This window comes from Planococcus sp. TJ-301, assembly GCF_058268475.1.
Window position 1 is genome coordinate 1,439,947 of record NZ_JBZDOH010000001.1, and the last position, 57,671, is coordinate 1,497,617.

Sequence of the window (57,671 nt, forward strand, 5' to 3'; positions counted from 1 at the left end):
CAAGCGCAGCGTAGGCAGGATGCTTTTCGCCGTCTTCGAGCTTATCGACATTTGCGGTGTAGCTGCCTAGCGGAGTGCCTTGGATCAAGTCGCCGTTATCGAATAGGAGCGTGTTTGCGTTTTCTGCGCGCGCCTGCTCAATAAGGACGCCGGTCTTGGCGAGGCCGAGTGAATTGGATTCTTTATCTTGGTAATAATCGTAATTGACGAAATTGGTATGTAGATCTGACGTGCCCAAAATGCGAAGCGAAACTTCTTTCTTTTGCGCGGGACGTTCGGTGCTTGCCTGCGCCGACTTGTTTTCTTTTGCAGCAGGTGCAGCCGCTGATACTCCGCTTGCCGCCAGCATGAATGCTGCTAGCGCTAGTGCCGCTTTGTTGTGAATCGACATTTTTCCATCTCCTCTTATTGTCAGATAGTTGAACAATTTCATTATACTTCGAGGAGTGAAGTAATTATAGATGCTAGCATTACAAATATATTACATTATTGTATAGATTGTTTAGGTAGAGTGTTTTGTGAAATTGCCTTGATTGTGGCGAGTGAGTTCCTGCTTTTTGAGCGTGAGTTCCTATTTATCTTCTTTGAGTTTTACCTTTCATCGCTTGAGTTCCTACTTACTCTATATTGTGCTAATGCAAAAAATCAAACATGGATAGAGGCATTCGCGAGGCGAATGACTCTTTTTTGTCGCTTTTCGCTGGATGCGAAAAGCTGCCAATTGGGGCTTGATGGGGGGGTGAACTTTTTTGATTGGCTTGAGGGTGTCTTTTATGGGGGGAGAGTTTCCTGTTTTGATATGAGTTCCTCTTTTATGGGTGTGAGTTCCTCTATACTCTTTCCGAGTTCCCACTTACTCATCTTGAGTTCCGCCTTTTTACCCCTGATTTTCCACATACTCCATGAGAATCATAAAAAGAGAGCATTCGCTTGTGCGAATGCCCCACTTTTCCCGTATTTTACTTCAAAATGCTTGTTGCTTGGTTGCCGGCTTCGTCTTTGATGGTGAGGGTGATGCTGTCGGTGCCTTCGGTGAAGCCGGGCAGCGGGAAGCTGAATGCGCCGGTTTGGTCGAGTGTGATCGGGATGGCGTCTCCTTCGCCGTTGAGCTGATAGCTGGCGTGCAGTTTCGAGTTGACGTCGTATGGGACTTCGAATTTGATTATTTCTTTATTGTAGTCGATGTATTTGTCGATGACGCGGCCGATTGCTTGGCCGGCGATGACGGAACCGGAGATTTTCGGCGGCGTCGTTTTGACGAATACGGGAATGATGAAATCGTATAGGTAGTTCCAGTTGCCAGGAAGCGGCTCGGACATGTAATGAATTTGGTATAGGCTGTCTGGAATTTTCTTGACGGGTTCGCCGTTCCACGGATGGTATTCGCCAGTCACCGGCATTGAATAAGAGCCAGCAGCGAGCGAAGCGCTTGAGTGGATATAGCCGATAAAGCCGTTATTGAAGGCGCCGCCTGTCGGGTTGGCCAGGTCGTATAATTCGATGGAGTTTTTGGCGACCGGGCCAGTCAGGTTGAATTTAATTTCGGCGCTGTCGTTGATGCCGTCTCCATTGAACGACAGGTCGTCTTCAGAGATCGAGAAATTCTGGATTTCGGCGAGCGAGCTGCTGCTGAAATCTGCTGCGAATGGCAGCGACACATCATAATTCGCGCCTTTGATGTGGATATAGCCGATTGTTTCTTCACCGTCGACGGTTTTTGGATTTTTGGTAGCGGTCAATGTGACATTGAGCGTTTGTTCGCCATTCAATGTGAATGACGGTTTGTCGACGGTGACTTTGGCGTCGCCGAAGGTCTTTTTGGTGTCGACGGTCACTTTCAGCGCGCCGCCTTTACCGGTGATGTCTTTGACGACGATTTTTTTCGTCACGGAGACATTCGCTTTGGCGAGCGGCTGCTGGCCGAACGTAATGGTGCCTTTGATGTTATCGACGATCGTGCCGGTGCCGTTCAACACCGCTTTGTCATGGGCATAGGCCAGGAATTGCGGATGGGCAGCGTCGTACGCTTGCACCCTTCCCGCTCCTTGTGCAAAAACATCGTATGCTTCGGTATCGAGGATCTTCGCTGAATTGGACAGCGCGACTTTCACGTCAAACGGCTGCCACTCGGGATGCGCCTGCAAAATTAGCGCTGCGACGCCGGTGATATGCGGTGTCGCCATCGACGTGCCGGATTGGCGGATATAGGCTTCGCTGTATTCTGCTTTCGGGAAGTCCGTTTTGTACATCGGCTTGGTGGACATGATGCTCGCACCCGGCGCGACGACGTCCGGCTTGATGTCAAAATTCGGTTTGGTCGGTCCACTTGAACTGTATTCGGAAATGGTGTCGCCTTTCGTTTTCACCATGGTGATGCCGCTGAACGACACTTTTCCTTCATTCGCCGCTAAAGCTTTGCGGATCGCTTCGCCGTCGGTCTGCGACACATCGAACGTCGGAATAAAATCAAACAAATCGCCGAGATAGAATCCGCTCGGCTCCGGCGCCCGTTCTGCACCGCGGATGTTGTGGATCAGCATGGCTTTCGCACCCGCTTGTTTGGCAAATTTAATCTTGTCGTGGTTTTCGATGCCGCCGGCTGATACGACGACGACTTTGCCTTTGACGTCGAGCTTGCTGTAATCTTTTTTCTCACCGGCATTCGGCACCGCAATGACGTCAAATGTGCCGGCCAGTTGTTTGATAGGATCTTCGTCGGTATCGGTTGCCATCAAATTGAGTTTTTTATTGAGCGAATAATTTCCAGCGGTAAGTTTGACTGTGCCGCTGAAACGTTCTTCCGGAATCGTGCTGCTGCCGACGGTGACGGCAAGGCGCGACGTTCCGGGGCTGCCGAGGCTGTTTCGGTACATGCCGTTATTGCCAGCCGCGGTGATGGCAAGCGTGCCGGCGAACATGGCGTTGTTGAGCGCGAACGATTCTGCCCGCGCTTCTGAATTATTAAAGCTGCCGATCGATAAATTGATGATGTCGAGGTCCTGGCGCACGGCTTCTTCAACGCCCGCAATGACCCAAGACTGCGAACCCAATCCGTATGCGCCGAGGACGCGGTATGCATAAAGGTCCACTTTCGGCGCGATGCCTTTAAAGCCGAATGTATTTGCTCCGCCCGCAGCAATCGTGCCCGCTACATGCGTGCCGTGCGACGTTACGAATGGCATACCCCAATCGGTCACAGCGGGTATGCTCGGAACGCGTTCAGACGGCTTCGTTTCAGAAGCGTCATCTTCCGCGCGTGCTTTTTTGTAATACAGCGAATGTGGAACGAAATTGCGCTGGCCTTTCAAGACGCCGGCGAATTCCGGATGGTCAGCGTCGATGCCGGTGTCGAGAACGCCAACTTTGACGCCTTGGCCTTCAAGCCCTTCTTTCCACAAGCCTTCAACGCCGAGAAACGAAGTGCTCGCAGCGAAAGCCGCCGAGAATTTCTGGTCTTGTTCAGGCGTCGCCATTGCGCGCATCTGGACGTCCGGCTCAACAAACGCGACTCCTTCAATTTCCAGGAGTTTCGCCAGGTCGGACGCTTTCACATGCGCCGAAAAGCCGTTGAGGACTTGCGTGTAGGAAAAGCCTTCTTCATATGCGATGCCGGTTTCGGCCATTGCTGCTTTTGCAGATGCCTGTTGGCTGACGATCGCTGCTTCAAGTTTGTCCGTTTGCGCGGTTGTCATGCGCTCTCCGGCCAGCGAACTCGCGCCAATTTCCAAGCCCACTGATCTTTTAGACAAGTGGACGATGACCGCGACTTGTTGGCTGCCCGTCAATCCTTTCAAGTCGGCATGCAGCTGCGGTTTGCCTTTCAGCACATCGGTCTGTTCTGCAATAGCCTCGCGCATTTCAAAATCTTCCGCTGTCGGCGCTTTGACCGCTGGGGCAGCCAACGCGGCGGTTGGCCATGACGCCACAACTAGAAATAAGATAAGAAGAATACTGAATAACTGCTTAAACCTCTGGTTTTTCATCGGAAAACTCCTCCTTGTTTGTGCTATGTAATTATCTGAATTTTATCATATTTTTGATATATTTTGTTGAAAATAATGGTAATTCACGAGAAAATTATTATTTTATTTATGTGATGGTTATTGGTGTAGATTATTTCCCGGGAAATTTTCTTGTTAAATATCTGATAAAATACCGCTTCGGACGCTCTGGGCATGCCTAAAGCAAAAAGCCAGGCAAAAATCGCCTGTCTTTCTGCTTCGCCTAGCTCGTGTTCGCGCCTGCGCTGGATACGCTCTTGCGTCAAAAAGAAAAAAATTAATTGTTTTGTGTGGGATCTCTAAGCGAAATGAATGATACAAGTTTTAAAAATGAGAGTTTCTTCTATATAGATATGTTTTGTTGATGGAATTGAGATTGGAGCTTCTTACCTCGAACTAAGTTCAAAGGATGAATTGGAAAAGCCCTTCGCTTGGGCGAAGGGCTCCTGAATGGTTTTATTCTGCTCATGCTTGGTCTAAGGCACGAGGTGTTTAATGCCGGGCAACTTCTGCAGAATGCGGATAATGACATAGGCCAGGATGAAAATGATGATCCAGGTAATGGGGATGGCTAATGCCGGGTGGAACATTGTCGGGCTTATGGACAGGTATTTGTCGAGATAAAATTGGATGAGCGGATGAATGACGTAGATGCCGAGTGTGGCGGCACTGATCCGGGTGATGAGTTTGCTCGCTTTCAGGCGACCTTCCAAATGTTGAAAGAGGGTGAAGACGAATAGCGTGACGGCGAGCGAATTTGGCCGGTAATGTTCATAGAAGAATTCGTCGAGTTCGCCTTTGTATTCGCTCAGGCCTTCGGTGCCGATATAGGTGCCAAAGTAGCCGAATAAGGCGAAGGCGCCGAGATGGGACAAGTATTTCTTCGGGATTGGATAAAGAAACAGGTAGGCGCCGAGCATGAAGTAGCCGATATACGGCTCGAACAGACCGGCTTTGAATGCGACGTCGAAGCCAAGAAAGCGGTTGATGAACGGCATCAGGACGGTGAAGAGAAACCAGAAACCAAGGAAATACTGGAATGTCTGTTGCGTCATGCGGTCAACGAGAATGCGCAGGAACGGCGCCATCAAATACAGGCCAATGATTGTATACAAGAACCAGAGATGAAAATAGACATCGTCGGTCAGGAACAAGGTGATGGCTTCCCCAGCGGTATAGCTGCGGCCTTGCTCAAAAATGCGGTACAGCAAGTAAATGCCGCTCCAGAACAGCAACGGAATAAATGCTTTCGCGAGGCGTTTTTTCAGAAAACTCCATACCGGTTCATCCGGCTTTTTCGTCAAGAGCAATGCGCCGCTCAGCATGAAAAACACCGGCACACACCAGCGTGTGGCGGAGTCGATGGCATTTGCGAGTTTCCATTCCCATTCGCCCGGCGGTTCGGCGTTGATGATTTTTGACAAGACATGTATGCCCACGACGGTGAAAATCGCCAATACGCGCAGCCAGTCCATGTATTCATAGCGTTGCGCCATCGTCTTGCCCCCTCCATTCATTCATTTCATCCGTGTTCCATTGTTATTACTCCATGCCCTGCTTTGCTGCAGGGTAAACTCACCCGTGCAGCAGGCATTCGCATAGTTCGTCGAGCAATTTGTGGTGAACGGGGTCTTTAATGAGGTCGATGCCGAGCGCTTCGAGCTTGTCGAGGTTGAACGGATCGGTGTTGTCGAGTTTCTCCGTGCCGGCCCCGTCAAGCTGCGCCTGGAAGCGGAAATAGCGCCTGCGCCCGTTGACGTGCGGCACGACTTGGCGCAGCTGGTAATCGACGGTGTCGCTATTGCCGTCCATCATAATGTCGAGCATCGGGCGTGCCCAGCCGATGTGGCCCCATTTCGAAGCGTCCCTTTCTTTTATCGTGGCATGTGAAGCCCCGGTGCCGAGTGAGACGACGAGGAATTCTTCTTCATCTGCGTAAATCGCTTTGGCTTCGGCATAAGCGCACATTGCCGGGTTATTGGCGAAGACGCCGCCATCGATAAAAGCGTATCCCGGCAGCGAAGGGATTTTTTTCGGCACAAAATAAGTCGGTGCTGCGGAAGATGCACGGGCAGCTTCCTTCATATAAATGTTTTTATGCGGCGGGGTATCGTCGTGGAGCTCTTTCGAAGTTTTGGGCACTTCCGCTAGCCTCGAATGCGGACTGCGGAAGAACTCCGGGCTGCGGAATTCGATTTCGTAGCTCGGAATGAGGACATCTGCCAATGCATCCGCTAAGCGTGCTTCCCCGAAATAATTTTCCAGCACGCTTTCGATGCCGCGCTGGCTGTATCGCCGGTAAAGGAATTGCCCAAGGGGCAAATTCAACAGAAACGGCCGCTTGAAAATCGTCGGCAAGTCGCGTTTCAATGATTCGCCGAGTTCTTTCGCGCTGTATTTGGGAGTGGGATCTTGGCCTTGCGGATTTTTCGGTACGGCGAGACCTAACGCCAGCATGCCGCCCACTGATGTGCCAGCGATCAAATCGAATAGTTCGGAAATCGGCTTGCCGGTGCGTTTTTCGATATCGGCGAGCACCACTGAAGGTATGATCCCCCTTACCCCTCCACCATCTATGGATAATATCTTTTTCATCGCGCAACCTCCTTTAAAGATCAAATATCTATAAAATTCTGATTGTTATCAGGGTAAGTTAGAAAGGGATAAATGTCAAAAAGAGCTAACACGCGGATTCTTTTCACCTAAAAAAAGCGGTATTATTATTTTGTTTTAGTATATACATTTTTCAGAATAGTATTTTATCCAATATATCAAAAATATATTAATTCGAGATAAATGTTTCTGTTTCCGAATTAATTCTGAATAATCGTAATTATCTTAGTTTTATATAATATTTGTACAGTATTTATCGCGATCCAGTTGCATTGGCCAGCGAACTTTTCTCTGGCATTTATTACGAAAAGCGTAATTTTCATCACTGCTCTTTGGAAATTAATGACTGAAATTCATGTAATAATTACGTAAAAAACAGGCTAAAACCCATTTTTTCTGGTTTTTAAACATTTTTTCGCAAAAAAGATGGAAGCTGAAAACGTTGATACGACTGGGTTTATTTGCATAAAATATTTTTGTTATACAACTGTAATATAACTGCAATCGAAATGACGTTGTTATTATATGACCCAACATCTATAGTAAATAACAGATTGATAAACAGACAAACTTATTGTTCGATAATATAAAACGTTAGGGGAAAAACAAATGAAAAAATTAGTCTTCACACTTCTTGCAGCTAGTTCATTGGTATTCACTAACTCTGCTACTGACGCACAAGCAGCGTTCACATCTGAAAACAACACAATTACTACAGCTTATGAGGCTGTTCAAACATTAGAAACTATCGAAGTAAACGAAGTGGTGGAAGTCGCAGCAGCGAAAGCAACTGCAAAATCCGGTACTTATAAAATGAAATACAACACGAATGTCCGCGCTGACGCTGGCACGAAATTCAAAGTGTTGAAAGTCGCTAAAAAAGGCGCAACTGCAACAGCTACTCACCAGAAAAAAGTTGGCAAACAAACTTGGATCAAAGTTAAAGTCAGCGGCAAACACGGCTGGGTTCTTAGCACATTGTTGACTTCAACTAAAAAAGCAACAGCTAAAAAACCAACTGTTGTTAAAGCTTCAAACTCAACTGTAACTTCTAAAGCCGTTTCAGTCGGCTTGTCACTTAAAGGAACACCTTACCGTTTCGGCGGCACAACAACTGCAGGATTCGATTGCAGTGGATTCACGCAATACGCTTTCAAACAAGCAGGCAAAAGCATTTCACGCACAACACTTGGCCAGTTCGCTGATTCAGTAACTGTTTCAAGCCCACAGCCAGGAGATTTGATCTTCTTCGCTAACACATACCGCCCAGGCATCTCTCACGTCGGCATTTACATCGGCAATGGCCAATGGGTTCACTCGGGTGGATCGAAAGCTGAAGTCCTAAGCGTAAATGCACCATACTGGGGAGATAAATTCCACAGCTACAAGCGTCTTAAATAAGAATTTTCAAGAGCCTCCTTTATGGAGGCTCTTTTTTGTTGCTTGGAGTGTGTTCTTTTATATAGAAGAAAGTCTTTTTATTTGTGATGGGTTTCTTCTATATGAATAATGATATTCCGTGAGACCACTAGTACTGGTTAACGAGAGAACCTTTTCTCATCTCCCTATAGAGAGATGCATTTCGCCTTGGCGAAATGCGTACGTGCACGAAAAGGAGCCTTACGCGGCGGCCAGCTGCGTTAGACTTTTCCATTTCCGCTCTTGAACTTTAAATCTTGGAGAGAGCCTCTTCGCCTAGTGCCGGTTAAACGCTAACAGTTCATGTTAACGTCACGCAAGGTCATGTTGAATCTTCCGCACTTCTTGTTAACTTCTTGCTAGGTCATGTTAACGCCGATTTAGTTCATGTTAACGCGAGAACCTTCTATCCAAACCATAGATGCATGCATTTCACCGAGGTGAAATGCGCAAGTGCTAGAGAAGGAGCCGTTCGCTCATGCGAACGGCTTTTCCATTTGGGTTCTTGAACTCGGCTCTTGGTATGATTCTTTTAGATTTACATTCTCTTCTTATACGATGCTCCAACCGCTAGTGCCGGTTAACTTCTTAACAGTTGATGTTAACGTCCTGCTAGGTCATGTTAACTCTCACGTACTTCATGTTAACGCCAAGCTAGGTCATGTTAACTCGAAATTAGTAAGGGTTAATAGGATAAAGCTTAAATTAAGCTCAAAAAAAACACGCTCGGCAGCTGCCGGGCGTGTTCGGGTTATTCGTTTTTCATGTTTTTGATTTGGTAGTCGCCGTATTCGTCGATGACGACGGTGAAGACGGAGCGGCGGGTTTCTTTCAGGGTTTCGCCGCTTTCGGTGTCATGGTAGACAAAGTCGGCTGACGCTTCGATGGCGGCGTCTTTTTCATTGATTTTGACGCTGGCAATGGTGGGTTTGATGGCATCGAATGTCCGTGTTGCACTTCTCAATTCGTCCACTTGCTTTTTGCCTTGCGTTGCTGCGTCGCTGCCGGGCAGCAGGTACGCTTCGTAATAATTCATTTCCGGATCATTCAATGAATATGGCAGCAATTCGTAATAGCCTTCGATAAAGCTTGTCAGGAGGGCTTCATCGAAATAGGCGTCCTTGACGTCCTGCAAGACGACGTCTTCTTCTGCGTATTCAATCGGCTTGCTGACCCATTCAGCCAACTGGCCGGCGACGCTCTGGATCGGGATGGCGTAGCCGAGTTCCGGCGTCTCTTCGAGGATGATCGAGTTGATGCCGATGATGCTTTCTGTTTCGGCATTGATCAGCGGTCCGCCGCTGGAGCCTTTTTGCAAGATTGCTGTCATTTCGTAAAGGCCGCTGTATTCGTAATCGGATGAAAAGCTCTTGCCGACTGCAGTGATTTCACCTTCAGTGGCTGTATTCGCTTGGTCTTCCGGGCTGCCGATTGCGACTACTTTCGTTCCGACAGCGGCTTCTTCTGCAGCCATCGGCATTGGCTGTTTACCGGCCAATTCTTTGACGCGCACTAACGCAATGTCAGTCGTTTCAGAGATGCCGATGACTTGGCCATTGAATTCCTGGCCGTTGCTGTTTTTCAGCATCACATACGACGCATCTTTGACGACATGGGCGTTGGTCAAGATATCCCCTTTGTCGTTGTAAAGAAAGCCTGAGCCCTGCTCCAGGTCCGTATAAAGCGTATAGACATGTGTTTGGGCGTTGGCAATCATTTGGTCAAGGTCTTTTTCAGGTGCTTCGACCGATACTTCAACCGGTTCTACTGTTGGCTCTGGTTCAGGCTTCGGTTCAGGCTTCGGTTCCGCCACGACGATTTCTTCAACAGGCTCTTCTTGAGCAGGTTCGTCTTCCCTTGCGTCTTCGACGGTGCCTTCAGCTGGCGGTGCTTCTTCTGCCGGCACTTCAATTTCTTCTGCTTTCGTATCGAAGCCTGCGTAATTTTTGTCTGTGAAAGATTCGTCTTTCATCTGCAGATCAGCTGGCTCTTCCTTTTCAATTAATGCGTAGCTGCCTCCCACAATGCCAAACAGCAGCAATACCGATAAAACCGCTGTCCAAATGCGGCGTTTCGAGCTTTGATCTTGCTTTCTATGGTCGATGCGTTTATTCATAAAATCTGTCACTTCCCTTTTCATGTCCTCTAAATAGACGAGCCGCAATGCGAATGGTTTCACTTTGCCGCGATGTTCTTTCCATTATAGCAAGCCGAGGCGAAAAGTTCCGCTTTCGGGCGTAAAGATGCGCAAAAAGAAGCTATAAATGCACCGTTTGGCGGCTTTTTCTGTTGGAAATGCAGAAAACGCACAGTTTTTAGGGGTGAATCTGTTTTAAAAAAACACTTCTTAGCAAACAAAAGATAAAATTCCAGCAACACGGGTTAAACTCTTGCTATCCACTGATAATGCTGGTGGAAAAACGATTACATTATGATTTCTCATTCCTTAAATTGAAGATGGATGCATTTCGCCTGGGCGAAATGCTTTTCTATTTACGAGCTTGAACTTGGATCATAGAGAGACTCTCCACCGCTAGTGCCGGTTAAGCTCCAGACAGTTCATGTTAACGTCTCACTAGTTCATGTTGAATCTACAGCACTTCTTGTTAACCTCTTGCTAGATCATGTTAACGGGGCAGAAACCCCTTTCAACCAACAAATCCTTCACAACCCAAAAAAAGATCCGAAGCGCGTCGGCGCTTCGGATCTTTCTACAGGCTGTTATTTCTTCGCTTGTCCTTTGTTCGTGACGACTGTGTAATTGCCCAGTTCGTTGATGCTTAACGTGAACGTTGAGCCGTTCAATTCGCCTTGGATGATTTTCCATTTGCCTTGTGCGTCTTCGCGTGCACCGAATTGGACTTTGATGCTGCTGTCCGTGTCGAATGCCAGTTCTACACTTGACGCGAATTTGACAGGAATTTCATTGCCTGCGGCGTCTGTGATGGCTAGGTTGATTTGCTGCGTCAATGCTGGGCGGCTGTCTACTGTAGCCGCATCTTCAACTGCGAAGTCGAGATTAAAGCCTTCACCAGCTGCTGCTGCGATTTGCTGTAGGTTAGCTGCTGACAAAGTCAAATCAGCAGTCGGCAAGTCGATCAATAGATCTTTGCCGCTTTCGAGCAATGCTGCGATCGTGCCTTCAGAGAATTCAATCGTTAATTCGCCTTCTTCGTTGAATTCACCAGCTGTAATAACAGCTTCGTCACCTGACAAGTCAGGATCCGCTTCTTGCTCGCCAGGAACTGCTGGCTGTTTGAAAGTGATTTGTGCCAATAATGGATCGTGGTCAGATGCACGTCCGTGCTGTTCCATGAACAATGCGTTGATGTGGACCATATCCAATTGGGTATTGGCAGCCAAATTATTCGTTACCAACAAGTGGTCAAGCACTTGTGAATTGCCTTGGTAATAATAAGAGAAACGGTCTTCCAATGGCACATCTTCGACTTTATTCGTTAAGATGTCGCCTTTTAGGGCGTCAAGAGCTGGTGTGAATTCGAAATCGTTCATGTCGCCTGCAACGATGACGTTCAGGTCAGGGTCTTGTGCAAGCCCTTCTGCAACAAATTCGTTGATTGCTGTAGCCAATTTGATGCGTTCTTCAACCGAACCAAGGAATGGAGGCTGCGTTTGGCCGAACAAGCCTTGGTCTCCGCCTTTCGAGTTCAAGTGGGCGCCGATGACAACCACTTGCTCACCTTGGAATTCAAATTGCGCCGCTACTGGCTTGCGCGTGTTTGGCATTGCGAACGGTTGGATGCGTCCTGGGTTTAATGACAATTCGCCTTCTACCCATTCCGTATCTTGTGTTGCTGTGCCTTTTGTTCCTTCAGAAAGTGTTACGCGTTCTGGGTTGTATAAATAGCCGACGCGAATGTTTCCGTTAGGCTCTCCGCCGTCTTTGTTGTATTCTGGTGCGATGTCGGTCCATGCATAAGTTGGTCCGCCCGCTTCTTGGATTTCTTTAATTATGCGTTCATAGCTAGCCGTTGCGTCAGAGTTTCCTGATGCAATTGGGCCATCGTTGTCTTGTACTTCGACCATCGTGATGATGTCCGGTGAGTTCAAGTCGTTGACAAATGAGTCGCCGATAAGCGCTGCTTTTTCTTCGCTTGTGTGGCTTGGATCTGCTGAGAAATTCTCGACGTTATAAGCCGCGACTGTCAATTTATCTTCTGCGTTTTCAATCCATGTTTGTTCCGGTTTAGTTCCACCGTCTAGGATTGCTGGAAGTTCAGCCGGATTTGTCCAGATCTGGTAGTTTCCGAAACCATAGCCTAGAACGCCGACTGGCATTTCAGCGAACGTGTCGCCTGCTTTGGCAACAACGTTATCGCCAGTTGTTACAGTGATGCGTTCTGGGTTGTAATCATCTTCAGCAAGAAGGATGCCGCCCATTTTGTGGAACGTGTTGTTTGTCGCGGTTTTCGATACGACAAAGACTTCGCCGTAATCCTGCGGTCCGACGATTTGTGCGTCACTTACGCCAACGCGCATCAATTCAAGGGATTCCCAGAAATCAACGCCGTCTTCTTCTGGATTGAATGAAGTCAATCCGTCATTGTCGATGTTTTGAGTCGGCGGGAACACGTCTTCGCCGATAACCAATGGTGCAGGAAGTTCTGCCGTACCGTCTTTCACAACTTCCGTCGAACGGATGCGCGTCAGCGGCAGGTCATTTTCTTTCATGTCCGAATAGCCTTTATAAAACCATTCTTCTACTGTTCCGGCAACTGTTACCACATCGCCGACCTTGAATGAACTGCTTGCGCTTGCGCGGTTGACGATGATGGCTTCAGAAGTTTTCCAGTCGCTGTCGCCATTTGGATCTTGGATGACAAAGTTTGCGCCGTTATAGAAATGCGTGATGACGCCTGTGATTTCATTTACCGCTACGTTTTCGTAGTTTGTGAAATGCTTTTTCGCTTGGATGTCACGGATTTTCAAGTCCGCTGTTTTTAGTACTGTGTATTCAAATGTGAAGGCTTCTGACGTTTCTGCGCCCACTGCAATGGCTTTGATCGCCGTATCTTCTGTCAAAGTGATCGGTGCAGTGTAAGGTGTGCTTGCAGCGGTTGGAGTTGAGCCGTCCAACGTGTAATAGATTGCTGCATTTTCCCAGCCGGATTGAAGGGTGATTTTTGTACCTTCAGAAACGACTCCTGGGAAGACATCTGCATAAACTGCTGGTTTATTGACCAAATCGAAGCTTTCGATGCCAAGCGTTTTCACTTGGTACGAATCGTTGAATTTAGAAGCGATGCCACTAACGTGGACCCCTTCGCCTTCTTTGTATTGCTGAAGGAAACGCTCATAGGTCAAGCCATTGCGGTTATCGTTGCGGATGACGACTTTTTCGCCGTTTTCATGCGTTGCCGTGAATTCGAACGTACCATATTCGTTCACTGCTTTAAGGCCAGTGATCGTGACATTGCGAAGTTCAACGGATTCGCCTTGTGTGTCTTCATTAACGCCAGCAGGAGTGATCGTCTGCGTGGCTGGCAAATCGTTGTTTTTAGAAAGAACTTCTATTGTATTCGGCTGGAATTGCAGTTCGCCGGAGTACTCGGATACCTTACCCACGAGGCGCACTTTGTCGCCAGGCGCTACAGTGGCGCTTGATGTATAAACATAAATGCCGGCAGTTTCGTCCTGGACGTAGAACGCGTTGCCGCCCCAGAAACCAGTTCCGGTAGTGACAGTGCCTTCAACCGAGATCAGTTCGCCTGGTGTTGTGCGTGCTTCAGCAAGCGTGTCGACTGCAGTTGGTTCAGGCGGCGCTTCGCCTTTTGACAAGATTGTGTATGCATTAGCAGAACGCAGGCCCGGTACCGAGAAATATGCACCAAGTGTTCCTGAAATTGTTACTTCCGCTTTGAAGTTTTGAGGATTATCAACCAAGTTGATGCCTGCTCGGGTAGAACCCGTAGGCAACTGAACCGGCAAGATTTTCGATGGATTGGTTTCATCCGGGGAATCCGCCAATCCTACGTTTGTAGCACCGGTAAACGGTGCTTCTTGGTCGTAGTTTGTGCCGCTAACGGCTACTCCGACAATATACCCTTTCACCGTTGCCGCACCAGAATTTGTTGCGATGGCTTCAGCCACACTAATCGGTTCTGCGGCATTTGCAGTTGCCATATAAGGCAAAGCTGCGGATAAGGCCAATAAAAGACTCAAAAAAATCTTGCCTAACGCGGTTTTCGTCAAATTGCTCCACTCCCCATTAAAGTATTAACATACAGTGCAAGTATACAAGATTGAAGATGCATAATTTATTAAAGTATTGTAAAAGTTTAACTTATTTGCCCGTTAAGACTATCTTAGTTACAAATAAAGGTATAAACTGAATCTTTTGAACTGCCATTTTTTCAGGCAGATTTCCAGTATATTGAAAACGCTTACATTAACATAGTTGTGAACATTTCGTAACCTATTGCTTTAATAGACGTCATTAAAGAAAGATTCATGATAAGATAGAATCCGTGTATTAGAACTTATGGGTTCTATTAATTGGAAAATCATTTGGAAAGTAGGATTTTGTAGTGGGTAGAAAACTTGCAATAACCAGCATCCTTTTTGTAATTGCTTCCTTATTCTTAAAAGTATCCGGATTGCTGCGCGATATGATTATCGCTTTTTATTTCGGAGATTCTTATCAGGCAATGGCTTATTTTGCGGCTTTCACGCTGCCGAATATATTTATCCTGTTTTTTGCTACCGGCATGAAGAATGCCTTTGTGCCAAGTTATATCCATGCGCTCGCTGACGGCAAGGGACATCACCATTTTTCCCAGATTATCCGGGGCACCGTGCTGCTTGGCTTTGTTGTTTCGGTAATTGGCGTCTTGGCAAGCCCGTTCTTGCTTCCTGTCATGTTCCCGGAATTGAATGCTGAAGCGATCAGCTTGAGCGTCGGCTTGTCGATCATTTTCTTTATTGCGGTGTTCATGGTTTCGTTGAACGCAGTTTACGAAGCATACCTCGATGCGGAGAATAAATTCTCCTTGTCTGTCGTGTCCCAAATTTTGGTCATCGGCAGCACAATCCTTGGTGCTGTATTCTTTGCAGAGCGTTTTGGTGCGTATTCCCTGGCATTCGGTTATTTAACCGGATCCATTTTATCGTATATCGTTAAACGCCTCTGGTTTATTCCGAAAGACAGCCATAAAGTGATCGGGCGGCTTGACTGGAGCGAGATCAAACCGTTCTCGATCATTTTTATCCCTGTCGCGATTACGGTGATGGTCGGACAAGTCAACTTGACGATCGATAACATCTTCGCCGGCAGTTTCAGCGGCGAAGCGATCAACTACATCAACTACGCGAAGAATATCGTCCATTTCCCGCAAGCGATCATCGGCGTGACAATCGGTACGATTGTCTTTCCGATTTTAGCCAAGGCTATTTCCACAAACAACCAAGCGGGGTTTAAAAAGAGCATCGAGTACGGCTTGATGTTGACGCTTCTTGTTTTACTGCCTGCGGTTGCGGGTATGATGTGGCTCATGGAAGACTTGATCCAAATCGTTTACGAACGCGGCGCTTTTACAGCGGACGCTACGCAAGCAACGGCTGCTGTCGGACATCTATACTTAGGATCCGTGCTGTTTTTCAGTTTACAGAACATCTTGAACAAAGCATTTTACGCGAAGAAGAAAGGCCACGTCATTTTGCGCATCAGTTTGTTCTCCATTGCGCTGAACGTTGCACTGAACTTCCTGTTCATCGAATTGATGGATTCGTATTTGGCTATCCCACTGGCATCCTCCGTTATGGCGCTTGTGTACTTCACGCTGAACTGGATTGTCTTTAACCGGACAGAAGGCAAACTTGAAACTTCCTTCCTATTAAAAGACGCGGCGAAAATTATCGCGGCGACCGGCTTGATGCTGACATCGCTGTGGCTGACGGATCTACTGGTCGGCGATTTCAATGTTTATATCCGCTTCGCCATTACCGTGATTGTCGGAGCGATTGTCTACGGTGCTTCGATTTTGGCGTTGCGCACAGCCATTGCCCGTTTTCTTTTGACTAAATTGAAAAAATAAGGAGTTTACGCTTTTATGAAACAGGCATTGATGAATAACGCCACTCCCCTTTTAGCGCCTGCCATCAAGGCATCGCTGAAAAAGTTTTACAAGTCCGATAAAGCTGTGACGCCGCTCGAACAGGCGCGCAGCGTCCTGGTTTTCGCACCGCATATCGACGATGAAACCATCGGCCTTGGCGGGACGATCCGGAAATACGCCACAAACGGCACTGAAGTCTATATTGCGGTCATCACCGATGGCAATAAAAGCAACACCACCAGCGGCAGCGGACAAAGTTTGGCTGACATCCGCAAAAGCGAACTGGTGTCGATTCAAGACCTGTTAGGCTTTTCTTCTATAATTTATATGGAATACCCGGACAGCGCGATGAACCAAGTCGAATCTTCCGATGAATTCAAAAAACTGATCGATTCGGTCAAACCGGAAACTGTCTATGTGCCGAGTTTGATCGACGCACATCCCGATCATGTCTTTAGCGCTCACCTTGTGGCAGATGCTTTGAAAAATTCGGTACATAAACCTTCCTTAATTAGGGAATATGAGATTAACTGCCCTGTTCCTCCGGAGGAAATTAATTGTATAATAGACATTACGGCTGAATTTGAAGTGAAGAAACAAGCAACCACGGCATTCAAATCGCAAGTAATCGCCTTTGACGGATTTTTGGCGCTGGCCGCCATCAAAACTTCGTTACAGTCCGATGCCCGCGTCAAGTACGTTGAAACTTTTGTGGAAAATGTTCCCGAGGCGTTTATACAAGCTGCGGACAATTTGAAAAAACAAGATCGCGATTACGGCAAGCATTTCAAACAAGCAAACCGCGTGGTTACGCTGTGGTGGGCTATTTTCAAAAACATCAAGTTAAAAAAGGCTTTTTACCAAAGCCGCTAATCATTTACGTATTTGGAGGAAATCATGAACTTTATAAAGAACGAAAATGAAAAATGGTTTTGGCTGGTGTCTTTGGTGGCATTCATGCTCATCGGCTATACTCAAATCCCTTTGATCGGCTACGTGCTGACTGTCCTATTATTTGCTTACTCATTCTACAACCCTAAAAACGGTATACTTATGCTGTTTGTCTATATCCCGATCCGCGTTTTTATCATCGAATACAATCCGGGGCTGTCGTTTGTTACAGATGCTTTGGTCTTCGGTGCTTTGTTCAAAGTGTTCTGGATGAACCGCAAATCATTGTCCAGCCTCTTTAAATTTAAAATTTTTGAATATGCGTTTTTCGCCTTTTTGGCAATCGGGGCTGTGTCGGCTTTGATCACAGGCATCAATATCGTCAACATCATCCAACAATTGCGCTCGTTCACCATCTTCTACTTGGTGTATTACATTGTCTACCGCCTGCAAATCAGCCGCAAAGACCTCGTCAATTTAGTGTGGATTTTCATCTGGACGTCGATTTTGGTCTTGCTTCAAGCGATCACTGAAAAACTGTCAATCCGGAATTTATTCTTGCCGGAAAGCTGGCAGGCAATGGCGTTGTCAGCGAAAAACCGCGTCCGTATCTACGGAATGCTTGGCAACCCGAACGTCTTGGGCATTTACTTGGCTTTTGCGTTCGTCCTATTCTACACAGCTAAGCAAAAGCTCAGCGAATTCAAACCGCTTTATATGGAGATTTTGAATGTCTTGATCATCGGCATCTTGATCTTGACGTATTCCCGCGGCACATGGGGCGGCTTCTTGATCGCTGCCATTGCATTCGTCCTTATGACACGCAAATGGAAAATCGGCTTTGATATGGTCAAATACGTCGCATTCGCTTTGCTATTTGTTGTTATGCCGATGAACTTGCTGACAAACGTCATTGAAAGCACCGATATCGGTGCTGAAAAAGTCAGCAACATCCAGCAATTCGATGTTGGCGGCGAATCCGGATTCTCGGACCGCATCGGCAGCACATTCAGTGAAGATACCGTCACCGGCAGCCAAAGCTCCGGCCGGATCTTCATCGTAAAAAAAGGCTTTGAAGTGTTTATGGATCACCCGATCATCGGTACCGGCTTTGCCACATTCGGCGATTCGACCACGTTGTCCAGTTCGTCTCCGCTTTACCGGGAATACGGAATCGGCCATAACTTTTATTCAGACAATCAATACATTCAAATCATCGTACAAACGGGTGTACTGGGCGTAATCGCTTTTGCGGTCTTCCTGTTATCGATACTCGTGCGTTTCTTCAAAAAGCATAAAGAAAGCTATATTTACACCATTACCATCAGCTTCTTGCTGGGCGCCTACTTTATGGGCCTTGTCTATAACTTATGGGAATCGGATATTTTCACACTTTCTTTCTTTGTCTTGCTGGCCGCTGCTTCGCGCCGGGAGGACCTCGGAAAAATCACCGGTGGTACTTTATGATCCGCCTTTACCAAGAAGGCGACGCTGATAACATCAATGCATTGTACGAACGCGTTTTTGGAAAAAGCCGCAGCTTCGCGGAATGGGAATGGAAGTTTCAACGCTTTTCTTCCCCTCCCGCCATTATCATTGTCGCAGAACAAGCGGGCCGGATCGTCGGCCATGCCGCTTGCCTGCAAATCAATGCGTTTCACCAAGGCCAAACACTTTTGCTAGCAGAGCGCGTCGACATCATGGTTGACCCTGATTTCCAAGGGCAAGGCATCTACAAAAACATCGTGTTTCGCATGCTTGAAGAATGCGCGGCAGCAAACATCGATATCTTGTATGGCTTTCCCGCTCCTAAAGCGAAAGACGTTTTCCTGTCTGTCGCAAAAGCCGACGACCTCGGCAACGTCCCAAGGTTTTTAGCCGTCAATAAACCCGGAAGCTTGCTCAGCGCTAAAATTTCCGCGCTGTCATTTTTGAAAAAACCGATCAATGGACTGTTCGGCACGCTGCGCCGCAAGAAAACCCCGTACAGCTTAAAGACACTCGGCGCAGCCGACCTGCACATCATTGATGAGCTATATGAACGCCATGCCGCGTCCTATCCCTTGCACGCGAAACGCGGAAGCGATTACGTCGTACGCCGCTTTATGGACCACCCCGGCAAAGACTATCAAATCGTTGCGCTGAACGCTGCGGGCGAAGATCGCGGCTATGCGGTGCTTCACACCGAAACAGCTGAAAACGGTGTGTCGTTCGAAACCATCGTCGACATCTGGGGGCCGAACGACAGCGAGCAATTAGCCGCCATGATCCGTTCCATCCGCGCAAACTCTGCCGCCGACGCCATGAACATCTGGGCCGTCAAAGACAGCGAACGCTATGCCGCTTTGAAAAAAGCCGGCTTTTACCACCTAAACAGTCCCATGCCTTTCATCGTCAAATCATTCACCACCAAAGTTGACGCTGGACACATCGCCAACTGGCACTTGTCCCAATCCGACGTCGATTCCTATTAATACAAAAACCCGGCCGTCCAATGGACAGCCGGGTTTTCTGTTTATGGGAATGGATGTTTTGCTAATATCGGATAAAATCGAAACAGTCCCTGTTAAATATCAGCCATTGGGTGATGAAACTCGTGCAATGCATGATAACCCAAACCTAACATTTGTTATCGCCGAACTACTGCCTGTTAACCAGGAAACTCCAAAAGAAAAGGCTGCCGAGAGATTCTCGGCAGCCCTGTGTTTTATTAGTCTTGGTGCAATTCCTTAACGACTGCAGGTGATACTACTGACGCACCGCCTGTAATGAAAATTGTGTTATACGTGAAAGCCAGCTCATCAATCGCTGGAGTCACAGAGTCCGTCTTAACAAGAAGCATTGGAGCTTCGTAAGTTGCTGCGTAATTGCTGCCTGTTAATGCATCGGCAAAGCCGGCACCGTTAGCTGCAAAGCCTACAGCCGATCCTGCGAAAAGCTCTTCTGCAACTGCTGCTGAAGTCGCATAGCGATCAACGCCGCTGATGCGGTCAGCTGCTGGCAATTGGCCTTCAACTTTCGTTGAAACAGCTCCTTTGCCACCAATGATCAACGTATTTGTAACATCTTTAAGAGCTGCTTGTGTTGCAGCAGGAATGGCGTCAGGGCGAGTCAACAAGATTGGCAATTCGCTTAAAGCCGCAAACGAACTAGCGGACAAAGCATCCGGGAAGTTCAAGCCGCTGACAACTACGGCTTCTCCTGTATCGTTGCCTAATTCAAATGCAACATTTGCAGCTGTTTCATAGCGATCCTTACCACCAACACGGTAAGTACCTACACCAGCAGCTTCCAATTCCGCTTCAACATTTGTTGAAACCGCTCCAGTGCCGCCTAAAATAATCGCTTCTGTTGCGCCAAGGCGGGCAATTTCAGCTTTTACAGCTTCGCTCAATTTACCTGAACGTGTCAATAAAATCGGTGCATCTTGCTGATAAGCCAATGGCGTTGCCGTCAATGCATCCGCGAAGTGGTCGCCGCGTGCGATAACAACTGTATCTGCCGAGCTCCATCCTTCTTTCGATACAGCGACAGCTGTTTCGTAGCGATCCAAGCCTGAAAAGCGTACTTGGTTGATGCGGTCTTCGTCGCCTGCTTCATTTGCATTAGTTGCAGTGACATGGTTAAGGAACATTTGGTAGTCGACGTTGCCCGGCTCTTGTACACGGCCGTCTTCATAAACTTCTTTGAATACGCCATAGCCGTCGCCGCCTTTAGCAGTGAACGTGTTCGTTGCTACTTTATAAGTTGCTGCATCTTCCAAATCCACGTAGCCGCCGTCTGCTTCTTGTGTGAACACAGTTGCAACACGGTCTCCTACAGGAGCTTTTGCATCGTAATTATAGAACAATCCTGAGAAATGAAGGAATCCTCCGCTTTGCAATGGGAAGTCTTTAACACTTAGCTCTAACGCTTCGCGAAGTTCTGCGCCAGTCAATTCCATAATTGCCAACGAGTTTCCGAAAGGCATCATCGTAAGGACTTCGCCTTTTGTAATCGGGCCAGCATTAAGTGATGCACGAATTCCGCCGCCATTCGTCAAAGCGATCGTAGTTTCAGGATCAATTTCCTTTGCCGCTGCCAACATGCCATCCGTGATCAAGTTGCCAAGATCGGTTTCGCCAACTCGCACAGAAGCACGGTCACCGTTCAAACCGTCTTCTAAAGCAACACCTATTTCTTCATTTTTCACTTCTTCGATTGCGGCTTTATAGGGAGCTAATAATTCTTTTGCTTCTGGGTCTTCAATTGCAGCAGCTACTGGAAGCAATTCGCCCTCATAAGCTGTCACTTCTCCGGCTGCATCGAATGTTACATCCAGTTTGCCTAAGAAGTTATTGTATTGTTCGCCTTGTACAATGATAGTTTTGCCAATTTTCACTGGCTCTTCAAGTTTGCTATGTGTGTGTCCGCCTACAATAACATCAATTGCCGGGACGGCATTTGCTAATTCTTTATCGTTGTCGACATTTGCATTGTCATCAAAGCCGATATGCGTCAAAGCGATGATTTTGTCTACGTCCTGCGCTTCAAAAGCCGCTACCGCATCTTTAGCAGATTCGATATAATCCGTAAATACTACGCTGTTTGCGCTTGAAATCGTCGCTGTTTCTTCAGTAGTCAAACCGAAAATCCCGACTCTTTCTCCATCAATCTCTTTGATGATGCCTTCATAAATCTCACCATCTGCCGCTGCATCCGTGTAACCGTCGATTTCAAGAGGTGCTAAATCAGCATCTGCTGAAAAATCAACGTTAGCTGATACGAATGGAAACTCAGCGCCCGAAACGAACTTCGAAAGCGATTCATGTCCGTTTGCACTTGAGCCAAGGTCAAATTCGTGGTTTCCGAAAGTCATTGCATCGTATTTCATCAAGTTCATGAAAGGTAGATCCGCTTGTCCTTCGTACTCATTGAAATAAAGAGTACCAGAGAAAACGTCTCCTGCATCCAATAATAGGTTATTCGGATTTTCTTCCCGGACTTTATTTACCAGAGTTACTCTTTTGGCAATGTTATCCAGATTAGCGTGCGTGTCGTTCGTGTGCATGATTGTTAGGTTAAAATCACCTGTAGCTGCTTCCACAGTTGTTTCCTGCACCCCTACAATTGTTAACGTCAACGCAGCCGCCATTACTGAAGTAAAAATCTTTTTCGGCATTCCTACACCATCCCACTCATTTTTTAGGCTAACACCTTAGACCTTTTGACTCATTGTTACGAATAAGGTCATTCTTCCTACTATTCATAATACAATATCTATTATTAATATAGTGTAAATTATTTAATTTTTTTTGGAAATTTTTATATTTTTATTAAAAATTTTAAAATTAGTCGGGAAACTCAGTTTTTCTGGTTAAATAGCAATGGGTTTATGATAAAAAGTTGGATTTGTAGAGCGGCATCTTCGATATTCCGCTCTTGCACTTTGATCGAAAAGAGATCTCTTTTCTGCTAATGCCGGATAAAATCGAGATCGTGTGTGTTAACTTCCGGCTAGTGCGCCCTGAATCTCGTCTAATGCTGGACAAGTTCTGGCTAATTCCGGTTAGCGGAAAAATAATGCTTGATAATGCATATACCTACTCCCCAATCCAATAATCAGATTGCATTTCGCTCAGGGGAGTGGAGTATCGACTGCTTTCACATAAAAAAGGCTAGAAGCTCAGCGCTTCTAGCCTTCTTCAATTATTCGCTTTTCAAGATTTCGTCTAGCTCTTCAACAACATTGTCAGAAACTACGCCCGATCCGCCGATTACTTTTGCGAATTCTACGCCGCTTTCTTCCAAGTATGCGCTTAGCTCATAAGATACTGATTTCCCTACCAAGTAAACGCCTGTGTTTTGCTTGGCAGCTAATGCTCCGCCAGCCAATGCATCGGCAAACGATGAACCTGTCGCTACGTAGATCGTATCAGATGTGCTGCCGAAATATTTAGCAACTTCCAATGAAGTTTCATAACGGTCAGCGCCTTTGATGCGCAACGGAGCCGGCAATTGGTTAAATGCTTTTCTGCTGATTGCGCCCGTTCCGCCGATGACAAGCGTGTTTTCAGTACCAAGTTTTGTTAAAGCAGCTTTCGTAGCAAATGGCACTGCGTTTTCACGGCTTAACAAGATTGGCATTCCTTCAGATCCAGCATAGCTTGCTACGCTCAATGCATCCGGGAAGTTCTGTCCGTTTACAACGACTGCTGATTTAGCTGTTTCAAATTTGCCAGCGATTTTCGCAGCAGTTTCGTAACGGTCAGCACCGCTTAAGCGTTCAACGTCAATTCCATCGCCTTCCAATTCTTTGACGATTGCATCTGAAATCGCTCCAGTGCCCCCAAGGATGTAAACTTTCTCAGCGCCCAATCGTTTGATTTCGTCATACGTTGTGCCTGGAAGAGCTTTCGTGCGTGACAACAGCAATGGCGCGTCGTATTTCTTAGCTAACGGCACTCCTGCTAGAGCATCAGCATAATGGTCTCCACGTGCCAGAACGACCACTTTAGAAGAATCCCAGCCTTCTTTGCTCAATTTCACTGAAGTTGCATAACGGTTTGCCCCTGCAATACGTTCAGCGCGCAACTCGTTTTCAGCTCGCTCGATCGTCAATTCTTTCGTCACTTTGTTGCCGGCTCCATCTTCCACTACTACCGTGAATTTGTTGATGCCTGGCTCCAAATCAACTTGGGCTTCAACGACTTTGCTGATTGGTGTCGCTAATTTGATTTCGTCAAAGACATCTTGTGAATAAAGAACATCGCCATTAATAGTAAGTTTGATCATATTGAAGTTATCTTTTACTGTAATGTCGAATTTCGTTGTTTTTTGGTCGTTGTCAACAACTGTTGGAGCTGTTGTCCCGATTGTTGGATTAACTGTATCGACAAAGATTGGACGGATAATGGAAACAACGTTTCCGTTATAGTCTGTTGCTTCAAATTTCACATCGTGCTTGCCGCTTCCAGACACTTCAATTGTTGAATTGAATTCATAGCCTTTGCCAGCTGTGTACGTAGTAGCGATTTCTTTTCCATTTACTGTCAACTTGTCAAGGTATTCTTCTACCACATAGCCTTTAACCGGAATAGTCGTAGTGTTGAACAAGCCTAATGCAGCTGGTCCGTTATCGTCTACATAAATGACTGGTTTTGTCGTATCATCCATGTTCGTTCTTAATACAGCGCTGTTGAAAGCGTGATCGACAACTTCGACTTCAACTAAGCTGATTTGACTTGAATTCAAATTGAATTGGTCTAAGTCAATTGAAGTTTCAGATGCTTTGAATGTTTTGCCCAAAGATTTTCCATCAAGTTTGACTGTGTAAACGTCAGCGCCTACACCTTCATCATTAAAGCTTACTTCAAGCGTGTTTTTGTCATCGTTCAATGTTGCTGTTCCTGTTGGAGCAACTGTATCCACATAAACTGGCAGTTGCTTGCTTTGCCATTCAGCATCTTCATAATCCACTTTCGCAGCGTATTCATATTGGTACAAACCGTCTTTTACAGTTTGCCCACTGACTTTGCCATCCCATGCACGCGCTGGGTTATAGTTGATAATAGTACCTGTACCGCCGTCGTAATAGTCTTTGCGAACGTCATTTTCGATATTGACCGTTCTCAACTTGTTGCCTTCAGCATCCAAGATATTCGTTTCAAGCACTTTTGCATTGCGCAGGAATGTCGGATTTGCGTTGATGCTATCAAAAATTGTATCTCCGTTTGGCGAGACTGGATAAACCAACTTCCCGTCAACTTCAACTAGATCCAAGTAGTTAACGCCATCGTCAGCATCTGATGTAACCCCATATCCTTTGAAGAAGTAATCATAGAATTTCGTTTCTTCTTTTTCAGCTGGGCCGAAAGCATCCAATATTTCCGGACGGTCCCATTCGCCGTAGAAGCTGATGTAAGGAACAACCAAATCAGGATTTACTGTATCTTCAGCGACTAATTTCACGAAGCCTTCAACAAATACGTCTTGCTCAAGGTCTTTCAAAATTGTTTTGCCGGCTGCATCAAGTCCAGGAACTTGACCGTTGCTGATATCGATTGTTACCGTGACATCGGCCGTGCCATTTGCTGGTACAACAACTTTTTCAGGAGCAGTTACTTTAGCGCCTTCAAGCTTGCCTGATTTCAATAGATTGTATTTAACATCGCTTGCTGTTTCTTTGAACATATCCACCAAGACAGATGTATCAACTGAATAGCTTGCCGCTTTGTCCGTCAAGTTTTCTGCAGTTAATGTAAATGTGAATGAATCCTCAGTAAAGTCTTTAACGTTTACTTTGGCTTCGTTCGTCGATTTTTCAACGACAACGACTGGAGTGGAAACTGCTGCGTGAAGCTGCATCATTCCAGCTCCTTGGCGGCGTGGTGAAATGGTGTCTCCGTCTAAGCCAAATGTGATGTCAGCTGTATTCAACATTAACTTTTTAGCAAGGCGCGTGCGTTCTTCAATTGAATAAGAACTGAATTTAGCGTCTGCTTTCAAGTATTGCTGAACCAATGCAGCTCCACCTGATACGTGCGGTGCTGCCATTGACGTTCCGCTCATTACGCCGTATTTATCGCCTTCAAGCGTTGAGTAGATGTTTCCGCCCGGAGCTGATAATTCAGGTTTGAACTCAAGATCCGGTGTAACGCCCCATGAAGTAAAGTCAGTTGCACGCCCAACTTCAGGACCTTCTAAAGCTCCAGTTTGAGTTACATCACCAGGAATTTCTACACCAGCAGAAAGAGCCGCTTCCAATTCAAGCCCATCTTCGCGAGTGGTTTTCATGAATGGAATATCCCAGCCGCCTTGGTCTTTATAGAACACAGGGCTCGTGCTGTTATAAACGATGATTCCAGCTGCGCCAGCTGCCGCCGCGTTATTCGTTTTATCAACGAAAGTATATGCGCCGCGTTCCACGACTACTACTTTGCCTGTTACATCGATTCCTTTGTAATCGTCAGGTCCGCCTAATGCACTTTGGTTTCCAGACAATGCTTTCAACGAAACAACTTCAACTGCACCAAGTTTTGTCCAGTCATCTACGCCAAATCCTTCAACTGAGAAATCGCCGAAGTCGACTTCATGCGTAAATTCGTTTACCATGTTTCCTGTTGCAGCTACTTGGATCGTATCTTTATTCAATCCAGGCGAGCCGACTAGGCCGTAATCCGGGTTGTCGTAATGCGGCGAGTCGAATCCGTAGCCGATTGTTCCTGAGTTACCTGCAGAAACTGAAGCCACAATTCCGTTTGCTACCGCATTGGAAATCGCTTTGTCTTCCGCGCTGTCTTCTTCATAGAACGAAGAAGTTGAACCTAAACTCATGTTCAATACATCCGCGCCTAATTTCACCGCGTCATCGATTGCTGCCAAGTAGATATCAGAGAATGTAGATGGGAAGTTGACATCGTTGCTGAAAACTTTCATGCCCAGCAATTGGGATTCAGGTGCAACGCCTTTAATGCCGCCATTCAACTCGTCGCCATTCGCTCCGACTGTTCCGGCAACGTGCATGCCGTGCATAGATGCGCCAGGTGAAATATCACCGACAATATCGTTTTTATCGTAATAGTTATATGCATAAGGAACTTTCGCGTTATGGTAAGCGCCTTTTAATCCGTTAGCGGCAATCGCGCTCGCAACGCCATCTTTCGTTAAATCGACTTTGGACTCGTCTGTAATATTGAAATCACGGTGAGTCGGATCGATTCCGGAATCGATGACCGCTACGACCATACCTTCGCCTTTAAGCTTGCTATCAGCCCATACTTGGCGAGACTGCACAAAATCATGGCTTGTCGTCATATCCGGTTTTACATCCGGCTTGTCGTACTCATTGGACAAATAAACATTTTTTACGCCTGGGAGGTTTTTGATCTTTTCAACTTCGCTGTATTTCACGATTCCACTGAAACCATTGAAAGTTGTTGTGTATTCAAATTGCGAATTCAAGGATACGCCTTGAGAAGAAATCGTTTGTTTAACAGATGTATGTGTTTTCTTTAATTGAGTATCAATTTTTGTTTTTTCAGTTGAAGATAGGTCTTTGTATTGAACGCCTTTCGCTGAAGCAACTTCTACTCCTGCTTTCCCTTCGACTTCTACAATAATACGGACTTCTTGGTTAGGTGTAAGCGCTTTAACTCCTGGAAGATCCGTTTTCTGTTTCGTCGCAAGGCCTTTGACTAGTTCAGCTTTCTCATTCGATAAAACGTTGATTGCTTGGGCATCCTTATCAGAAACTGTTGAACCTTGTCCTGTTGCCGCACTTACTGTCATAGCGCCGTTGCTGGCGATCAATCCCGCCATCATTGCTAACGATGCATACTTTCTCCACTTTTTAGAAATATTCTCCACTTTGGTGCCTCCCCTAAATTTCTTAATGGAGAAATTATACATATATTACCTTAATTATGTATGTTTTTCCCCACTTACAGAATTGTAACAATAGTCTTACATTTAAGTCAATATTTTTTGAAAATAATTTCCATTATTTCAAATTTGTATTTTTCTTTATATAAAAGAGGCAGAGATTGCCAAGCGGATGGGAGAAAAGTCTATGTATAGATTGGTTTTCTTAGAGCTTTCAAGCACAAAAAAAGCAGCTAATGGGCATCCATTAGCTGCTTTTTCAATTTACTGCTTCTTGAAATTACTCGTAGCTGACAAGTTCCATCTTCGACTCTTGAACATTTTCACCATTCGTAATCGTTGTCGATTCTTGGATCAATCCAAGAGACGGTGCATAAGAGTTCGAGATTGACGTTACTTGCTCAGAGCTTTCTGATTTCAATGTCTGCGTGATGACTAGGACATCTTCAAAAGTGCCTGCTGGTGTTTCCAATGTTCCTGCAGTCTCAGTAATTTGCCATTCGCCTTCCGCTTGGTTCGCTTCGTTGATTACGCTGACTGGCGATTCCATTGGAACCAATCCTTTGAGGGAAATATCTTGTACGCCCGATAGTTCAGAAGTTTCAAGCAGCATTTCCATGCCGCCTTCTGTCCATTCTGTGATCTGAACGGTTTTTACATCCCCGAAAGAAATGACTTCCAAGACTTTGTTTTCTTGGACTTCCTGTGTTTCACGGACCACTTCGAAAGAATCGACTTGGAATTTTTTCACCAATCCTTCAGTGGGCATATACACTTTAATGCCTGCTGGATCAACAGCCTCTACTTCTGCAGCTGGGGCGTTGTTTTCAGAACCGGTGCCGTTAACGTTTTCTTCAGTATTTTCTTTAACCGCGGTGCCACATCCGCTAAGCATTAACGCAGCAATTACTAATCCACTAAGTTTTTTCATGTTTAACCCACCTCATTATTTTTGCATTGCGTTGACTGTTGCTCTCAATTGATCAGGTACAGTGCCTCCGACATAATAAATGCGGTTGATTAGTTTTTCTGTACTGTTCGCTTTTAAGGTATTTGTCAATTCAGTCGGCATATTGGCATTAGGGACCAGGAATAGCGGAGCGTTAAATCGCTTCGTCAATGCTGACGACACAAGTGCATCCGGATAATTCGTTCCACTGGATACGATCATGCTGCTCGAGATGAATTCATCGCTGTAATGATTCAAAACAGCTGTTGACGTTTCGTAGCGCGTCGGGCCGGACAAGCGGAGTACTTTATCAGTACCGACCAATTTGCCTACCGTTGTTTCGATGCTAGTTGGCACACTTCCTGTACCGCCGATGATGACAATGTCATCTCCGAATGCGTTGTTCAAACGGGCTGGCGTCGGCTTGTTTTCATTGACCAGGACAATCGGCCAATTTTTCACGACCGCTGCACTCGCCGCTGTCAAAGCATCCGGGAAGTTGCTGCCGCTGGTAACAAAGACGCCGGCAGTATTTGGCATTTTAGTATTGATCTTCGCATTTGTTTCGTATCTGTCAGCTCCTGAAAGGCGTTCAGTTCTAATTCCTATGCCTTTCAGTTTGCTTTCAATGGCTGGCGTCAATGCAGATGTACCGCCAACTAATATGACATGGTTCGCTTTCAGGCGCCTAAGTTCTGCTTCTACACTCAATGCTAAAGCAGCAGGTTTGTTCAAAAGTACCGGCGCATTGCCGTAATGTGCAGCAAGAGGTCCGGCAGACAATGCATCCGCATATTGATGTGAAGTTGCAAGCACGACCGTTTTTTGCGTTTTCGTGCTGGCAAAACCGGTTGGATACAATTGCTTGGAAACTGCGATTGCAGTAGCAATGCGATCTTTGCCTTGAACCTCTACTGGGCTATAACTATAAGCTTTCGTATTCGGGTTCGTGTAAATCACTTTTTGCGCCCAAATATCAAAGACCGTTGTGTTTGGCCATAGAGCAGCATAACTTCTTGCTTGTTCTCTATTGTAAAAATCAACCATGTCTCCTTTATCTTTCGAACGGACGACAAAGTTTTTCCGTTTGAAGTTGGACCATAGGATATCTTGTGTCCCGTTATTGATGACTGAAGCTTGGGCCATCTTCTGAGCATATGCCGTTGCTTGGTCTTCTTGGTAGAATTTTTTCACTTCTTTGTCGCTTCCGTCCAGCACTGTGAATTTAAGCGGCAAGTAATTCGACCATACAATATTTTTTGTTGTAGTGTGGACTACGCGCGTATTTTTCCATTGCGCAGCGTAGTTCACCGCTTCCTGCTGCGTTGCGAACATATTGTTATCAATTTTCACTGCTGTGTGATAAACACCGTAAATTTTCGGTTTTGCAACTGGAACTGGCGTCGGGGTTGTTGCAGTAGTTTGGACAGCGCCGGTCTTTTTATAAGTTACATAACTTCCTGACAATGTTTTAGAGTAATTTAAGGCATCTGTTTTCGAAACGTAAGTCTTTACAACTTTGCCATTTGCGTCGTTGACCACGTAGACATCAAAGAATGTATTGACGCCTTTCGCAACTTGAGCTGCGACTTTTTGCTGGAATGTTGCCGTTTTGATCATTCTTTCTTCAACCGGATTGGACATATATCCAACTTCCAAGAGAACTGCGGGCATTTGTGCATTGCGTGTTACATACAAACTGTAAGGTACAATCCCGCGTCCTTCTTTCACGCCTGATGAAATTACGGAATTATGCGTCAGGTTTGCCAGACGCTCACTTTCAGGGGAGTAATGGATCTGCATTTTATCTGGCGGATAGCTGCTATCGATATAATTTTTATTAAAATAATACGTTTCGTATCCTCCGTAAGTAGGTGAACTCGTGGCGTTGTGGTGGACTGAGATAAAGACACTATTGTCATTATTGCCTACAGCCATGTTATTGGCTACGTTCATCCGCGAAATCAAGTCATTATTCGATGAAGTCGTATTGAATGCCGTGTCGGTGCTGCGGGTCATTTTAACTTGGAAGCCCAATTTTTGTAATTCGGTTTGCAAGCGGTTAGAGACTTCCATATTGGCGTGCTTTTCATAATAACCGGTTGAGTTTCCTGAATAACCGGCTGTACCTCCATATTTCCCACCATGCCCAGGGTCAATTATAATAGTCGGATTTCCAGCGGCTAATGCGTCTTGTGTACTAAAACCAATGGCTAGCAGCATAAATACGAATAGTATTTTTATTTTCAAGTATTATTCCCCTCTTTCTGTCTTAATCCTACATGCAAAAATTAGTAGAAACAAGGTAATTTTACAACCTTTTACAAAAATGATACTATATTCTGTTTTAGCACTTCAAATTATTTGCGTGTTAAAAAAAAGTAGTCACTAATAACTACTTTCTTAAAAATTATTAAGGGTATTTAGTCGATTTGGTTCTCGAACTGTCATTAGTAAAATGATGATTTTACATTCAAAATCAGTTTATTTCCATTTTTTAAACAAAAAATTACAATTTTGTAAAAATAGATTTAATTTGTAACTGTTTCACTTAGATAATTTGTCAGAATACTATCAGAATGATCAAGTATCTCCATAACATTTTCTTGATGCCGTTTTGCGCTTTCTGGAACCGGAATTATCTTTGTCATCATCCCAAAATCATAATAACGTTCTGGATAACGGGCATTTTGACCTAAGTATATTGATTCGTCCGAGATAAAGGACCCGCCCGATAAATAATAACGCATCGTCAGCAAATTACTTTCGTATTCCAGCAAATTATGCCCTGCAATCGGTGCTTCGGGCACGATACCCATCAAATTAGTCAATGTTGGCATGATATCCAATTGGCCGCCTAAGTGCGAATAGACTTCATTCTCGAAAAGGCCTGGGCCCGCCACGATGAATGGCAGCAGGAATCGGTCTTTGATGGTATATACGTGTCCAAGCAAACCGCCCATCAATTCGACATCACTTTTTTTCATCGGCGTGCCATGGAGCCCAGAATGATCACCTGTGATGACAATCAGCGACTCATCATACAAGTTTTCTTCTTTCAAGAATTCGATGAATTTTCCGATCTGCTCATCTGTATAGCGCACAGACTGCAAATAATCTCCCACATAACTTCCTTCAAAATCAGCAGGCAATTCGAGGAACTCATCTTTCTTCGGCATTTCAAATGGCGTGTGGCTCGTGATTGTCATGATGTTCGCATAGATTTTATTGCCTTCTTCTGCCTGCTTCTTGATTTTTTCTTTCGCAAATTCAAAAAGCACCTCGTCGGAAGGTCCGAACCCGATCACATCTTCATTAGGAATTTCTTCTGATGTGTATGCTTTTTGGAAACCTAATGTTGGATAAAGCATATCGCGGTTCCAGTAGTCAATCTTGTCTGCGTGGTACGTCGTTGTTAAATAGTCCCGGTCATTCAATAAGCCGACAAATGATGGAATTTCTTCACCTTTTACATAATTGACTGTCGGTTCGAGCCCTTTCGGGTAAAGAGAAGTATGGAACATCCATTCAGCATCCGACGTATTGCCGCCCCCGATTTGCTGGAAAACCTGATTGAAATACATGCTGTCTTTTAGCAGCGCGTTGATGTTCGGCGTGATTTCTTGCCCGTCGATAGATTGGTTAACCGCAAATGCCTGCAGCGATTCTACTTGGATAAAGAATAAGTGACGATTTTCCGCAATGCCAAAACGGTCATGCTCTACATACGGCACAAAGTCATTGCCTTTCAATGCGGCAAGGTCCTCATCGGTCAGAATCTGGCTTTCAGCATAGCCAATTGTTGAATCTTGAGCCATAGCCTGGACAATCTGGGTTTGGATAAAGCCTTGCTCTTTTGCCGATAGCGCAACATCGATGATTGGTTCTTGCAGCGCTGCCGCTGTTGTCGCAATGGCCATTATTGAAAATACAATGGCAACCGCTCCGATTTTCAAGCGAGAAGCAGTTGTAAAGCTCTTTTCCCAAAATACGATAGCAAGCACAGCGTAAACGATGACATCCGTGAAAAAGAATAAATCCCATGGGGAATAAAGCAGTTTAAGCGTTTCCATAACAGAACCCGCTTGGCTTGCCTGGTTCAAATCATAATACGATGGCACAGTCTGGAAATAGCGTTCATACCAAATAATAGAGATCAATAAGGCGGAAACAAACAAGTTGTACCCCAATAAGATCAACGGGCTTACTTTCTTTAATGCCAATAACAGCAAAACCGGAAGCAGCATCCAAATCGGAAAGTCGACGATCAACAACCGTAAAAACGAAACTTCTCCAAAAACCAAGGAACGAAAAACAGCGATTTTAATGATCAGCAAAATCGAACTAACAATAAAAATGGCGCCAAGATAATGTGTATCCAGCAATTTCTTCATAATTTTCCTCTTCCTGTTCGAATTTTCAGTTTTTTGTTTAGAAAAAACTGAAGCTGCGCCAATGCGCAACATCAGTTTAAGTTTGGTTATTTTACAAAATTAGACGTCAATTCAATGTTTACATCCTGGTAATAGAACCCAAGGATTTGGGCTGCCGTATGGCCAGATTTAGCGCGTTTGTATGCGCCCCATTGGCTCAAGCCGATGCCATGGCCGAATCCGCTGCCGTCCATAACGAACCGGTCCGCTTCATCATCAATTCCATATTGGAGGCTCTTTAAATTCACGCCTCCAAGTGTCGTGCGGAATGTGGTCATCGTCGGATTGCCGTTGGTTGATTTTGAGCCATTGAACGTCAGGCTCATTTGCTGCTTTTTCAAAGCACTGCCGATAAATTGATTGACAGATTCTTTTAAGTCTTCCGAAACGACGCCGCTTCCACCAAGGAAGAAAGCTTCGCTCTTAACGGGCATAGAATCGAAATACGCTGCAGGAAGTTTAGCTGGATCGGGATCAAGCATAACAATCGGTGACCCGTTTTTCGCCGCCAGCACAGAGCCTGCCAGCGCATCGATAAATCGATAGCCGTTTCCGATTGCGATACTATTACCTGGCAATGGCAGCTCATTATTGATCGCAATACTCGTTTCAACACGGTCCGCGCCGCTGATGCGTTTGGATGAGATGTTCATAGCGGCTAATTCCGTTTCGATAAATGGATCAATTACGCCCTTGCCGCCGATGATGATGGCCGAGCTATTGCCAGTTTCGCTTAAGAATGTCTTGGTTTGTTGTGCAAGCTTCGTTCCGCGCTGAACGATAATCGGAGTTTGCTTATATGCTGCATAAGCGGAAGCCGACAAGGCATCGGAAGAGTTGTCATTGCCAGTGGCAATCATGACTTGTGAAGGAGAACCGATTTCCTGGGCAATCGCCAGTGATGTTCCTGTTCTGTCTTTTCCGTAAAGGCGTTTCGTCTTAAAGCCTTTTTGGTTTAATTTATTTTCAATATCGAGTGAAATTGCCCCTGCGCCGCCCAATAAGTAGACGAGCGCTCCAGGTTCGGTTTTTTCAGTTAAAAATTGTTCTACACTTGCTGGAATCGAGTCGTTGCGCACCAGCATAATTGGTGCTTGATGCTTATGTGCAAGTACTGTTCCCGCAAGTGCATCCGCAGGAATATCGCCTCGTCCCAAGACGATCGCTTTCGCTTTTTCTTCCCCGACATACTGCATTGCTATTTGAGCAGCCGTCTCGTAGCGGTCGCCGCCTGAAAGTGTTTTCGACGCAGCACCCGGTGCCATGACGTATTTCTGAACATTATTCACTTCGGTTCTGGCGTAATAGCTGACATCAATTTTCGTTTCCGCCACTTTGCCCGTGTTTTCGTAGTCTGCCGTGTTGATCGAGTCGATTGATGCAATCTTGATCGATTCAATTGCCGGATTGGCGGCTTTCGCTTTTGTTAGTACATACGCTTTATATTTTTGGAACGCGTCACGGCTTTGGCTATTGGCAACTTCAGAACTCAAGAGGTTCTTTTCAGCTGTCGCATTCCACCAAAGTTCCGGTTTCAATGTATTTGCATCAATTGGAAGCTGCTGCTTTAACCAAGTCAGCTTCCACAAGACGTTTGCCGTATCGAACTCATCAACCTTCGATTCCTTTATAAAAGGAAGTGCACTTGTCCAGTATTGCTGAGCCAATTCTGTCTGGCCGCCGTTGCTGGAAGAAAAGTACGCTGTCACGAATCTTTTTTTGCCGTAATTATCGACATAAGTCAAAATCTGCCCTTGCGTTTCCGTCACAGCCCGGTTGCTGTATTGGTAATCAGAGTTATATTTTGGCGAAATTGGATCCCAGATAAATCCGTTATATACTTGGTACGTTGTTGTGTCATCAATTTCCAGCGTGCTTTGGCTCATTTTTGAAAACACATATGAACGCGCCGCAATTGCCTGTGCTTTCAAGGCTTCCATTCCTCCGGAAGTTGGCGAACCCCAGCTTGCCGGTGTTTCAGATGGAACAACGCCTTTCAAATAATCCTCGAATTGCAGAATGTTCACAGGCTGCATCAATGCCGTGCCCGCTAACCTGAAAAGTACTGTTCCCATATAAGGATGAGCTTCTGTCAAAGCTCCTTTGAACAGCAATACATGATTTTCTTTCGTATAGATTTTCGGCTGCACCGTTACAGTGGACAAGCCAGAAGCTACGATTTTCGCTCCGTCTTTGACAGACAGCTTGCCTGCATTGACAACTATTGTGTATCGCTTATCTTTCGCTAGCACTACAGTCGGGTTCTCGAATAAAATCGATTCCCCCTTTGGAACAAAATGGTATGTAGCGGACGTTCCTAATTTATTGCTCAATTTAACTTTCACTTCAAAATCAGCCGCTGATGCTGTATCAATAGGAACCGTCATAGCCAGCAAACTGAAAAGTACGATAAGAACTAAGCCTTTTATATTGGATTTCAATAGAATTCCTCCTTGTATTTTTAATTGGCGGAACACTTATGGCTCTTGGCCAGGCTTTTAAAACGTCAATTTACATACGTTCTAACTGTCACGATTTTCTTGTCCCAGTTAGCCCATGACGCGTTTAACGCCATGATTGTTATGCCCGTACTGAAACCGGCATGGATCAGTTTCCCGTCTCCCAAGTAAATTCCTGCATGGGACGGTGTAGTGGGAACGGCATTGTTCAAATCCAGGATGATAATATCGCCTGGCTTGGCGTTTTCGTAGCTGACCGCGTTTCCGGCCTTGGCGATTAAACCGGTTGTCCGGGGAATCGCGATGCTCTTTTTAGCGAAAACGTATTGCAAGTATCCAGAACAATCAAAGCCTCTCGTCGTTGTGCCGCCGTATAAATAGGGAATCCCTATGTATTTTTTCGACTCTTCCACAATTCCAGTTCGGAGGGCCGCTTCAGCGACAGCAGCTTGGCTTGATGGCGGCATCGGGTTCAGCGCTTCACTCGAAATCGCCCCTTCTCCTCCAATTACCGTCAAGGCCTCGACACTTTTGTCGGCCAAAGCCGTTTTTGTTACCGCTGGCAAAGAAGCTTGGCGTGAGAGAAAAATCGGTTTTTTCTGTTTCGCACCTAATGCGGAACCGGTCAACGCATCCGCGAATTGCTCGCCAGATGCCATCAAAGAAGAAGCGATCGTTGCCGGGTAAAAATCAGAAACGATCGCAGCCGCTGTCATATAGCGGTCTTTGCCTGCAATGCGAGTGGCTGTCGCCGTTTTTTCAATTTGCCCGAAGACTTCGGAAGAAACAGCGCCTGTCCCTCCCACTACGATAACTTCCGAATATTTTTTGACCATTAGCTCTACTTCTGGTGACATTTTAGTTGGCGATGTCAATAAAATCGGCATGCCTTTTTCTGCTGCGAAAGAAGCAATCGCCAAACTGTCCGCAAAACCGGAGCTTGTCGCGACTACCGCTTTCACGCCTCCCACTTTCTCGGCGATCAAAGCGGAAGTCTGATGCCGGTTTGCCCCTGAAATCCGGGTAGGTTTTATCCCTGCATTTGAAAGCTGCTGCATGGCAATATCCGAAATTGCGCCTTTGCCGCCTAATACAGTGGCATTTTCAGCGCCGATCCGTTTGATTTCGTTGAGGACAACTGCTGGTATCTCGTCTTTTTTTACTAATAAAATCGGTGAGTTCAGCTTTTTCGCAAGCGGGGCTCCGGAAAGCGCATCCGGATAATTATTGCCGACAGCCAGCACGACGTCATTGGTGCTATTGCTTGCCCATCCTTCTTGCGAAACCGCAACAGCGGTTTGGTATCTGTCTTTCCCAGAAACTCTATCAAAATCACTGTAGATAGTGGACGCCTCTGGCGTAAGCACGAACGTTGAGGATGAAATAGCGATAGTCAAAGTAAGAATACTTATGCCCTTTAATCTTTTCATATAGCCTTTCATGCTCCTTCTAGTACACTTTTTGTATGAATTATACATTTTCATAAGCACTAAACTGAGTCTATCATTGATAAACTATGTTGAATACATTATTTATATTCGGGAAACGACAAAAAAACCTCGAAAAAGTTCTCGAGGTTTTTAAAAAATGCCCGTATATCAACGAATATCACTGTTTGGAAATAATTAGGCAGAGTGAAAAAACAGTATTTTTTGCCTAGTTTATTTACAGTATATTTTGGTAAGTAGCAAGCAGTTCTTTCTGCAAATTGGCATTTGAAAAGTTTCGAACCGCAAAATCACGCAATTCGCGTCCCATTTTTGGTGTATCCGAGGAAATGGCAGATTTTGCCGCTTCCAGCAATGATTCTTCATTCCCAGCCACAATGATCCAACCTGTTTTGCCCGAATCAACCAACGCGCTTACGCCTCCAACGTCCGTTGCGATTACCGGTGTCCCCATGTCCGCGGATTCCAATAATACCAAAGGAAAACTCTCGCTATAAGACGTCAGCAGAGAAACATCCGCAGCAAAAAGCAATTCGTCGACATCATTTCGCGTGCCCATAAAGCGCACGTTTTGCTGAATGCCTAACTCTTTTGCCAGTGCCTCCAAACTTGCTCTTAATGCGCCGTCGCCGATGATCCAGAGTTTCCAGCCTGGAACATCCAGTCTGCTGAACGCTTTCAACAATACTTCGTGGCCTTTTACCGGATGCAGGCGTGCCACAATGGCAAACACAAAATCCGTCTCCGCCGTATTGAACTCGGCACGGATGTGGTTTTTATCCCACGCCGGAATCGCTTCCGAAAATTCGATGCCGTTAAAAACAGGTGTAATTTTCTGTGCATCGACGCCAATTTCCATCAGCATCGTTTTAAATTTTTCAGAAACCGCAAACAAATGATCAGCGTTGCGCAGCGCGCGTTTGTTGAGCATCGTAAAGAATTTGTTGATCACTTTCGGCTGATGCAGAAAATCCAACGAAGGGTCACTATGCACCGTGATAAACCAAGGCACCTTCATCTTCTTGTGGATTGAGTTAATCAGAAAATTCGATTTGGCACCATGCGAATGAATCAATGAAAAATCATTTTGCTGAATGAATGCTAGTATTTTTTTAGGCGTCGACTGGTCAAATCGGCTTTTCTGCGGGATGACCGTTACTTTAACGCCCTGTTTTCTGGCTTCTTCGGCAAACGCCCCTTCCGTTAATAACAATAATTCCATGTCTACCGACGCTCCATGGAATAATTGCAGAAGGTGCTTTTTTGAACCGCCCGTTTCTCCCCCGCTGATCATATGAAGGATTTTCACAGGCTTTTCCGGTCCTTTGAACGAACTGCTTTAAAAAGAAATTGGGGAAGAGCCATTTGGCGTTTGATCCGTGAAGGCTGTGAAGCCAGGCGGAAGAGCCATTCGGTTCCGGTTTTTTGAAAAACAGCCGGTGCTCTTTTGACCGTTCCGCTATAGACGTCAAAGCTGCCGCCGACTCCTTGAAAAATATTCACATCAAGGCGCGCCATATTCTCGCGGATAAACATTTCTTGTTTCGGGCTGCCTAAAGCGACGAATAAGATATGCGGTTTCACAGCGTTTATGCGGCGCGCGATTTTATCCATGTCTTGTTCATAGCCATCTAATGTCCCCGCAATAATCAAGTCCGGGTATTTTTCCTGAATCGAAGCAGCTGCCAATTCAACCGTTTCTTTTTTCGCACCGTACATGAAAATGCGGTATTTATTTTGGTGTGCGAGCTTCAGAAGCGCATCCATCATGCCAATACCCGTAACCCGGCCCTTTATTGCGCCGCCGCGCAAGCGCGAGGCAACAGATATTCCTATGCCATCGGGAATTTGGTAAGTGGATTCGTTGAGCAATTCCATCAACTTGCTGCTTTTTGATGCCATCATCACTTTTTCCGGATTGATCGCCACGATGCGTGATTTTCTGCCGTTTTGAATGTCCGCATTGATCAGTTCCATAAGTTCTTGTTCGCTTTGCATATTGACATTAACGCCTAAAATCTGTTCTTTCATTCCATTTCATCCTCCATATTAAAACTAACTATTGTCCATGATGCTCTTTAAATATAATAAGAAATCGCCGTTTTTTGCTTTTACATCACAGTCGAATCATCCGTTAATTTTATCATAGTTGTCTTCTTTTCACTAAAATTTCTTTGAGTATGAAGCGAATTCTAAAATCATTTCTTTTTGAGGTGTTTTCTCACAGCTTAACGGCGCTGGGTACGCAAGCTTCTAGTGCTAGTGCTAAATTCTTTTTTATTTTTCTTCAAAAACTTAGCGGCACTCAAAAATAACACTGCCCCGAATACATCCAAAAGAACATCCTGCCCCGTCGGCGTCCGGCCGCCGGTCAGCGATTGATGGAATTCGTCCGCAAGCGCAATAACGGCGGTAATCCCTAAAGCCAAACCCATTTTCGGCTTCGGCAATAAATTCAAAACCGCAAGCGCAATGAGCCCAAAAATAACCACATGGGAAGCTTTACGGATCACAAATTCAACAAACGGATAATAGCCTCTTTCCTCAACCGAGATTGTCATTCCCCAATATGGAATCTGAAAAAGGCTCAGAAAACCTTTGAATGGCTCGAATGGCAAATACCGCTCCATTGCGGGGATCAATGTCTGTTGTTCATAGGTTTGCCCCGACGAAATAAACAGTATGGTAAATAAAGTAAGGAATATCAAGAATTTTTTCATAAAAAAATTATAGCACGTAGTTTGCTGGAAGGCTTATGGGAATTTATTGGACTGCTTAAAAAGCGTTTTTCACTGCGCTCATTTACAAGGTTCTCCCGTTAACATGCATTGTTTTGGCGTTAACATGATCTAGCTTTTAGTTAACCTGAAGAGTTGGAGAGTTAACATGAAGGGGCAAGAGCTTAACATGAAGTGTGTGAGATTTAACACGAACTAGCCAGCAGTCAACATGAACTGTTTTAACATTAACCAGCACTAACAGAACAGAAATCGTGCTGCACCCGAAAACACCCCATATGAAAAGCCCTCTGCATTATGCGGAGGGCTCCTTCAAATTCACATAGATTCTTTACTATTAATCGTCTCTGCTGTGTTCGCCCCAACAATCCGTGCCTTTCAGGCCAGGGATGTTCTTGGCGAAGAATTCAGGATTCTTGCCTTCTTTGCGCTGTGCTGTGTAGTCGCCGAGCACTTTGAAGGCGATTTTGCCTAGCATCGCGATGACGACCAGATTGATCACGGCCATGATGCCCATGAACAAATCCGCCATATTCCACACGAGCGACACTTTGGCGAGCGCTCCGAACATGACCATTCCGAGCACGCCGATACGGTAAGCAGTCAGCCACGCGCTATGCGCATTGATAAATTCGATGTTTGTTTCGCCGTAATAATAATTGCCGACGATCGAGCTGAAGGCGAAAAACAGGATGGCGAATGCCAGGAAATACGGAGCCCATCCGCCTACATGGACGTCGAGTGATGCTTGTGTCAACAAGATGCCTTCCTGTTCGCCTGTCTTGTAGACGCCAGCCAGTATAATGATGAATGCTGTCGCCGAACAGATGATAATGGTATCGAAAAATACCCCTAGGCTTTGCACAAGCCCTTGCTTCGCTGGATGCGAAACGTTGGCCGAAGCGGCAGCGTTCGGCACCGAACCCATACCTGCTTCGTTCGAGAACAAACCGCGGCGTACGCCTTGCATGATGGCTGCACCGATTGCACCGCCTGCTGCTTCTTCCAAACCAAATGCGCTTTTAATAATCACTGAGAAAACAGCCGGAATTTCGCTTATATTGGTGATAACCACCCATAATGCCACAAATATGTATAATACCGCCATGACCGGAACCAAAACTTGCGTAACTTTGGCAATGCGTTGAACACCGCCGAAGATGATCAGCGCAGTCAGCACTACCAGCGCCAAGCCGACAACCCATTCCGGAATATTGAAGACTTCGCCGAATGATTGCGCGATCGTGTTCGATTGTACCGAGTTGAAGATAAAACCGAAAACAACCGTCAATAAAATTGCAAAGACGATGCCTAGTTTCCTTTTGCCAAGAGCTTTTTGCATATAATAAGCCGGGCCGCCGCGGAATTGCTCGCCGTCACGCACTTTATATACTTGGGCAAGCGTACTTTCAATGAAAGCCGTCGCCATGCCGATCAACGCAACCATCCACATCCAGAATACGGCACCCGGACCGCCGATGGCAATTGCCAGCGCAACGCCGGTAATGTTGCCTGTCCCGACGCGTGAAGCTGTTGAAATGGTGAAGGCCTGGAACGCCGAAACGCCTGCTTCGCCGTCTTTCTTTTCAGAAATGACACGGAACATCTCGCCGAATAGCCGTACCTGCACGAAATTCGTGCGCACAGTAAAATAAACCCCGAGTCCAAGAAGCAGGGCGATCAAAATATAAGTCCATAATAAATTATTGCCTTCGTCGACGAGCCACGTCAACGCGTCTAAAATAGCATCCATAAAAAAGCTCCCTTTTAATAACTAGTTTTCTCTTTCATTACCCTAAATGATTTTCAAAAAACCTGAACTGCCGAATTTACGGCAGTTTTATCCCTTAGCTCTTTCTCAGCGTTTCGGCCAGCACGCGCGCGCCGATGTCAAGCGCATCGTGGTTGAAGGCCATGTCCGGATGATGTAATCCGGGAGCGAGATCCGCCCCGATGCCAAGCATCGCCGCTTTCAATTCCGGCTTTTTGATCGTGTAAAAATGAAAATCATCTGCGCCCGTCGTGTCGAGCGGCGGCGCCGTATTGGCATCACCAATGACCGAGCGGATGGCAGCATCTGCGATATCTTTCGCTTCTTCCGACACTTCCGCCGCCGGTGTGTAATCATCCCATTGCCAATCGATGGTGATATCGTAAAGCCGGGCAATCGATCGGAGGCCTTCATCGATGCGGCTTCTCAACTCATCCATGACGCGATTTCTTTGTGCACGGACATCAAGCGCGAAAGTGGCGCTTCCTGGAATGATATTGAGCGAGTCGCCCCCCGCCTGGATATTCGTCAGCTTCGCCGAATAAGACTCGAACGGGGAAAAATAAATCGACTTGATAAACTGATGGATTGCGGCAATTACATCAATCGCGTTCTTGCCTTGATGCGGGCGCGCACCGTGCGCGTCAACGCCGGTTATCTTTCCTTTCAGGAAAATGCCCGAACCGTGGTGGATTGCAGGCGTGGCTTTGCCGTGCGGCAATTCCTCGATGGGCCGCAAATGGACGCCGTATAAATGCGTCGCATCTTCTAATGCGCCGCGTTCAATCATCGCCAGCGAACCGTTGCCCCGTTCCTCCGCCGGCTGGAAAATGAAACGGATACGTTTCGTCAGGGTTTCATCTTTCAAGTACAAGAGTGCACCTAAAACCATGGCCATATTGGCGTCGTGGCCGCATGAATGGTTGGCTTGCACTTTTCCATTTACCTCTTGCCACAGCGCGTCAATGTCTGCGCGCACCGCAACGACCCGCTCGCCTGCCCCGATTTCGGCAAACAATCCCGTAACGCCATCAAATGTCCAGTGTGCGATGCCGAGCTCCGCCATGATCGACGCTAGCTTTTCAGTTGTCCCTGTTTCCTGCCAGCTCACTTCCGGATGGGTATGGAAATAGCTGAACCATTCGTTGATTTTTGTTTCAATGGCCATGAAGTTTTCTGCCCCCTTCTACCGTGCAGGACATGACAGTCAGCTTATGCAGTTGCTTTTCGTCCACTTCGATTCCAAGCCCCGGCTTGTCCGACAGTAAGACGTAAGGCAATTGGAAATTCAGATCGCCTATTTCTTCGGAAAATAAAAGCGGTCCTGTCAATTCGGCCGTCTGGATATTGCGGCGCGACATGACGGCATGGTAGCCTGCTGCTGAGCCGACCGATGATTCCACCATTGAACCGATTTGCGCAATGATGCCCGCTCCTTCAGCGGCTTTCGCCATTTGCACTGCCGGGAAAATGCCGCCCGATTTCATCAGCTTGATGTTGATGTAATCCGCCGCCTCCAAGCGGATGATTTCCAGCACGTCTTCCATTGTCTGAACCGTTTCATCGGCCATGATCGGCGTCGCCGTTTTGCTGCGGATGTTGGCGAGGCCGCGGATATCGCCTATGCGGATCGGCTGTTCAATCCATGTCAGCCCTGCGCCGTCGAGTTGGTTAATCACCTGGATCGCGTGCCCTGCCGTTTTCCAGCCTTGGTTGACATCGATGCGGATCGGCATGTCTGGTCCGACCGCTTCGCGCACTGCGTAAATGCGTTTGATATCCAACCCTGAGTCAGCGCCGCCTACTTTCAGCTTCAGGCTACTGAATCCTTGCTCCATTGCGAGCTTCGCTTTTTCCGCCATGATCTCTGGCGCTTCGATGCTCAGCACTTTCGGGTATTGCAGGTTGTCATGCGCGCGCCCGCCAATCAAATTATAAACCGGCTGCCCGGACGCTTTGCCCATCAGGTCGTAACACGCGATATCGATCGCCGCTTTCGCTGCTGGATTGCGGGCGATTTCCGAATTCATGAGGAAGTGTATCTTTTCAATATCGAACGGGTTCTGCCCGATGACTGCAGGCACCAGCACATTCTTCAGAATTTCAAAAGTGCCGTTCACTTGCTCGCCTGTCACGTGCTCATCCGGAACCGCCTCGCCGTAGCCCACAAGCCCTTTATCCGTTTCCAGTTTCACGATCACTGCCGCCATATGCGGGTAGGTCGCATACGAAATGATAAACGGTTCCTTGAGCGGAAACTCCACCACGTAAATTTCAGCCTTTACGATTTTCATCAACCATTCCCCCTATTATGTATATCCAACCCAATTGTACATGATTGCGAAGGCTTTTTGCGAGAAGGTTCTCGAGTTTACCGGCGTTAAAATGGAGTTAACATGACCTAGCGATGTCTTAACATGAAGCGCGGAAGATTCAACATGAACTAAGTAGCCGTTAACATAACCTGTTCCACCTTTAACCGGCATTAGCGAAAAAAGCGAAACTCCATAACCAAAATCCAATTCCTCCATACGAAAAGCCCTCCGCGGCTGCGAAGGACTCCTCTCACTGCAAGAGCCTATTCCGCATCTAACGGAATAGGCTCACCTTAGCTGTTTTCATTTAAATCCATTGCCGTTAAAGATCAGACTGTGCTTTTCACAGGAATTGACAAAATCATCTCTTCGAGAAGCAGCGGCATTTCTTCAAATGTATTTTTGATGTGCAGGCGCTCGGTTCGTTTGTGGGCGTCTTTGCCGAACGGGCCGACGTTAAGCACAGGCGCATCGAGTTCTTTCATGGCCTGGAACGGGATGCTGTAGGAATCGCCGTAGACCGGTGTGTTTTTTTCGTAAGTAACGAAGCTGTCTTCTTTATCGCCGTAATTGACGTAGCTGAGGTCCGAGATGCCGTTGAAATAATGGATCTGTTGGATATCCAGCCCGAATTTCTCCACAGCATTGCTTGTGACTTGTTGAACGCAATGTTTGACGAGCTCGTTCTCGGATGAGTTCACCGGCGGATAAAACGGCGGCGTATAGAGCAGGACGCATACCGGCGTCAGTTCCGGGCAATTGATGAGCAGGACATCCGCAACATGCATCGATTTTTCGCGCACATCCCATTCCGGATGCATCATTGTGTCAATCAGCGCTTTGTCGATGTATTCGCGGCCGAATTTTTTGATGGCGTAGCGCTTGAGCTCACGGAAGCGCATGACGCGGATTTCACCGATCGGCTCGATTTCTTCGCGTTCGCACATTGCAAGGTAGTCGCGGGTGCAATGGTCCATCGCTTCAATAGCGATTTTCTCGAACTGGGCGAACACTTCATCGGCATTCTTTTCCATAAGGAAGACATTGTACATCGCACTCGTACGGTAAGGCGTCTGCGCCGAATACTCCTGCTTCATGTCTTTTTGCAGGAGCGTCACCGGCAGCGGCGTCGTTTCGCCGTACACCGTTTCCTTGAAGTTTTTATTCCATTCCATGCGGTGCGTCAGGTAGGTCGAGATATAGCTCGACGTAATGCCCGACAGCGGTTCACCGACATGCGTCTCTTTGCCGTAGAACATTGCGGACGGCATGATTTTGCCGATCGAGCCGGTGTAGAGGTAATGGCCGGTATCGCCTGGTTTTTGCGCAAAGACAGGTTCGCCGTTCAAAAACAGCGTATATTCGAGTCCGAATTCACGTTCCAAGTCGAGCAGTTTCGAAACGCCGTAGCGCATGCCCGCCGAGTTCACTTCTTCGTCAGGCACCGACAGCAGCAACAAGTTAATCGGCCATTGTTCGGTCGAGGCTTTCTCGATCATCGCCATATGCAATGCCAACCCTGCCTTCATGTCCATCGTGCCGCGGCCGAACAGGTATTCACCCGAATCCAGGTCCGCCTGCGCATAGGAGTCCAATTGATCGCGCACTGCCTTGAACGCTTCCGCCAATTCATACGGGCTGCAGGCAAGCGGTTCCAAATCGCCATAATCCGCGGTGCTGACAGTGTCAAAATGGCTCATCAGCACGACCGTGTCGACAGCTTCCGGATGCTTGTACAGCGCCGTAACGTTCTCGCGCTCCCAATTCACTTCGCTGAGGTGCAGATGTTCCGGATGCTGCTGGAAATAAGGCAGCCTTTCCAATTTCTCTTTCAGCTTATAGGCGAATTCAACTTCGCCTCCCGTCAACGTCATGCTTTTCCAGCCGACCAATTCAACCAATAATTCTTGCAGTTTCTCAGGTGTCCCCCATAATGAAGCCATCTTGATGTCCTCCCTTATCGCTGTAGCGATGATGTCCAAGTGTTGTTATTGTTCCAAAGTTTCGAGCCAAGCTGCGAGGCGCTCCATCGCGCGCTCGAGCGTCGGCATTGAATAGGCGTAGGAAATGCGCAGAAAGCCTTCGCCATACGGCGTAAAGGCAGAGCCCGGCACAGCCGCGACTCCCCCTTCTTTCAATAAACGCGTCGCGAAATCAAAAGATCCCATGCCGTATTTTTCGATAGACGGGAAAATATAAAACGCGCCTTTCGGTTTGACGACGTCGAGCCCCATTTCCAGCAGTTTGCCGTAGACGAAATCGCGCCGCTCTTTGTATGCGCGGTTCATCTCTTCCGGCACGTCGCGATTATTCTTCAATGCTTCGATTGCCGCGTACTGGCTCGGCAGCGACGCGCAGACCGCGTTGTACATATGGACTTTCAATGCATGTTTCATGAATTGTTCCGGCCCGAGCAAAAATCCCATGCGCCAACCTGTCATCGAATGCGATTTCGACAAGCCCTGCACAAGGAACGTCCGCTCTTTTATGGCCGCGTAAGATGCGAATGATGTATGTTCGCCTTCAAATGTATTTTCGCTGTAAATCTCATCCGTCACGACGAAGATGTCATGCCGCGCAAGCTCTTCGACGAGTGGGTCCATTTGCTCTTTTGACAACGTCACGCCGGTCGGATTCGATGGAAAATTGAACAGCACAGCTTTGGTTTTATTCGTTATCAACGCTTTCAGCTTAGCGGCTGTCGGCACGAGGCCGGTATCAGACGTGTCGAGCAGTACCGGTACACCGCCGTTCATCTCGACAATCGGGCTATAGCCCGTATAGCAAGGCGCCGGGATGACCACTTCATCGCCCGGAGCCAGGATTGTCCGGAAAACCGCATCCAGCGCTTCTGTAGCGCCGTTCGTTACGACGATTTCCGTCTGCGGGTCATAGCTAAGCCCGTAGCGGTCTTTGAAAAAAGAGGCCGCTTCGTTGCGCAGCTCGATCAGCCCCGCATTATGGGAATAGCCCGTCAGATTATTGGTGATGGCGTCTTTTCCTGCTTGCTTGACCGCTTCAGGCGTCGGAAAATCCGGCTGGCCGATCGTCAAATTGATGGCATCGGGATAATCAGCCAACTGGTTGAAAAACTGGCGGATGCCAGATATCGGAAGCGCTTCAGCGCGTGGATTCAAAGTTAAAGGCATATGTAGAAAACTCCGTTTCGTATTTGGCTTTCCTCTATTATATTGCATTCCTCAGGAAAATAAACAACTGCGGGCTGCGGAAACGAAAAAAGCGGCTCATAAACTGAGTCGCTTGCGCCGTTTGCGTATCAAATCCTCTGCCGCGCCTGAACCGAACAGCACGCCGACGACAATTAGCACAAGGCCGAACATATGGCGGCCGGTAATGGCTTCGCCTAGAATGACACTCGCGCCGACCAGCGAGAAAAACGTATTGAGATTCATGAAAATGGCGGCTTTTGTCGGGCCTGCCTGGCCAATCGAGTAATTGTACAGCATATGCCCGACCGCTGTGCCGATTACCGCGGAAAAGATGAACGCCAGCCAGAACGTCGGCGGCACATCGAGGAACGCGCGGATTTCGCCAGGCTCCTGCACCAGCGAAATCGCAAACAGTACGAGTGATCCGATGATGAACATATACGCAGTCAGCAAGCGCGGATCCATCGACCCGGCCGCTTTCGAAATGACGATATAGCTCAGGACCTGAACGAAAATCGATACGAAGACAAAAATATCGCCGATATTCATGCCCGTCGCGCCGCCACTGCCGACAAGCACCGTTGCCGCGACACCCGCAAGACCGATAATGACACCGAGCCATTGCAGTTTCGACGGATAAGACCGCATGATGAGCGACACCAGCACCGCTGTCAGCATCGGCCCTGTTCCGAGAATCAGCCCTGCATTCGACCCGCTCGTGATGGCCAACCCGCTCGACAGGAAATAATGGTGGCCTACCACGTTGAGCAGCGAACCCAGGAAAATATACTTCCACTCATTTTTCTTCGGCCACCGCAGCAGCTTTACGAACGCCAGAATCACGAAAACCGAAATCCCTGCAAGCAGGATGCGGAACGCCGTCAGCGTCACCGGTTCTACGAAGCTTACCAAATATTTGACCGAGGGCAGATTAAAGCCCCACGTTAGCATAACTGCCGTTAAAATTGCGTAGATTTTCCATTGTTTCAACTGCTTATGCCTTCTTTCGCCTTACGAATTATCCACTCATTCTACGCCCTATCTGCGAAAAAGTAAATGGATGGCGGTGAAGTGCAAGACGTATTGTTGAATGCATGCTTGCATCGGAATGGGCTTAATCTTCGATTGGAGAGCGTTGCTTTTGGGCTAATGCCGGTTAAAATCGACACAGTTCATGTTAACCGAAATATAGCTCATGTTAAATCTCCCGGACTTCATGATAACTCCTCTAAAGGTCATGTTAATTCCGATTTAGTTTATGTTAACGCGAAAACCTTCTAACCAAAAACATAGTTGCATGCATTTCGCCTAGGCGGAATGCGCCTTTTTAATAAAAGGAGCCGTTCGCGATTGCGAACGGCTTTCACATTAAAGAACTTGATCTTCCGATTTTTCAGCAAACACCTGTTTATGCGGGAAACGTTCTTATTTCACAATCCCCGTCTCGTAATCATATGCTTTTCGTCCGATGAGCAAGCTGAATGAGACAAAAGCGAGCAACGACAGCAAGACCGGCACAGTGACGGTATGGACGCCGAACAAATTGCCGTATGCCGCGTTATAGAAATGCAGCGCGACGTAGCTGGTGATGCCGGTCACCATCGAAGCGATGGCACCGTATTTATTGCTCCATTTCCAGTACAGGCCGAGGACGACCGGCCAGATGAACGCCGCTTCAAGTCCACCAAATGCAAACAAATTAAGGAAGATGAGCAGATCAGGCGGATTGATCGCCAGCAGGAACACGATGGCGCCAAGCGCTCCGGTGACGCCGAACGACAGCCGCTTGATTGTTTTCAAATCGGCGTCCGGTTTGATGTAATTCAAATAAACATCTTTGACGATCGACGAACTGACCAGGATGAGCAGCGAATCTACCGTCGACATGATGGCAGCCATCGGAGCAGCAAGAACGATGCCTGCTGCCCAAGGCGGCAAGGTTTCAAGCGCGATGAGCGGAATGACCTTGTCCCCGATTTCGATGCCCGGCAGGATAGGACGTGCAAAAACGCCGATCAAGTGCATATTCAACATGATAAAACCGGTAACGATCGTACCGATGATGAGCGCACGATGCATCGAACGCGCGTTTTTATAAGACATTGCGCGCACGGCAATCTGCGGCAGGCCAACAACTCCGACCCCGACGAGTATCCAGAAAGACGATACGTATGCCGCACTCAAATTGCCATCTGCACCAAATGGCGTGACGAGGTTCGGATTTTCATTGATCAAATCGTTCATAATGTTCGGAATGCCGCCGCCTGCGATAATGACGGCAATCAGCAGCACCAATGTGCCGAGGAACATGACCGCCCCTTGCACCGCGTCGGTCACCGCCACAGCGCGGAATCCGCCGATAGTGACGTAGACGAGCACACTGACCGCAAAGATGAACAACGCCGTGTTGTACGGCAAGCCGGTCAACGATTCAACGAGGCGTGCGCCGCCGATCCATTGCGCGGCCATTGCGGAAAACAAGAAGACGATGATGCTGAATGCCGACAGCAAAACAACCCACGTGCTGCTATAGCGGGCTTTCAAAAAGTCGATCATCGTGATGGCTTGGTAGCGGCGCGCCATGATGGCGAACTTCTTACCGAGGATCATCAACACGAAATAGCCGGTGGCGACTTGCGTCATGGCGAGCAGCACCCAGCCGAAGCCCAACGTGTATGCGGTGCCTGGGCCGCCGAGAAAGCTCGACGCGCTGCCATAGGTCGCAACCATCGTCATCGCTAGGACAAAGCCGCCCAGTTCACGGCCGCCAAGGAAATAATCGCTGATGAAGTTTGTGCTCACGGCCAGTTTCTTGCTTGACCAATAGCCGATGGCAAAAATAACGACCAAAAACACCAGCATCGGAAGCAGGACTGCAAAATTCATCGGACGTCCTCCTCTTCATCGAACGGGACTTCTACAAAGAAAAACTTTACGATGACGATGACCAGTACGACCATCAAAAGGAAACCGACGACGCAGCTATAGAAAAACCAGTCCGGCAAGCCGAAAATATATGTATATTCCTCAACCGGGCGCGAGCCCAGCCCATAAGCGAAGCCGAACCACCAGATAAAATTGAAGATGGCGAGGCCCAGTCCAATCAATGCTTCACGGTTAGCCACTTTAAAACGCCAGTCCTTCTCTTTCATTTTTTCCACTCCATTCCCTAAAACCTGCCATTAACTTTATCGTACCAATTGCGCTCGCCGCTGTCACTCTCTTTCAAGGCAGTGAAAAACCCGGAAGCAGCCGCTTCCGGGTTGGATTACCGTGCCAATAAATATTCGACGTATTTGCGCCAATCGGTTGTTTTTGCAAATTCGTAATCAGGCTGAATGCTTGGGAACGGCATGAAGACAGTCTGCGCCTTCTGGAAATCCCTTAGCTTTCGTTCATTCAACACGATCGAACCTGCTGCTACGCCCTCTGTTAGAACCGCTTTGCCGCCGACATCAAATCCGATGGTTACCGGCGCGAGCGCCGCTTTGCCGGTTTGTGACAGGACGTACGCCGACCCGCTCGTATCAAAGCGATCAAAAATCCATGGTTCCGGCAACGCCACAGCGTCAGCGGCTTCGTTAATGATGATTTCAGCATTTGCGCTGCTGCCGAGCGGCAATGCCGCTTCGACTTCTGGCCCGATGCCGATCTGCACTTTATAAAATGCAATCGGATTGGCCTGTTCAATTGGATCAAGCCCCTTATAGGCTTCAAGCCATTTCGAAGGTTCCGCTGGAATGGCGTCTACACTTAAAATGGTGCCTGGAACAGCTTGCCCCAAGCCTTCCGCTTGGACCATGACCCGGTCTTCCGCAGCCACTTCATGCCATTCGTCTTCCAAAAGGTAGGTCACGAATGTTTTTTCAGGCGAGTAAATCTCCACGCTGAGCGGTTCTTCCGTGCGATTGATTTTTGCGATAATGCCTTCCGCCGGGCTGATCAACGCCGGAGTTGATGCGCTTTGGTTCAATTGCGCATTGACAACCGCCAGCTGTGAATCGATTGCCGCTAAGCGCTGTTCAGCTTGGGCGATTCCAGCTGCATAAGAGCCGTCCTGCGGCACTTCGACGCCGACATTCAAATCGACGTTGAAGTTGACCGTGTTGCCTTCGTCGTCCGTTTCAGCGGACCGGTCAGATTCGCTGCGAGATTCGGCGCCGCTATTGGACGAGCGCGCCGATTCAAGGGCCTGCAACGAACTTTGCACTTCACCTCTTTCAGCTTCTAATGCGCTCTTTTCAGATTCCCATACCGCGCGCTGGTCTTCCGACTCCGCTTCATTTAGGGCTGCAAGCTCAGACCCCGCCTGTACCACATCCCCTTCTTCAACGAGCCATTGTTCGATGGCCTGTGAATCCTGGACGTAGATCTGGACAGTTGAAAGTGGTGCCGCCACTGCTTCTTTAGGAAGGTTTTCTTCGTATTTATCCGTATATGCCTGTTCATACTCGCTGACATAGATGTTTTTGGAAATGATGCTTTTTTCTCCGAATAACAACAATGCGTTTGCTGATATGAATGCAATCACTGCCACAGAGAGGCCGATGAAAAAGAATTTATTCAACAGAAGGACCTCCTCTCGTGAAATCGCTGAGCATTTCGCCGAGCGGTACAAAGCTCAAAGAGGCGATTGCCAGCGCCACAAGGATGTGCAGCACAATCAGCAGCAATAAAATCAGCTTGGGTGAATATTCTTTAAAACTGCGGATATAACGGTATTGGACTGCGATGATCAAAGACGTGAATATCGTCAATTGGTTAAAGAAGTAAATGAGGAACGGAATGCCGATAAAAGTGGCTGCCAGCGGTCCGAACGAGAACAGCGACACGGGCATCGTGTAGCCAGCCAGTGCAAAAATCAGGAATGTCAGCGTTTTTTCAACGACCAGCAATCCTAACACGTAAGTCTGCATGACGATTGCAGCGCGCCATGGCATTTTCAGGAATTTCCAGAACAAAAAAGCCGTTCCATACGAATGGAATGCCAAATATACCCCGGCCCAGATTAACGTGCCGGCGAGTGAAGCCCAGCGCGCCAATGTGTATTCCGCCCATTGGCCCTCCGCCAAATAAGGCGTCAGGGAGGCTGTGTTCATGCCCCAGATTTCGCGCAGCGCAAAAACCAGTATGCCGAATGCAATGATCCAGCCAAGGCGTTTATTGAATTGGCGCATTTCGCCATTTTGTAAGTTATGTATCAATTCACCCTGTCGGACGAAATAATGCCAGAATCTAAAATCAAATATCATGCTATGTGATTCCTTTCAACGCCAATAGTGGTTTTACTTTCTTTATTTTAACAAAAAAGCCGATGCTTTGAAACTTTAATAATGCACAATTTTCAAATCACTGCCTTTCGGCCAATAAAAAACCGCAGGCAACTCGAATCTTGCGAGTTTGCCTGCGGTTTGGCTCCCACCTTGCTGCGGGATTTAAACGATTTTGTATTTCTTATGGGAGATTACGGTCATGTTTGATGCCGCACCAATTTCTTTAGCGTCTTCGGGCGAAATTTCAACAATCACCGAGTTGTCCATAATTTTAAAAATGGTTCCATTAACTTCAACGCCATTGCGTGTGAAAGAAATCCATTCGCCAATTCTACGGGCTGCTACAAATTCCGATACTTCTTTTTCATGCGGTTGAAATGCCATCGTCATCCACGCCTCTCTGTTTATAGAAACAATATCTAGTAATTATAACATAAAAGCGATGGAATTTCACGTTTTAAAGAGGTGAGAGAAACTGTTTATAGACGTTTCATTTCGCTTCAGGCGGACGCTTTCCGCGGGCCTGGCTTCAGTCTCCTCGTCGCTGCGCTCCTGCGGGGCCTTCAGCTCAGGTCGCTACGCTGCGCCCGCAGGAGTCGCCGCCTTCCGCTTCATTCAAAGGTATTTCTTAATAGTGAACCATTTCTTTGATCAAAGAACTTTAAAGATACAATTTATGCAGTTCCTCAATGATGTGTAGATATGGAGCAAAACAGCTCCGACTCCCGCGGGATAGCGAAGTGCCGAAATCCACTCGGGCGCTAGCACGAGTTAGTTCGGCGCAAGCCCGCAGGAAAGATATGGCCGAAGGTAGTTCGGCCGTATCTTTGCGACGAAGCAGCGAAGCGATGCAGGAGCATATGGGCTTGCGGAGCTGTTTTGCGGAATATCAACTTTACAAGCTATAGAGATGTAAACTACGTTACGCTTCAGTGCCTTCTTTTTCCGTGAAACGGCGCACGGCGCAAAGTTCTTTTTTGTAGACGGTGCCGGCGAGTTCGATGATTTCAATCGCTTTGCCCGGCGTCGGAGAATGGATCATCAAGCCGTTTCCGTAATAGATCCCGACGTGATGGATTTTTCCTTTGCCTTCTTCGTAAGCGAAGAACAAAAGATCGCCGATATGCCAGTCATGCTCGTTTTCGGTGTTGATTTCAACGCCTTCGGCCGCCTGCTCTTTTGCATCGCGTGGAATAATTACGCCGTTTGCTTTCAGCATATTGTAGCTGAGCCCCGAGCAATCATAGCCGTAGCTCGACATGCCTCCCCAGAAATACGGCAATTGCAAAAATGTTACAGCCAAGTTTGCGACGTCCACGCCGGTGCCTTTTTCCATTCCTTCGAAGCCGCGGGCGACTACCGCTTGCTCCGCCATGATGAATGCGTCGCCCGCAGGCGTCTGCACACGGATGAATTCCCCCAATTCCTTGACCGGCAGCATCGTATTGAATGGCACCACGAGAAGCGGTTTGAAATCTTCGGTCCATAATTGAGACATGGAGGAAACGACACGGGCGTACCCGAGCTCATCGAGTGTTTCCACTTCCTTCAGTTGGTCGATAGGCACCCAGCCCGGGTAGCCGCGCTCATCTTTTTGCGACGGCTGCCAGATAGCTGCGATTTTCGCCCAGCCATCCGCCACTTCATCAATCACTACCGGTTCCCCAAAAAGGAGCTGCGACTGAACGCGGTTGCTGTCGACCATGTCACGGCTTTCTTCCGCCGTCATCGCATTGATCCATTTGTTGATATTAGGCGTTTCCCCTAAACCTTCCGCATCTACTTCCCGGATTTTTTCCGGTGCCGTCCATATGGTTGCAACAGGCACATTGCATACCCATCTTGTCGATTCTGTCTGCAACATTTTTCTCCTCCGTCCTTGTTCGCTTACTCTACACCCGGCAAAACCGTCAGTGTCAGTGCGTCACCGTCAAGCCGAGCTTTCGCGCCGAGCGGCACAGAGAAATGCGGTTCGCAATGGCCGATCTTGAAACCCTTTACTACAGGCACTTTCAAGTCTTTGAAATAATCCGCAAACACTTCGTCCAAGCTCAACGAGCGTTCAGGCTTTTTCGGATCTGAATTTTTGAAATCACCGATGATGATGCCAGCGACTTCCTCGAATTTCCGAGCCATCTTCAAATGGTTCAGCATTTCATCGACCTGATAAGGCTCTTCATCGATGTCTTCAATCAATAAAATCTTGCCTTTTGTATCGAGTTCGAATTTGGTGCCGATTGCACTTCTGACCAACGACAGATTGCCTCCGACCAATTCCCCTTCAGCCTGTCCGCCCACTAGTGCTTCAAGCGGCGCGACTTCTTCCGTATAATGCAGCTCAAACGGTTCGAACAGCTGGCCGAACATCCGCCCGCTGCGCTCATGAAATTCGTCTTTCCCAACATCTGAAGCCAGCATTGGTCCATGGAATGTCACGAGGTCCGCATATTGTCCGATTGCTGTGTGCAGAAACGTGATATCCGAATAGCCCCAGAATACTTTCGGGTTTTCTTTGATCATCGCGAAATCGATGCGATCTGTATAGCGCGCCGCTCCGTATCCGCCACCCGCGCAAATGATGCCGGCGATGTTCGGATCTTCGAACATCTCATGCAAATCTGCAAGGCGCGCATCGTCGTCTCCAGCCAGGTGGCCGCGTTTCGCTTCCACGGATTTGCCCATTTTGATGTTGAGCCCCAATTCCTCTATAAATGGCAAAGCTTTCTTCAAATTTTCTAAGTTTGGCGGGCTCGAAGGCGAAATGATGCCGACCGTGTCGCCTTTTTGCAGCCGTTTTGGCGTTTTACGCAAATAAATCCACTCCCAATTTCAAATATGTGCATGTCTAGCATACCGTTTTCAGCAAAATTTGGCATGCATCGCAAGTTCTGTCATGACCAGCATCGCCCGATAAGCTTCCAAAATGTCCTTTGATTGAAAACGCACAACAGTCGTCCCATCCTCAATTTCACAGCCCGGCATCATCGCCGCCAACTCCGCTTCGCCATAATTCGTGAATTCGATTCTCAGCAGCGGTTCAGCTGGCGGTTCCAGCGGTTTGACATTGTTGCAGTTATCAATAGCCGCTGCCGTTTGGCGCGCCAGCAAACCTTGCGCTTTTTTCGGATGCAGTGTCTTGACCGCTGAACGCGAAATAGATTCTTTCACTGCCACCGTGACGACGTTTGGAATAAGCGCTTCCGCCTCTCGGCATGCACAATCATCCCCCGCTACCATAAGCACAGGCACACCGAAATGTCCGGCAACATATGCGTTAAAGCCCAACTCGCCAATTTCGGTTTCATTGATCCACATCGATCGCACACCGAAAATCATAGCGTGTGACATGACGCCTTTTTGGCCCGCCCGCGCGTGGTAGCCTGCAAAAAAAGCTCCATCATAAGATGCGTCCAGCCCTTCCATCATTGAAAAAGCTTTAACGCCGCCCGTGATCAGCAGCGCGTCTTCATGCAGATTTTCTGCAATCAGGTTATTCATCTTTGAATGGCTGTCATTCACGACGAACTCTTGCGCTCCGTGGCTGAACGCACTCGTGATAATAGCATTGGCATCGGCCGTCATCAATCGGCGTCCGCGTTCGTAATTTGGTTCAGCTGAATCTACATATGTATAATCAGGCAACGCCGTCACACCTTCCATGTCCATCGACAGATAAAACTTCACCCTGCAGCACCCTCTCACTTCAAATTGTCGGAAACTTCCTTCTATTTACTGTATCAACTGGGAGGCGACATTTCAATCTGCGCCTTGCCTTTTAAATAGTTCTGGCTGTTTTACATTTCTATAGAAAATTGTTTTATTTTTGAATTTTTAGTTATTTTGGTCCATTGTAACAATTTCATGCTCTATTATAATAAAAATAGGTCAAAAAGATATCTGAAAAATCGAATTACATTATTCAGTAATATTTTTTCAGATAATAGACATTCAAAAAGGGGCGGATTGAGATGAATTTTGACAAAGTACTTGAATTGGGTTGGGAAGATTTAGCATTGGGGATTGGCGGTTCTGCAATTGTCATGTTCGTTATCAATTATGTCACTTTGTTGTAAGAAAAATTTGATGCAGCTCTTATAAGCCCTTTTCCGCATACAACGGAAAAGGGCTTTCACGCGTTTTTAGGCATACAAAAACGCCTGTCCTTTGTTCTGGGTGCGGACAGGCGTTTATCCATTGGCTGCTTTCACTTTTAAAAACCTCCATTTTCCTGTTTTTCAAGCATCTGGCGTTCAAGCAATTGTTGTTCCAGTAACCTAAAGAACATTGCTTCGTCATGCGTCGCTAGAGCATAGTCAATCATCCGATCAAAGTTTTCTTTTTCCAGAAACTGAATCGCTTCCTGCGCTTCTTCCCTAGCTTGATCATTCACTCCGTGCAGCCCCGCTCTCTCTTCTTGTAGGATTGCCTGTAAATGTGTATGGATATCCGATACCAGCAGCAGCTGGTATAACGGCAAGCGTATAAATCTATTGCCTTTTTGGAAAACAAACACTTCGGATAGATTTTCCACTTGGAGGGTATTTAAATTGACGATGATTTCTTTTCCTTCTACCGGTATAAAGTGGAACAATTCATCATCTTTCAGGATTGAAAAGTATTGATAGGCGAACACGAACTTGACCAAATGCCCTTCTTTCTTTGTATAAAAAGGCTTCATCAATTTAACCTGCAGCATCTCACTCCCCCCTTTTGGTTAAAGATTTTGAAAATTCTTACTACAATTATGATATCATAAATTTCTCATTTTGGATATAAAAAAGCACAAGGATTATCACCTTATGCCAAAGGTTTTTTCAGCCTTTTTTTGGAAGAAACGATAAAATTCATTTCTCCTGAAGCTGTACTAAGAACCATTTTTTCGAGCAGAAATTGCAGAAATTTCGTGAATTCACCGTCGCTTAATTCCCCTTTATGGAGCACAATGCGACTTGCTGCGAAATCAATTTCCGCTGATTTCCGCGTCCCTTCCAGCTTTTCTTCACTCCGCAAGATCACTTTGCTGCCCGAAGAAGCAATGTGCCAGCAGATTTTTTCGTAATTGCCGGATCTTGCCGGTCCGTAAACTTGCCACTCCATAACGCTTTCCTGTTTCAATAAATACCCGATTTCAGGAATCTCCAATATAATTGATTGGACCATAGTGCGCCTCCTCAAACGATTTTTTCATAGGACTTTTTCTTCTAAATGATTCCAAATCCCTTACAATCAATGAAATTTTTTTATTATTTTTTTTACTTCAGATTCCCTCTCAACCCTGCGCACGCTGAAAAGCACGGCATATTTTGCATCTTTAAATAAGCGTTGCGGAGCAATACTTTGTCTTCATCGTTTACGCCGCCATTTTAAAGCCGTATAATAGAAGGAAAGTTTTATTTTGGAGCGATGCATATGGCTACGGTTCAGTCCCTGGCAAAACGATTCGATGATACGATCCACAATTATATGGCTGCTATCGACAAATCACTCACTCCATCACGGGAAATGGATGAGGAAATGGTTCGAAAAGCAGTCTTTTTAGTGCGCCACGACGGCGTACAGATACTGTCATTCAATGAAGAACGGCTTTTGCTTGAAGCGATCGTCAAGGACGCCCATACTGTGAAGGTCGTCTTGAACTTCGATATAATGAACGCCATCTGCGCCTGCCCACAGCCCGATATGTGCCGCCACCGGCTCGCAGTGATTTTTTCGCTGTACCAGAAAGTCGGCTCATTATCGGAATGGGTTGCCGCT

General features: G+C 46.9%; 40 protein-coding genes (2 of these 40 only partly in view). 7 read left to right on the forward strand and 33 right to left on the reverse strand.

Annotated elements, in window-relative coordinates:
* From AC4EHJ_RS07180 to AC4EHJ_RS07195, 4 genes are all read right to left on the reverse strand, one after another.
* Positions 1-391: the 5' end (the start) of a bifunctional 2',3'-cyclic-nucleotide 2'-phosphodiesterase/3'-nucleotidase gene (locus AC4EHJ_RS07180; protein WP_490974878.1), read on the reverse strand. The gene continues 1,568 nt to the left of window position 1, outside the view; only the first 391 of its 1,959 coding nucleotides appear in the window; it begins with the start codon at positions 389-391; the stop codon falls past the left edge of the window.
* A gap of 568 nt (positions 392-959) precedes the next feature.
* Positions 960-3,983, reverse strand: a complete 3,024-nt coding sequence (locus AC4EHJ_RS07185) for a S8 family serine peptidase (protein WP_490974879.1) — start codon at positions 3,981-3,983, stop codon at positions 960-962.
* A gap of 494 nt (positions 3,984-4,477) precedes the next feature.
* Positions 4,478-5,497 carry an acyltransferase gene (locus AC4EHJ_RS07190; protein ID WP_490974880.1) on the reverse strand — a complete coding sequence of 340 codons (1,020 nt, stop codon included), beginning with the start codon at positions 5,495-5,497 and terminating at the stop codon, positions 4,478-4,480.
* A 79-nt stretch (positions 5,498-5,576) separates the two neighbouring features.
* Positions 5,577-6,596, reverse strand: coding sequence for a patatin-like phospholipase family protein (locus tag AC4EHJ_RS07195; RefSeq protein ID WP_490974881.1), 1,020 nt, complete (start codon positions 6,594-6,596; stop codon positions 5,577-5,579).
* Positions 6,597-7,223: 627 nt separating this feature from the next.
* Between AC4EHJ_RS07195 and AC4EHJ_RS07200 the strand changes: the two genes are divergently transcribed.
* Positions 7,224-8,015, forward strand: a complete 792-nt coding sequence (locus AC4EHJ_RS07200; RefSeq protein ID WP_490974882.1) for a C40 family peptidase — start codon at positions 7,224-7,226, stop codon at positions 8,013-8,015.
* Between the two features lie 769 nt (positions 8,016-8,784).
* On the opposite strand, the gene AC4EHJ_RS07205 is transcribed toward AC4EHJ_RS07200, so the two are convergent.
* Positions 8,785-10,212, reverse strand: a complete 1,428-nt coding sequence (locus tag AC4EHJ_RS07205; protein WP_490974883.1) for a S1C family serine protease — start codon at positions 10,210-10,212, stop codon at positions 8,785-8,787.
* A gap of 542 nt (positions 10,213-10,754) precedes the next feature.
* Entirely contained in the window at positions 10,755-14,246 is a 3,492-nt protein-coding gene (locus AC4EHJ_RS07210) for a DUF8508 domain-containing protein (protein WP_490974884.1), read from the reverse strand.
* A 335-nt stretch (positions 14,247-14,581) separates the two neighbouring features.
* On the opposite strand from AC4EHJ_RS07210, the gene murJ reads away from it, so the two are divergent.
* From murJ to AC4EHJ_RS07235, 5 genes are read left to right on the forward strand one after another with little or no spacing between them, the layout of a single operon-like run.
* Positions 14,582-16,087, forward strand: a complete 1,506-nt coding sequence (gene murJ, locus AC4EHJ_RS07215) for a murein biosynthesis integral membrane protein MurJ (protein ID WP_490974885.1) — start codon at positions 14,582-14,584, stop codon at positions 16,085-16,087.
* Positions 16,088-16,102: 15 nt separating this feature from the next.
* Positions 16,103-16,981, forward strand: coding sequence for a PIG-L deacetylase family protein (locus AC4EHJ_RS07220; RefSeq protein WP_490974886.1), 879 nt, complete (start codon positions 16,103-16,105; stop codon positions 16,979-16,981).
* A 24-nt stretch (positions 16,982-17,005) separates the two neighbouring features.
* Positions 17,006-18,466 carry an O-antigen ligase family protein gene (locus tag AC4EHJ_RS07225; protein WP_490974887.1) on the forward strand — a complete coding sequence of 487 codons (1,461 nt, stop codon included), beginning with the start codon at positions 17,006-17,008 and terminating at the stop codon, positions 18,464-18,466.
* A complete protein-coding gene (locus AC4EHJ_RS07230; protein WP_490974888.1) occupies positions 18,463-19,473 on the forward strand; it encodes a GNAT family N-acetyltransferase in 1,011 nt (336 codons plus the stop codon). Before AC4EHJ_RS07225 ends, AC4EHJ_RS07230 begins: the two co-directional genes overlap by 4 nt.
* 43 nt (positions 19,474-19,516) lie before the next feature.
* Complete coding sequence (locus AC4EHJ_RS07235) at positions 19,517-19,732, forward strand: hypothetical protein (RefSeq protein WP_490974889.1); 216 nt, start codon at positions 19,517-19,519, stop codon at positions 19,730-19,732.
* Here AC4EHJ_RS07235 and AC4EHJ_RS07240 read toward each other — a convergent pair.
* From AC4EHJ_RS07240 to AC4EHJ_RS07370, 27 genes are all read right to left on the reverse strand, one after another.
* Complete coding sequence (locus AC4EHJ_RS07240; protein WP_490974890.1) at positions 19,710-22,160, reverse strand: cell wall-binding repeat-containing protein; 2,451 nt, start codon at positions 22,158-22,160, stop codon at positions 19,710-19,712. The two genes, AC4EHJ_RS07235 and AC4EHJ_RS07240, sit on opposite strands and share 23 nt — an antisense overlap.
* 527 nt (positions 22,161-22,687) lie before the next feature.
* Positions 22,688-27,346 (reverse strand): cell wall-binding repeat-containing protein, encoded by a 4,659-nt coding sequence (locus tag AC4EHJ_RS07245; RefSeq protein ID WP_490974891.1) that lies wholly within the window; start codon positions 27,344-27,346, stop codon positions 22,688-22,690.
* Positions 27,347-27,641: 295 nt separating this feature from the next.
* Complete coding sequence (locus tag AC4EHJ_RS07250; RefSeq protein ID WP_490974892.1) at positions 27,642-28,292, reverse strand: hypothetical protein; 651 nt, start codon at positions 28,290-28,292, stop codon at positions 27,642-27,644.
* 15 nt (positions 28,293-28,307) lie between these two features.
* Positions 28,308-30,560, reverse strand: a complete 2,253-nt coding sequence (locus AC4EHJ_RS07255; RefSeq protein WP_490974893.1) for a cell wall-binding repeat-containing protein — start codon at positions 30,558-30,560, stop codon at positions 28,308-28,310.
* Between the two features lie 281 nt (positions 30,561-30,841).
* Positions 30,842-32,704, reverse strand: a complete 1,863-nt coding sequence (locus tag AC4EHJ_RS07260) for an LTA synthase family protein (RefSeq protein ID WP_490974894.1) — start codon at positions 32,702-32,704, stop codon at positions 30,842-30,844.
* An 86-nt stretch (positions 32,705-32,790) separates the two neighbouring features.
* Entirely contained in the window at positions 32,791-35,184 is a 2,394-nt protein-coding gene (locus AC4EHJ_RS07265; RefSeq protein WP_490974895.1) for a SpoIID/LytB domain-containing protein, read from the reverse strand.
* A 65-nt stretch (positions 35,185-35,249) separates the two neighbouring features.
* Positions 35,250-36,632, reverse strand: a complete 1,383-nt coding sequence (locus AC4EHJ_RS07270; RefSeq protein WP_490974896.1) for a cell wall-binding repeat-containing protein — start codon at positions 36,630-36,632, stop codon at positions 35,250-35,252.
* Between the two features lie 235 nt (positions 36,633-36,867).
* Positions 36,868-37,944, reverse strand: coding sequence for a glycosyltransferase (locus AC4EHJ_RS07275; protein ID WP_490975634.1), 1,077 nt, complete (start codon positions 37,942-37,944; stop codon positions 36,868-36,870).
* 11 nt (positions 37,945-37,955) lie between these two features.
* Complete coding sequence (locus AC4EHJ_RS07280; RefSeq protein WP_490974897.1) at positions 37,956-38,681, reverse strand: WecB/TagA/CpsF family glycosyltransferase; 726 nt, start codon at positions 38,679-38,681, stop codon at positions 37,956-37,958.
* A 197-nt stretch (positions 38,682-38,878) separates the two neighbouring features.
* A complete protein-coding gene (locus AC4EHJ_RS07285) occupies positions 38,879-39,370 on the reverse strand; it encodes a VanZ family protein (RefSeq protein WP_490974898.1) in 492 nt (163 codons plus the stop codon).
* Between the two features lie 355 nt (positions 39,371-39,725).
* Positions 39,726-41,141 carry an alanine/glycine:cation symporter family protein gene (locus AC4EHJ_RS07290; RefSeq protein ID WP_490974899.1) on the reverse strand — a complete coding sequence of 472 codons (1,416 nt, stop codon included), beginning with the start codon at positions 41,139-41,141 and terminating at the stop codon, positions 39,726-39,728.
* Between the two features lie 94 nt (positions 41,142-41,235).
* The gene (locus tag AC4EHJ_RS07295; protein ID WP_490974900.1) at positions 41,236-42,327 is read right to left on the reverse strand and encodes an amidohydrolase; all 1,092 of its coding nucleotides are present in this window, start codon (positions 42,325-42,327) and stop codon (positions 41,236-41,238) included.
* Complete coding sequence (locus AC4EHJ_RS07300) at positions 42,317-43,453, reverse strand: mandelate racemase/muconate lactonizing enzyme family protein (RefSeq protein WP_490974901.1); 1,137 nt, start codon at positions 43,451-43,453, stop codon at positions 42,317-42,319. Before AC4EHJ_RS07300 ends, AC4EHJ_RS07295 begins: the two co-directional genes overlap by 11 nt.
* 15 nt (positions 43,454-43,468) lie before the next feature.
* On the reverse strand, positions 43,469-43,690 hold the full coding sequence (locus AC4EHJ_RS07305; protein ID WP_490974902.1) for a hypothetical protein: 222 nt from the start codon (positions 43,688-43,690) through the stop codon (positions 43,469-43,471).
* A 113-nt stretch (positions 43,691-43,803) separates the two neighbouring features.
* Positions 43,804-45,417: a M20/M25/M40 family metallo-hydrolase gene (locus AC4EHJ_RS07310; RefSeq protein WP_490974903.1), complete on the reverse strand. Its 1,614-nt coding sequence runs from the start codon at positions 45,415-45,417 to the stop codon at positions 43,804-43,806.
* Between the two features lie 45 nt (positions 45,418-45,462).
* On the reverse strand, positions 45,463-46,623 hold the full coding sequence (locus tag AC4EHJ_RS07315) for an aminotransferase class I/II-fold pyridoxal phosphate-dependent enzyme (protein WP_490974904.1): 1,161 nt from the start codon (positions 46,621-46,623) through the stop codon (positions 45,463-45,465).
* Between the two features lie 96 nt (positions 46,624-46,719).
* A complete protein-coding gene (locus AC4EHJ_RS07320; RefSeq protein WP_490974905.1) occupies positions 46,720-47,634 on the reverse strand; it encodes a DMT family transporter in 915 nt (304 codons plus the stop codon).
* A gap of 435 nt (positions 47,635-48,069) precedes the next feature.
* Complete coding sequence (gene panF / locus AC4EHJ_RS07325) at positions 48,070-49,530, reverse strand: sodium/pantothenate symporter (protein WP_490974906.1); 1,461 nt, start codon at positions 49,528-49,530, stop codon at positions 48,070-48,072.
* Positions 49,527-49,796, reverse strand: coding sequence for a YhdT family protein (locus tag AC4EHJ_RS07330; protein ID WP_490974907.1), 270 nt, complete (start codon positions 49,794-49,796; stop codon positions 49,527-49,529). Before AC4EHJ_RS07330 ends, panF begins: the two co-directional genes overlap by 4 nt.
* Positions 49,797-49,912: 116 nt before the next feature.
* Positions 49,913-51,211 (reverse strand): efflux RND transporter periplasmic adaptor subunit, encoded by a 1,299-nt coding sequence (locus AC4EHJ_RS07335; RefSeq protein WP_490974908.1) that lies wholly within the window; start codon positions 51,209-51,211, stop codon positions 49,913-49,915.
* On the reverse strand, positions 51,204-51,896 hold the full coding sequence (locus tag AC4EHJ_RS07340) for a hypothetical protein (RefSeq protein ID WP_490974909.1): 693 nt from the start codon (positions 51,894-51,896) through the stop codon (positions 51,204-51,206). The genes AC4EHJ_RS07335 and AC4EHJ_RS07340 overlap by 8 nt, the downstream gene beginning before the upstream one ends.
* 183 nt (positions 51,897-52,079) lie before the next feature.
* Positions 52,080-52,301 carry a DUF2187 family protein gene (locus AC4EHJ_RS07345; protein ID WP_135501577.1) on the reverse strand — a complete coding sequence of 74 codons (222 nt, stop codon included), beginning with the start codon at positions 52,299-52,301 and terminating at the stop codon, positions 52,080-52,082.
* Positions 52,302-52,839: 538 nt separating this feature from the next.
* A complete protein-coding gene (locus AC4EHJ_RS07350; protein ID WP_490974910.1) occupies positions 52,840-53,781 on the reverse strand; it encodes a C40 family peptidase in 942 nt (313 codons plus the stop codon).
* Positions 53,782-53,804: 23 nt separating this feature from the next.
* Positions 53,805-54,728: a S66 peptidase family protein gene (locus tag AC4EHJ_RS07355; RefSeq protein ID WP_490974911.1), complete on the reverse strand. Its 924-nt coding sequence runs from the start codon at positions 54,726-54,728 to the stop codon at positions 53,805-53,807.
* Positions 54,729-54,776: 48 nt separating this feature from the next.
* Positions 54,777-55,601: a D-aminopeptidase DppA gene (dppA, locus tag AC4EHJ_RS07360; RefSeq protein WP_490974912.1), complete on the reverse strand. Its 825-nt coding sequence runs from the start codon at positions 55,599-55,601 to the stop codon at positions 54,777-54,779.
* Positions 55,602-56,127: 526 nt separating this feature from the next.
* Entirely contained in the window at positions 56,128-56,613 is a 486-nt protein-coding gene (locus AC4EHJ_RS07365; RefSeq protein ID WP_135500208.1) for a transcriptional regulator, read from the reverse strand.
* Positions 56,614-56,714: 101 nt separating this feature from the next.
* A complete protein-coding gene (locus AC4EHJ_RS07370; protein ID WP_490974913.1) occupies positions 56,715-57,077 on the reverse strand; it encodes a hypothetical protein in 363 nt (120 codons plus the stop codon).
* Between the two features lie 249 nt (positions 57,078-57,326).
* Here AC4EHJ_RS07370 and AC4EHJ_RS07375 point away from each other — a divergent pair, with 249 nt between their 5' ends.
* On the forward strand, positions 57,327-57,671 hold the beginning of the coding sequence (locus AC4EHJ_RS07375) for a hypothetical protein (protein ID WP_490974914.1). Its footprint extends 1,188 nt past the window's final position; the window shows 345 of its 1,533 coding nt (coding positions 1-345); it begins with the start codon at positions 57,327-57,329; its stop codon lies off the right edge, out of view.

Bases quoted from the DNA above. Each gene is read 5' to 3' on its own strand.
- AC4EHJ_RS07185 (WP_490974879.1), bottom strand. From the start codon at position 3,983: ATGAAAAACCAGAGGTTTAAGCAGTTATTCAGTATTCTTCTTATCTTA.
- AC4EHJ_RS07190 (WP_490974880.1), bottom strand. From the start codon at position 5,497: ATGGCGCAACGCTATGAATACATGGACTGGCTGCGCGTATTGGCGATT.
- AC4EHJ_RS07195 (WP_490974881.1), bottom strand. From the start codon at position 6,596: ATGAAAAAGATATTATCCATAGATGGTGGAGGGGTAAGGGGGATCATA.
- AC4EHJ_RS07200 (WP_490974882.1), top strand. From the start codon at position 7,224: ATGAAAAAATTAGTCTTCACACTTCTTGCAGCTAGTTCATTGGTATTC.
- AC4EHJ_RS07220 (WP_490974886.1), top strand. From the start codon at position 16,103: ATGAAACAGGCATTGATGAATAACGCCACTCCCCTTTTAGCGCCTGCC.
- AC4EHJ_RS07225 (WP_490974887.1), top strand. From the start codon at position 17,006: ATGAACTTTATAAAGAACGAAAATGAAAAATGGTTTTGGCTGGTGTCT.
- AC4EHJ_RS07230 (WP_490974888.1), top strand. From the start codon at position 18,463: ATGATCCGCCTTTACCAAGAAGGCGACGCTGATAACATCAATGCATTG.
- AC4EHJ_RS07235 (WP_490974889.1), top strand. From the start codon at position 19,517: ATGGGAATGGATGTTTTGCTAATATCGGATAAAATCGAAACAGTCCCT.
- AC4EHJ_RS07240 (WP_490974890.1), bottom strand. From the start codon at position 22,160: ATGCCGAAAAAGATTTTTACTTCAGTAATGGCGGCTGCGTTGACGTTA.
- AC4EHJ_RS07250 (WP_490974892.1), bottom strand. From the start codon at position 28,292: ATGAAAAAACTTAGTGGATTAGTAATTGCTGCGTTAATGCTTAGCGGA.
- AC4EHJ_RS07260 (WP_490974894.1), bottom strand. From the start codon at position 32,704: ATGAAGAAATTGCTGGATACACATTATCTTGGCGCCATTTTTATTGTT.
- AC4EHJ_RS07270 (WP_490974896.1), bottom strand. From the start codon at position 36,632: ATGAAAAGATTAAAGGGCATAAGTATTCTTACTTTGACTATCGCTATT.
- AC4EHJ_RS07275 (WP_490975634.1), bottom strand. From the start codon at position 37,944: ATGATCAGCGGGGGAGAAACGGGCGGTTCAAAAAAGCACCTTCTGCAA.
- AC4EHJ_RS07280 (WP_490974897.1), bottom strand. From the start codon at position 38,681: ATGAAAGAACAGATTTTAGGCGTTAATGTCAATATGCAAAGCGAACAA.
- AC4EHJ_RS07285 (WP_490974898.1), bottom strand. From the start codon at position 39,370: ATGAAAAAATTCTTGATATTCCTTACTTTATTTACCATACTGTTTATT.
- AC4EHJ_RS07290 (WP_490974899.1), bottom strand. From the start codon at position 41,141: ATGGATGCTATTTTAGACGCGTTGACGTGGCTCGTCGACGAAGGCAAT.
- AC4EHJ_RS07295 (WP_490974900.1), bottom strand. From the start codon at position 42,327: ATGGCCATTGAAACAAAAATCAACGAATGGTTCAGCTATTTCCATACC.
- AC4EHJ_RS07300 (WP_490974901.1), bottom strand. From the start codon at position 43,453: ATGAAAATCGTAAAGGCTGAAATTTACGTGGTGGAGTTTCCGCTCAAG.
- AC4EHJ_RS07305 (WP_490974902.1), bottom strand. From the start codon at position 43,690: ATGGAGGAATTGGATTTTGGTTATGGAGTTTCGCTTTTTTCGCTAATG.
- AC4EHJ_RS07310 (WP_490974903.1), bottom strand. From the start codon at position 45,417: ATGGCTTCATTATGGGGGACACCTGAGAAACTGCAAGAATTATTGGTT.
- AC4EHJ_RS07315 (WP_490974904.1), bottom strand. From the start codon at position 46,623: ATGCCTTTAACTTTGAATCCACGCGCTGAAGCGCTTCCGATATCTGGC.
- panF (WP_490974906.1), bottom strand. From the start codon at position 49,530: ATGAATTTTGCAGTCCTGCTTCCGATGCTGGTGTTTTTGGTCGTTATT.
- AC4EHJ_RS07330 (WP_490974907.1), bottom strand. From the start codon at position 49,796: ATGAAAGAGAAGGACTGGCGTTTTAAAGTGGCTAACCGTGAAGCATTG.
- AC4EHJ_RS07340 (WP_490974909.1), bottom strand. From the start codon at position 51,896: ATGATATTTGATTTTAGATTCTGGCATTATTTCGTCCGACAGGGTGAA.
- AC4EHJ_RS07345 (WP_135501577.1), bottom strand. From the start codon at position 52,301: ATGGCATTTCAACCGCATGAAAAAGAAGTATCGGAATTTGTAGCAGCC.
- AC4EHJ_RS07350 (WP_490974910.1), bottom strand. From the start codon at position 53,781: ATGTTGCAGACAGAATCGACAAGATGGGTATGCAATGTGCCTGTTGCA.
- AC4EHJ_RS07365 (WP_135500208.1), bottom strand. From the start codon at position 56,613: ATGCTGCAGGTTAAATTGATGAAGCCTTTTTATACAAAGAAAGAAGGG.
- AC4EHJ_RS07370 (WP_490974913.1), bottom strand. From the start codon at position 57,077: ATGGTCCAATCAATTATATTGGAGATTCCTGAAATCGGGTATTTATTG.